The organism is Bradyrhizobium sp. SZCCHNRI3052 (assembly GCF_032484895.1).
Taxonomy (GTDB): domain Bacteria; phylum Pseudomonadota; class Alphaproteobacteria; order Rhizobiales; family Xanthobacteraceae; genus Bradyrhizobium.
Window position 1 is genome coordinate 228195 of sequence record NZ_JAUETW010000004.1, and the last position, 55596, is coordinate 283790.

The 55596-nt window shown below is 66.6% G+C and carries 55 protein-coding genes and 1 tRNA gene (2 of these 56 running past the window's edge); 30 read left to right on the top strand and 26 right to left on the bottom strand.

Annotated elements, in window-relative coordinates; translation table 11 throughout:
• The 5 genes from rpoN to QW887_RS14675 form a co-directional block, all read right to left on the bottom strand.
• On the bottom strand, positions 1-1630 hold the 5' portion of the coding sequence (gene rpoN / locus QW887_RS14655) for an RNA polymerase factor sigma-54 (RefSeq protein ID WP_315825669.1). It extends 8 nt beyond the left edge of the window; the window shows 1630 of its 1638 coding nt (coding positions 1-1630); its start codon is at positions 1628-1630; the stop codon falls past the left edge of the window.
• A 212-nt stretch (positions 1631-1842) separates the two neighbouring features.
• Positions 1843-2856, bottom strand: coding sequence for an LPS export ABC transporter ATP-binding protein (gene lptB, locus QW887_RS14660; protein WP_315825670.1), 1014 nt, complete (start codon positions 2854-2856; stop codon positions 1843-1845).
• A gap of 352 nt (positions 2857-3208) precedes the next feature.
• Complete coding sequence (locus QW887_RS14665) at positions 3209-3901, bottom strand: LptA/OstA family protein (RefSeq protein ID WP_315825671.1); 693 nt, start codon at positions 3899-3901, stop codon at positions 3209-3211.
• Positions 3902-3905: 4 nt separating this feature from the next.
• Positions 3906-4607: an LPS export ABC transporter periplasmic protein LptC gene (lptC, locus tag QW887_RS14670; protein ID WP_315716868.1), complete on the bottom strand. Its 702-nt coding sequence runs from the start codon at positions 4605-4607 to the stop codon at positions 3906-3908.
• Positions 4608-4768: 161 nt separating this feature from the next.
• A complete protein-coding gene (locus QW887_RS14675) occupies positions 4769-5383 on the bottom strand; it encodes a ribonuclease D (protein WP_315716867.1) in 615 nt (204 codons plus the stop codon).
• Between the two features lie 479 nt (positions 5384-5862).
• On the opposite strand from QW887_RS14675, the gene QW887_RS14680 reads away from it, so the two are divergent.
• From QW887_RS14680 to QW887_RS14715, 8 genes are all read left to right on the top strand, one after another.
• The gene (locus QW887_RS14680) at positions 5863-6834 is read left to right on the top strand and encodes a TRAP transporter substrate-binding protein (RefSeq protein WP_315716866.1); all 972 of its coding nucleotides are present in this window, start codon (positions 5863-5865) and stop codon (positions 6832-6834) included.
• A 105-nt stretch (positions 6835-6939) separates the two neighbouring features.
• Positions 6940-7485 (top strand): TRAP transporter small permease, encoded by a 546-nt coding sequence (locus QW887_RS14685; RefSeq protein WP_316194654.1) that lies wholly within the window; start codon positions 6940-6942, stop codon positions 7483-7485.
• Positions 7476-8768 (top strand): TRAP transporter large permease, encoded by a 1293-nt coding sequence (locus tag QW887_RS14690; protein WP_315716864.1) that lies wholly within the window; start codon positions 7476-7478, stop codon positions 8766-8768. Before QW887_RS14685 ends, QW887_RS14690 begins: the two co-directional genes overlap by 10 nt.
• Before the next feature lie 220 nt (positions 8769-8988).
• Complete coding sequence (locus QW887_RS14695; RefSeq protein ID WP_316194655.1) at positions 8989-9585, top strand: DUF6714 family protein; 597 nt, start codon at positions 8989-8991, stop codon at positions 9583-9585.
• Between the two features lie 51 nt (positions 9586-9636).
• Positions 9637-10071, top strand: coding sequence for a hypothetical protein (locus tag QW887_RS14700; protein ID WP_316194656.1), 435 nt, complete (start codon positions 9637-9639; stop codon positions 10069-10071).
• Entirely contained in the window at positions 10058-10291 is a 234-nt protein-coding gene (locus QW887_RS14705) for a hypothetical protein (RefSeq protein WP_316194657.1), read from the top strand. Before QW887_RS14700 ends, QW887_RS14705 begins: the two co-directional genes overlap by 14 nt.
• 23 nt (positions 10292-10314) lie before the next feature.
• The gene (locus QW887_RS14710) at positions 10315-10818 is read left to right on the top strand and encodes a hypothetical protein (RefSeq protein ID WP_316194658.1); all 504 of its coding nucleotides are present in this window, start codon (positions 10315-10317) and stop codon (positions 10816-10818) included.
• An 11-nt stretch (positions 10819-10829) separates the two neighbouring features.
• The gene (locus tag QW887_RS14715) at positions 10830-11216 is read left to right on the top strand and encodes a hypothetical protein (protein WP_316194659.1); all 387 of its coding nucleotides are present in this window, start codon (positions 10830-10832) and stop codon (positions 11214-11216) included.
• A gap of 124 nt (positions 11217-11340) precedes the next feature.
• Here QW887_RS14715 and QW887_RS14720 read toward each other — a convergent pair whose 3' ends face one another.
• Positions 11341-12546: a hypothetical protein gene (locus QW887_RS14720; RefSeq protein WP_316194660.1), complete on the bottom strand. Its 1206-nt coding sequence runs from the start codon at positions 12544-12546 to the stop codon at positions 11341-11343.
• Between the two features lie 451 nt (positions 12547-12997).
• On the opposite strand from QW887_RS14720, the gene QW887_RS14725 reads away from it, so the two are divergent.
• Entirely contained in the window at positions 12998-13384 is a 387-nt protein-coding gene (locus tag QW887_RS14725; RefSeq protein ID WP_316194661.1) for a hypothetical protein, read from the top strand.
• A 203-nt stretch (positions 13385-13587) separates the two neighbouring features.
• Complete coding sequence (locus QW887_RS14730; protein ID WP_315716962.1) at positions 13588-14508, top strand: NAD(P)-dependent oxidoreductase; 921 nt, start codon at positions 13588-13590, stop codon at positions 14506-14508.
• A 1333-nt stretch (positions 14509-15841) separates the two neighbouring features.
• Here the strand turns inward: QW887_RS14730 and QW887_RS14735 are convergent.
• Positions 15842-15928, bottom strand: a tRNA-Leu gene (locus QW887_RS14735).
• A 222-nt stretch (positions 15929-16150) separates the two neighbouring features.
• Between QW887_RS14735 and QW887_RS14740 the strand changes: the two genes are divergently transcribed.
• The gene (locus QW887_RS14740) at positions 16151-17119 is read left to right on the top strand and encodes a complex I NDUFA9 subunit family protein (RefSeq protein WP_315716856.1); all 969 of its coding nucleotides are present in this window, start codon (positions 16151-16153) and stop codon (positions 17117-17119) included.
• A 124-nt stretch (positions 17120-17243) separates the two neighbouring features.
• On the opposite strand, the gene QW887_RS14745 is transcribed toward QW887_RS14740, so the two are convergent.
• Entirely contained in the window at positions 17244-18050 is an 807-nt protein-coding gene (locus QW887_RS14745; RefSeq protein ID WP_315750479.1) for an undecaprenyl-diphosphate phosphatase, read from the bottom strand.
• A gap of 356 nt (positions 18051-18406) precedes the next feature.
• On the opposite strand from QW887_RS14745, the gene QW887_RS14750 reads away from it, so the two are divergent.
• Entirely contained in the window at positions 18407-19099 is a 693-nt protein-coding gene (locus QW887_RS14750) for a glutathione S-transferase family protein (RefSeq protein WP_315716854.1), read from the top strand.
• Positions 19048-20232: a tRNA epoxyqueuosine(34) reductase QueG gene (gene queG / locus QW887_RS14755; protein WP_315716961.1), complete on the top strand. Its 1185-nt coding sequence runs from the start codon at positions 19048-19050 to the stop codon at positions 20230-20232. The genes QW887_RS14750 and queG overlap by 52 nt, the downstream gene beginning before the upstream one ends.
• Before the next feature lie 11 nt (positions 20233-20243).
• Here the strand turns inward: queG and QW887_RS14760 are convergent, their stop codons facing one another.
• The gene (locus QW887_RS14760) at positions 20244-21029 is read right to left on the bottom strand and encodes an alpha/beta hydrolase (RefSeq protein ID WP_315716853.1); all 786 of its coding nucleotides are present in this window, start codon (positions 21027-21029) and stop codon (positions 20244-20246) included.
• A 327-nt stretch (positions 21030-21356) separates the two neighbouring features.
• On the opposite strand from QW887_RS14760, the gene infC reads away from it, so the two are divergent.
• Positions 21357-21896, top strand: coding sequence for a translation initiation factor IF-3 (gene infC, locus QW887_RS14765; RefSeq protein ID WP_315716960.1), 540 nt, complete (start codon positions 21357-21359; stop codon positions 21894-21896).
• Between the two features lie 93 nt (positions 21897-21989).
• On the opposite strand, the gene QW887_RS14770 is transcribed toward infC, so the two are convergent.
• Complete coding sequence (locus QW887_RS14770; RefSeq protein WP_315716852.1) at positions 21990-22361, bottom strand: hypothetical protein; 372 nt, start codon at positions 22359-22361, stop codon at positions 21990-21992.
• Positions 22362-22622: 261 nt separating this feature from the next.
• Between QW887_RS14770 and rpmI the strand changes: the two genes are divergently transcribed.
• The 7 genes from rpmI (at position 22623) to QW887_RS14805 (ending at position 29173) form a co-directional block, all read left to right on the top strand.
• Complete coding sequence (rpmI, locus tag QW887_RS14775) at positions 22623-22823, top strand: 50S ribosomal protein L35 (protein WP_008539890.1); 201 nt, start codon at positions 22623-22625, stop codon at positions 22821-22823.
• Positions 22824-22899: 76 nt separating this feature from the next.
• A complete protein-coding gene (gene rplT / locus QW887_RS14780; protein ID WP_012040570.1) occupies positions 22900-23259 on the top strand; it encodes a 50S ribosomal protein L20 in 360 nt (119 codons plus the stop codon).
• Between the two features lie 143 nt (positions 23260-23402).
• Positions 23403-24485 (top strand): phenylalanine--tRNA ligase subunit alpha, encoded by a 1083-nt coding sequence (gene pheS / locus QW887_RS14785; protein ID WP_315716851.1) that lies wholly within the window; start codon positions 23403-23405, stop codon positions 24483-24485.
• A 92-nt stretch (positions 24486-24577) separates the two neighbouring features.
• Complete coding sequence (locus QW887_RS14790; RefSeq protein WP_315716850.1) at positions 24578-24997, top strand: endonuclease domain-containing protein; 420 nt, start codon at positions 24578-24580, stop codon at positions 24995-24997.
• A 16-nt stretch (positions 24998-25013) separates the two neighbouring features.
• The gene (pheT, locus tag QW887_RS14795) at positions 25014-27422 is read left to right on the top strand and encodes a phenylalanine--tRNA ligase subunit beta (RefSeq protein ID WP_315716849.1); all 2409 of its coding nucleotides are present in this window, start codon (positions 25014-25016) and stop codon (positions 27420-27422) included.
• Positions 27419-28195 (top strand): sulfite exporter TauE/SafE family protein, encoded by a 777-nt coding sequence (locus QW887_RS14800; RefSeq protein WP_315716848.1) that lies wholly within the window; start codon positions 27419-27421, stop codon positions 28193-28195. Before pheT ends, QW887_RS14800 begins: the two co-directional genes overlap by 4 nt.
• Positions 28196-28228: 33 nt before the next feature.
• Positions 28229-29173 carry an MBL fold metallo-hydrolase gene (locus QW887_RS14805; RefSeq protein WP_315716847.1) on the top strand — a complete coding sequence of 315 codons (945 nt, stop codon included), beginning with the start codon at positions 28229-28231 and terminating at the stop codon, positions 29171-29173.
• Positions 29174-29312: 139 nt separating this feature from the next.
• Here the strand turns inward: QW887_RS14805 and QW887_RS14810 are convergent, their stop codons facing one another.
• A complete protein-coding gene (locus QW887_RS14810; protein ID WP_315716846.1) occupies positions 29313-30725 on the bottom strand; it encodes a flavin monoamine oxidase family protein in 1413 nt (470 codons plus the stop codon).
• 193 nt (positions 30726-30918) lie between these two features.
• Here QW887_RS14810 and QW887_RS14815 point away from each other — a divergent pair, with 193 nt between their 5' ends.
• A complete protein-coding gene (locus QW887_RS14815) occupies positions 30919-31896 on the top strand; it encodes a YiiX/YebB-like N1pC/P60 family cysteine hydrolase (RefSeq protein ID WP_315716844.1) in 978 nt (325 codons plus the stop codon).
• 12 nt (positions 31897-31908) lie between these two features.
• Here QW887_RS14815 and QW887_RS14820 read toward each other — a convergent pair whose 3' ends face one another.
• Positions 31909-32184 (bottom strand): metal-sensitive transcriptional regulator, encoded by a 276-nt coding sequence (locus QW887_RS14820; RefSeq protein WP_315716843.1) that lies wholly within the window; start codon positions 32182-32184, stop codon positions 31909-31911.
• Between the two features lie 262 nt (positions 32185-32446).
• Here QW887_RS14820 and QW887_RS14825 point away from each other — a divergent pair, with 262 nt between their 5' ends.
• Both QW887_RS14825 and QW887_RS14830 read left to right on the top strand, forming a co-directional pair.
• On the top strand, positions 32447-34924 hold the full coding sequence (locus tag QW887_RS14825; RefSeq protein ID WP_316159331.1) for a heavy metal translocating P-type ATPase: 2478 nt from the start codon (positions 32447-32449) through the stop codon (positions 34922-34924).
• A 76-nt stretch (positions 34925-35000) separates the two neighbouring features.
• Positions 35001-35753, top strand: coding sequence for a sulfate transporter family protein (locus QW887_RS14830; RefSeq protein WP_315825677.1), 753 nt, complete (start codon positions 35001-35003; stop codon positions 35751-35753).
• Here the strand turns inward: QW887_RS14830 and QW887_RS14835 are convergent.
• From QW887_RS14835 to nth, 4 genes are all read right to left on the bottom strand, one after another.
• Positions 35691-37310 (bottom strand): DHA2 family efflux MFS transporter permease subunit, encoded by a 1620-nt coding sequence (locus QW887_RS14835; RefSeq protein ID WP_315825678.1) that lies wholly within the window; start codon positions 37308-37310, stop codon positions 35691-35693. The two genes, QW887_RS14830 and QW887_RS14835, sit on opposite strands and share 63 nt — an antisense overlap.
• A complete protein-coding gene (locus QW887_RS14840) occupies positions 37307-37813 on the bottom strand; it encodes an isoprenylcysteine carboxyl methyltransferase family protein (protein WP_315716838.1) in 507 nt (168 codons plus the stop codon). The genes QW887_RS14835 and QW887_RS14840 overlap by 4 nt, the downstream gene beginning before the upstream one ends.
• Complete coding sequence (locus QW887_RS14845; RefSeq protein ID WP_316194662.1) at positions 37810-38862, bottom strand: type III polyketide synthase; 1053 nt, start codon at positions 38860-38862, stop codon at positions 37810-37812. The genes QW887_RS14840 and QW887_RS14845 overlap by 4 nt, the downstream gene beginning before the upstream one ends.
• A gap of 209 nt (positions 38863-39071) precedes the next feature.
• Positions 39072-39896: an endonuclease III gene (nth, locus tag QW887_RS14850; RefSeq protein WP_315825679.1), complete on the bottom strand. Its 825-nt coding sequence runs from the start codon at positions 39894-39896 to the stop codon at positions 39072-39074.
• A gap of 22 nt (positions 39897-39918) precedes the next feature.
• Between nth and QW887_RS14855 the strand changes: the two genes are divergently transcribed.
• On the top strand, positions 39919-40452 hold the full coding sequence (locus QW887_RS14855) for a DUF2244 domain-containing protein (RefSeq protein ID WP_315825680.1): 534 nt from the start codon (positions 39919-39921) through the stop codon (positions 40450-40452).
• 320 nt (positions 40453-40772) lie between these two features.
• Positions 40773-41672: a bifunctional helix-turn-helix domain-containing protein/methylated-DNA--[protein]-cysteine S-methyltransferase gene (locus tag QW887_RS14860; RefSeq protein WP_315716958.1), complete on the top strand. Its 900-nt coding sequence runs from the start codon at positions 40773-40775 to the stop codon at positions 41670-41672.
• A 602-nt stretch (positions 41673-42274) separates the two neighbouring features.
• Here the strand turns inward: QW887_RS14860 and QW887_RS14865 are convergent.
• The 8 genes from QW887_RS14865 to dnaK all read right to left on the bottom strand — a co-directional run bounded on the left by QW887_RS14865 (position 42275) and on the right by dnaK (position 49544).
• Positions 42275-42898, bottom strand: coding sequence for a 2,3-bisphosphoglycerate-dependent phosphoglycerate mutase (locus tag QW887_RS14865; protein ID WP_315716834.1), 624 nt, complete (start codon positions 42896-42898; stop codon positions 42275-42277).
• A 24-nt stretch (positions 42899-42922) separates the two neighbouring features.
• Positions 42923-43741, bottom strand: coding sequence for a 4-hydroxy-tetrahydrodipicolinate reductase (gene dapB, locus QW887_RS14870; protein WP_315716833.1), 819 nt, complete (start codon positions 43739-43741; stop codon positions 42923-42925).
• 94 nt (positions 43742-43835) lie between these two features.
• Entirely contained in the window at positions 43836-44138 is a 303-nt protein-coding gene (locus QW887_RS14875; protein ID WP_315716832.1) for a DUF1330 domain-containing protein, read from the bottom strand.
• A gap of 33 nt (positions 44139-44171) precedes the next feature.
• Complete coding sequence (gene pyrF, locus QW887_RS14880) at positions 44172-44903, bottom strand: orotidine-5'-phosphate decarboxylase (RefSeq protein WP_315825681.1); 732 nt, start codon at positions 44901-44903, stop codon at positions 44172-44174.
• Between the two features lie 6 nt (positions 44904-44909).
• A complete protein-coding gene (locus QW887_RS14885; RefSeq protein WP_315825824.1) occupies positions 44910-45488 on the bottom strand; it encodes an NAD(P)H-dependent oxidoreductase in 579 nt (192 codons plus the stop codon).
• A gap of 45 nt (positions 45489-45533) precedes the next feature.
• The gene (locus QW887_RS14890; protein WP_315716829.1) at positions 45534-46136 is read right to left on the bottom strand and encodes a class I SAM-dependent methyltransferase; all 603 of its coding nucleotides are present in this window, start codon (positions 46134-46136) and stop codon (positions 45534-45536) included.
• A gap of 236 nt (positions 46137-46372) precedes the next feature.
• On the bottom strand, positions 46373-47503 hold the full coding sequence (gene dnaJ / locus QW887_RS14895; RefSeq protein WP_315716828.1) for a molecular chaperone DnaJ: 1131 nt from the start codon (positions 47501-47503) through the stop codon (positions 46373-46375).
• Between the two features lie 145 nt (positions 47504-47648).
• Entirely contained in the window at positions 47649-49544 is a 1896-nt protein-coding gene (dnaK, locus tag QW887_RS14900; RefSeq protein ID WP_315716827.1) for a molecular chaperone DnaK, read from the bottom strand.
• Positions 49545-49964: 420 nt separating this feature from the next.
• Between dnaK and QW887_RS14905 the strand changes: the two genes are divergently transcribed.
• Together QW887_RS14905 and QW887_RS14910 are read left to right on the top strand one after the other, a co-directional pair.
• A complete protein-coding gene (locus tag QW887_RS14905; protein ID WP_316194663.1) occupies positions 49965-51473 on the top strand; it encodes a hypothetical protein in 1509 nt (502 codons plus the stop codon).
• Between the two features lie 208 nt (positions 51474-51681).
• Positions 51682-52617, top strand: a complete 936-nt coding sequence (locus QW887_RS14910; protein WP_315716825.1) for a hypothetical protein — start codon at positions 51682-51684, stop codon at positions 52615-52617.
• Between the two features lie 155 nt (positions 52618-52772).
• Here the strand turns inward: QW887_RS14910 and grpE are convergent, their stop codons facing one another.
• Both grpE and hrcA read right to left on the bottom strand, forming a co-directional pair.
• Positions 52773-53393 (bottom strand): nucleotide exchange factor GrpE, encoded by a 621-nt coding sequence (gene grpE / locus QW887_RS14915; protein ID WP_315716824.1) that lies wholly within the window; start codon positions 53391-53393, stop codon positions 52773-52775.
• Positions 53394-53524: 131 nt separating this feature from the next.
• Positions 53525-54613 carry a heat-inducible transcriptional repressor HrcA gene (hrcA, locus tag QW887_RS14920; protein WP_316173482.1) on the bottom strand — a complete coding sequence of 363 codons (1089 nt, stop codon included), beginning with the start codon at positions 54611-54613 and terminating at the stop codon, positions 53525-53527.
• A gap of 164 nt (positions 54614-54777) precedes the next feature.
• Between hrcA and rph the strand changes: the two genes are divergently transcribed.
• The gene (rph, locus tag QW887_RS14925; protein WP_315716822.1) at positions 54778-55491 is read left to right on the top strand and encodes a ribonuclease PH; all 714 of its coding nucleotides are present in this window, start codon (positions 54778-54780) and stop codon (positions 55489-55491) included.
• Positions 55488-55596, top strand: partial view of an RdgB/HAM1 family non-canonical purine NTP pyrophosphatase gene (gene rdgB / locus QW887_RS14930; protein WP_316173481.1) — the 5' portion only. It continues 536 nt past the right edge of the window; the window shows 109 of its 645 coding nt (coding positions 1-109); the start codon lies at positions 55488-55490; the stop codon falls past the right edge of the window. Before rph ends, rdgB begins: the two co-directional genes overlap by 4 nt.

The following is a 55596-nucleotide window of genomic DNA, read 5'->3' on the forward strand; positions in this document are numbered from 1 at the left end:
ACGCGGCATCCCGGGTGCGGTCGGCGCTGGCGGGAGCCGAGAGGGCATGCGCCAGCATGCTCTGCTTGTCGCGGCGGCGCTGCACCGAGGACGGGATCCGCATCGCCTCCCGGTATTTCGCGACCGTGCGGCGGGCGATGTCGATGCCGGCGGTCCGCAGCTTCTCGACGATGGTGTCGTCGGAGAGAATTGCGGAGGGATCTTCCGCATCGATCAATTGCTTTATGTGATGGCGCACGGCTTCCGCCGAGTGCGCCTCGCCGCCATCAGCCGATGCGATCGAGGCGGTGAAGAAATATTTCAGCTCGAACGTGCCGCGATTCGTCGCCATGTATTTGTTGGCGGTGACGCGCGACACGGTCGATTCATGCATCTGGATCGCATCCGCAACGGCCTTCAAGTTGAGCGGCCGCAGATGCGCGACACCGTGGGTGAAGAAGCCGTCCTGCTGGCGCACGATTTCGGTCGCCACCTTCAGGATCGTGCGGGCGCGCTGATCGAGCGCGCGCACCAGCCACGTCGCATTCTGCAGGCAGTCGGTGAAGTAGGACTTGTCGCCGTCCTTGCGGATCGTCTTCGACAGCTCGGAGTAATAGTGCTGGTTCACCAGGACGCGCGGGAGCGTGTCGCTGTTGAGCTCGACCAGCCAGCCGCCGTCGGGACCCGGGCGCACGTAGACGTCGGGCACCATGGTCTGTGTGCGCGTGGTGCCGAACTTCAGCCCCGGCTTCGGGTCGAGCCTGCGGATCTCGCCGATCATGTCGACGAGGTCCTCGTCGTCGACGCCGCACAGCTTGCGAAGAGCGACGAAGTCGCGCTTGGCCAGGAGATCGAGGTGCTCGACCAGCGCCTGCATCGCCGGATCGTAGCGGTCGAGCTCGCGCAGCTGGATCGCGAGACATTCGCTCAAATTGCGGGCGCAGATGCCGGGCGGATCGAAGGTCTGCAGCACGCCGAGCACCGCATCGACGTCGGCCTGCTCGGCGCCGAGGCGGTCGGCGGCCTGGCCGAGATCGGCGGGCAGATAGCCGGCCTCGTCGACGAGATCAATCAGGTACTGGCCGATCATGCGGTCGGCCGGCGCGGTGAAGGCCACCGCCGCCTGCTCGGCGAGATGATCCGACAGCGTGGTCTCGGCCGCGACAAAGGCTTCGAGATTGTAGTCCTCGTCGCCCGAGGCGCCACCGCCCCATTCGGTGTAGGTGGTCGGCGCGGCGTCCTGCGCATTGCGCGCCGCGGCCTCCGCCGGCTCCTCGGAGAACACGTTGTCGAGTCCGGTGTCGAGCGTCTGTTCGATCTCCGTACGGGTGCCGAGATCGCGGCTCATCCAGTCTTCCTGGGCGCCCTCGAAGCTGTCGCCGCCGCTGCCGCCGGCCTCGCCGAAATCGTCGCCGCCGGTCTCGCCACCTTCCGAGAACTCGGCGCGCTCGGACATCTGCTGCTCGCCCGCGACCGGCGCTTCCGGACCGTCGCTGGCCCGCTCCAGCAGCGGATTGCGCTCCAGCTCCTCTTCGACGAACGTGGAGAGGTCGAGATTGGACAGTTGCAGCAGCTTGATCGCCTGCATCAGCTGCGGCGTCATCACCAGCGACTGCGACTGGCGGAATTCTAATCTCTGCGTCAACGCCATGGGAGCAAGAACATTCCCTTACTGGTCCAATTCTTGCTTATCCTAATCCGCGCGCGATGTACACGGCTTGACGAATAAGAAAAACGGAGTATGGCGCGCGCGGAAGACGCAGTTACCGGCCCGCGAGGACTCGCTGGAAACAGCATTGATCGTAGTGGTTGCGTCGCTTGTCGCGGTCGCGACAAAAGCCTGCGAATACCGCGTCGGCAATCCTACAGCCGGAATTCCTCACCGAGATACAGCCGGCGCACGTCGGGATCGGCGACGATCTCCTCCGGGCTGCCTTCGGTGAGAATCTGCCCCGCGTACACAATGTAGGCGCGGTCGGTGAGGCCGAGCGTCTCGCGGACGTTATGGTCGGTGATGAGCACGCCGATGCCGCGGTTGGTGAGATGGCGCACCAATTGCTGGATGTCGCCGACCGCGATCGGATCGATGCCGGCGAACGGCTCGTCGAGCAGCATGTAGTTCGGGCGCGTCGCCAGCGCGCGGGCGATCTCGACGCGGCGACGCTCGCCGCCGGACAGTGCGATCGACGGCGACTTGCGCAGCCGCGTGATGGTGAATTCTTCCAGCAGCGCGTCGAGCTCGCGCTCGCGCTTCTTGCGCGACGGCTCGACCACTTCGAGCACGGCGCGGATGTTCTGCTCGACGGTGAGGCCGCGGAAGATCGAGGCCTCCTGCGGCAGGTAGCCGATGCCGAGCCGCGCGCGCTGATACATCGGCAGCCGCGTGACGTCATGGCCATCGAGCTCGATGGCGCCGCGATCGGCCTTGATCAGGCCGGTGATCATGTAGAACACGGTGGTCTTGCCGGCGCCGTTCGGCCCGAGCAGGCCGACGGCCTCGCCGCGGCGGACATAGATCGACACGCCCCGCACGACCTGGCGGCTGCCAAAGCTCTTCTCGATCGAATGCACGGCGAGGAAGCCCGGCCGGCGCAGCAGTTGCGGACCGCCCCCCGCGCCATTGTTGCGCGGCCTGGCTGGCGTCGGCTGCGAGGCCGGCCGCTTGCGCTGGATCTGCTCGGTGTTCTGCGGCGAGCGCGGATTGATGCGCGGCACCGTTTCATCGCGCACGGAGTCGGCGAGCGCGGCGAGCGGATCATCGCTGTAGGAATTGCCGAACGGATCGTCCATGGCCGTGATGTCGTCGCGCCGGCGCGAGGAGCCTCGCTGGCCGCGCTTGGCGGGACGCCCACGAAACATGCCGAGTAGATCCACCATCCCCGCTTCGCTTACGCCCTTCGAGGCTGCCCGTCATCGACCGCAGCGCTGGCTCGCCCGCTCACCGCGAGCGAACGCATCTCACCTCTCGCGGATCACAGGGAGCGCGAGGCCGGCCAAAGCGCGGCAGGCCGCGCTTCGGAGTTTGTCGTCTGACGGCGAAGTCGCGGTCGCCACGCAGGCGACCGATCGCAAGATCGCAATCGTGTCCGGCATCACTCTTTCGCAGCCACGCAACGGGTTCCACGGCCTCCCGTTGCATCGGCCCTGCGACAGAACCGCCCGCTCGCTAGATAGAGGCAGCAACGGCGCGGTTCAACTGGGCCGCCGGCGTTTTGCTAAATAATTGAAGTCACTTCGATTTGCCTGGACCGAGCTGCAGCGGCGCGGCGCTGCCCGGAGCCGAGGCCGTCGACGAACCGCAGCCGCCGCCGGCGCCGGCGCCCGCGCCCGCCTGCGGCAGCAGCACCTGGACGCCGCGCCCGCTGTCGGATTCGACGCGCGACACGCCGGTGGTCATGTCCACCGTCAGCCGGTCGCCGCGCATCACGTTCTTGCACTGGGTCAGCACCACGCCGCCCTGCATCGAGATCATGTTGGTCTTGGTGTCGTAGACCGCGGTCTCGCCGGTCACGACCTGGTCCTTCTGGGTCACCTTGACGTCGCCGCGCGCCTCGAGACGGCGGATCGCCGAGCTGCCGTCCGGCCCAGGCGTCGCCGCCGGCGTGGCCTTGGTCGCCTTGGCGCCGCCCGGCTGGGCGCCGCCGTCGTAGAACACCACCAGCGACTTCGAGGTCATGGTGGTGTCGCCCTGCACGACCTTGACGTTGCCGGTGAAGGTCGCCTCCTTCTTCTTGTCGCGCATCTCGAGCGCGGCGGCCTCGATCTGGATCGGCTGGTCGCGATTCTGCGAGAACCCCTGCAGCGCGTTGGGCACGCCGGTGGTCGCGCTCTGCGCCTGCGATGAGTCGGCAAGCGCGAGCAACGCCAGCGCGGCGAAGCCGGCGCCGCGAATCGCTACGGGAATGAAACGGCACGTGGTCATGAGGTCACTTCACGTTGCGGGCCGGACGGCCGGGATCGGCGCTCGCCGTCGTGGCCGGAGCGGCATTCATGTTGTCGAGGTTCATCATCACATTGCCCTCGAAGCGGATGACCTCGCCATTGTCGGTGATGCGCAGGCGGTCGGCGGAGAGCGTGCCGTTGGTGAGCTTGACGTCGACGCGCTCGTCCGAGCTCACGGTGCCCTTGGCCATGTCGACCGAGGCCCGGCTCAGCCGCGCCTCGTAGCCCGTCGACGTCGTCAGCAGGATATCCTTCGTCAGCTCGAGCTGCTGCTGCTTGGTGTCGAACACGCCGGTATTCGCCTTCAAGGTCACCGTCGACTGATCCTCCATCAGCACCTTGGCGCGGAGGATGTTGAGCTCGACGTGATCGGGATCGGTGAGGTCCTGCACCGCGCTCCGGGCGACGAGATCATACGGCCGCTGGTCCGGCGTGAAGCCGGTCAGATGCGGCGTCTCCATCGTGATCTTGCGGCCGGAGATGACGAGGTTGCCGGTGAGATTCGGGGTGTTGATCTCCATGTGGAACGGATTGAACAGCGCGATGCCGATCACGACCGCCATCGCCAGTCCGACCGCCGCCGGCACCGCGACCCGCAGCACGCGCACGAAGCGGCTGTGGCGCGCCGCGACCGCGAAGCGCGCCTGCAGGGTGGGGTCATAGGCGGGGTTGTGGACCGAGTTCACCAGGGCTCCGACGGACACGGGGAGGTGCGCGAAACAGCACCCATCCTACCATGGACGCCTTCACCATTGCAGCCTGGAACTGGCGCGAAATCGCGACGCGGGGCGGCCTGCGATCATTACGAGACATTAATGATCGTGAACGCGCCCGCGATTCGCCGGCTTCAGGAATGCGCGAAGATGTCCTCGGCCTCGAATCCGCCCAGATCGAGCGTCGCGCGGTGGGGCAGGAACGCGAAACAGGCCTGCGCCAGCGCCAGCCGCCCCTCGCGCGCCAGCATCCCGTCGAGCTTTTCGCGCAGCGCATGCAGATGCAGCACGTCGGAGGCAGCATACGCGAGCTGCGGCTCGCTGAGCTGCTCGGCGCCCCAGTCGCTCGACTGCTGCTGCTTGGAGAGATCGACGTTGAGCAGCTCGCGCACGAGGTCCTTGAGACCATGGCGGTCGGTATAGGTGCGCGCCAGCCGCGAGGCGATCTTGGTGCAATAGACCGGCTGCGGCATCACCCCGAACGCGTGAAACAGCGCCGCGACATCGAAGCGCGCGAAGTGGAAGATTTTGGTGATGTCCGGGTTGCCGAGTAGCGCCTTCAGGTTCGGCGCGTCGGTGTGCCCCTTGGGAATCTGCACCACGTCGGCCGAGCCGTCGCCGGGCGACAGCTGCACCACGCACAGCCGGTCGCGGTGCGGATTGAGCCCCATCGTCTCGGTGTCGATCGCGACCGACGAGGTATAGCGGGAAAGATCAGGCAGGTCGCCGCGGTGCAGGCGTACGGTCATGGCTCTCAAAACCTCGTCGAATCGAAATCGGACGCGACGGGCCGGAGCAACGCCGCGGGAAGCGCTCGGGAACCGGCTGTAGCCCGGCGCTGGTAACCAACCGGCAAACGCGCCGGGCCGGTCCGGAGATCAGCCGTGGGAATGCCAGCCCCGCCGCCCGGGCGCAAGGGCCGGACAGGGCCAAGTGATCGCATCTCAAGTGATCGCATCTGAGGTGGCGCCGGCAGTGTCTCCGCGGCCGTCCGAGGCGGCGCCGTCCTCATTGAGGGCGGTCGACCCGCTGGTTGCATCGCGCCAGATCGCACCCGATCGATCGATGCAACTCTTGCATTGATCGATGCCGCCTTTGGCTTGGACAGAAATAGCCACTGGCCCTACGCGTGATATTGTCGCAGGACTTCGCATCTGGAGCGCAGCGACCCAAGGCGGTCTGCAGCATCTGCCCAACAACGACATAATCAATTGAGGAGGAAGCCAAGATGAAGGCACTTACAGGTATCATTGCGGCCGCTGTGCTGGCGGTCTCGTCGCCGCTGGCGACCGCGCGCGATTTCCGCTCCGCCGACGTGCACCCCGCCGATTATCCGACCGTCGAAGCCGTCAAGTTCATGGGCAAGCAGCTCGCCGCCGCGAGCGGCGGCAAGCTCGGCGTCAAGGTGTTTCCGAACGGCGCCCTCGGCTCCGAGAAGGACACGATCGAGCAGCTCAAGATCGGCGCGCTCGACATGATGCGGATCAACTCCTCGCCGCTCAACAATTTCGTGCCGGAGACCGTCGCGCTGTGCCTGCCCTTCGTGTTCCGCGACACGCAGCACATGCGCAACGTCCTGGACGGGCCGATCGGCGACGAGATCCTGGCGGCCATGGAGCCCGCCGGCCTGGTCGGCCTGGCTTATTATGACAGCGGCGCGCGCTCGATCTACACGGTCAAGGCGCCGGTGAAGTCGCTCGCCGACCTCAAGGGCCTGAAGATCCGCGTCCAGCAGTCCGACCTCTGGGTCGGCATGATCCAGAGCCTCGGCGCCAACCCGACCCCGATGCCCTATGGCGAGGTCTACACCGCGCTCAAGACCGGCCTCGTCGACGCCGCCGAGAACAACTGGCCGTCCTACGAGTCCTCGCGCCACTTCGAGGCCGCCAAGTTCTACAACGTCACCGAGCACTCGCTGGCGCCCGAAGTCCTCGTGATGTCCAAGAAGGTCTGGGACACGCTGAGCAAGGAGGATCAGGCGATGATCCGCAAGGCGGCAAAGGAATCCGTCCCGGTCATGCGCAAGCTCTGGGACGAGCGCGAGCAGACCTCCCGCAAGACCGTCGAGGCCGCTGGCGTCCAGGTCGTGACGATCGCCAACAAGCAGGAATTCGTCGACGCGATGAAGCCGGTGTACCAGAAGTTCGCCGGCGACGAGAAGCTCTCGAGCCTCGTCAAGCGCATCCAGGACACGAAGTAGCGGACACGAAGTCACAGCCGCGAAGTAACAATCACCAAGCAAGAGTAGCCGGCCCCGGCGTCGCCACGCGGCGACGCCGGACGCAGGCAGGGGAGAGGGACGGGAATGACAGACCCACACGTCGCAGACCACGAGCAGCCGGAGGGGCGCCCGTCGCGCGGCCCGCTGACGCGGATCAACGCCATCATCGCGCGCTTGGGCATGTATCTGTCCGTCGCCGGCCTGCTCGTCATCGTCACCATCGTGTTCTACCAGGTGTTCGGACGCTACGTGCTCAACTCCAGCCCGACCTGGACCGAGAACCTGGCGCTGGTCCTGATCCTCTATGTCACGCTGATCGGCGCCGCCGTCGGCGTTCGCGACGCCGGCCATATCGGCATGGACAGCCTCCTCGTGATGCTGCCGGATCATATGCGGGAAAAGATCGAGCTCGTCATCCACGTACTGGTCGCGATGTTCGGCGTCGCAATGGCCTACAACGGCTGGATCCTCGGCGCCTCCGTGGGCACCGTGAAGATCGCCAATCTCGGCCTGCCCGAAGTCGTCCGCTACGTGCCGCTGATCGCTTCGGGAATCCTGATCGTCATGTTTTCCATCGAGCACATCATTGCTCTCTTGCGCGGCGAAGAGGTCGTCCCCTCATGGAACTGATTATTCTCGGCGTCACCTTCTTCGGCTTCCTGGTCCTCGGCGTTCCCGTTGCGTTTGCGATCGGCCTCTCGGCGATCTGCACCATCCTCTATGAAGGCCTGCCGGTTGCCGTCATCTTCCAGCAGATGATGTCGGGGATGAACATCTTCTCGTTCCTCGCCATCCCGTTCTTCGTCTTCAGCGGCGAGCTGATGCTGCATGGCGGCGTCGCCGACAAGATCGTGCAGCTCGCCAAGAATCTCGTCGGTCACATCCGCGGCGGGCTCGGCATGTCGAACGTCGTCGCCTGCACGCTGTTCGGCGGCGTCTCCGGCTCTCCCGTGGCCGACGTGTCGGCGATGGGCGCGGTGATGATCCCGATGATGAAGAAGGAAGGGTTCGACACCGACTACGCCGTCAACGTCACCACCCACGCCTCGCTGGTCGGCGCTCTGATGCCGACCAGCCACAACATGATCATCTATGCGCTCGCCGCCGGCGGCAAGGTGTCGATCGGCGCGCTGATCGCCGCCGGTCTTCTGCCGGCGCTCGTGCTGATGGTCTGCATGCTGGTCGCGGCCTACGCGGTCGCCGTGAAGCGCGGCTATCCCGCCGGCAAGTTTCCGGGCTGGGCGGAAGTGTTCCGCTCGTTCGCGGCGGCGCTGCCCGGCCTCTTGATCGTCGGCATCATCCTGGCGGGCATCCTGTCCGGCGTGTTCACGGCCACCGAGTCCGCGGCCGTCGCCGTCACCTACACGATCCTGCTGACGTTCTTCATCTACCGCACGATGACCTTGCAGAACTTCCTGCGGGCCGCCGCCAAGGCGGTCAAGACGACCGGCGTGGTGCTGCTCTTGATCGGCGTCTCCACCATGTTCCAGTACCTGATGGGACTTTACGAAGTCGCCGATTTCGCCGGCGACCTGATGAGCAAGGTGTCGACGCAGCCCTGGATGATCTTCCTGCTGATCAACGTCATCCTGTTCCTGCTCGGCACGTTCATGGACATGGCGGCGACCATCCTGATCTGCACTCCGATCTTCCTGCCGATCGCGATGAAGGCGGGCATGGATCCGGTGCAGTTCGGCATGCTGATGCTGATCAACTGCGCGCTGGGCCTCAACACCCCGCCGGTCGGCACCACGCAGTTCGTCGGCTGCGCCATCGGCGGCATCTCGGTCGGCGCCGTCATGCGCACCATCCTGCCGTTCTACGCCGCCCTGATCGCCGCTTTGATGTTCGTGACCTACGTGCCGGCGTTCTCGCTGTGGCTGCCGCGGCTGCTGATGGGGTATAAGGGATAGGTCGTCCGAGCGTTCGCCGGTCTTGGCCGGCGAACCGCGACTACACTGCTGCTGCTCGTCGTCCCAGACTTCGACGCCGGCGCTCTCGTCACGCAGGACCGCGCGACGATGCCGATCTTGCGCCGCGTCGGCTCAGAGGTCCTGCTGTCATATTTCGAGCTCGGAATCATCGCCATGTAGAGGTTGGCGGCATCGCCCGCCCAGGCGAAAATCGCTCAAATTGTCGGTCGTTTGCTACGATGTTGTGCGTCTGCGCGAGTTACGTTGCCGACGCGACGGTCGGCAACAGCCGCCCCGCTGCCGCGCCGAACGACACACAAGCCGACCAGCCATGATCATCGATTTATCCACCTTGATGCGGACAGCTTTTCCGACAGAGCCGCTGCCCGATACGTTCTGGATCGAAGGCGGCGCGCAAGCAGGGGGCGACATCCCCCACGAACTCGTCGGGCGGCTGGCGCAACGGCGTTGGACCGACGTCACGCTCTACGACTGGCTGATGATCGGTCACCCTTCATCCGTGAGGTGCTTTCTGCATCCCGATACGTTCCGCTACTATCTGCCGTCGCTGCTGGTCGGCGTGCTCAATGACACCAGCTATCTGGATTGGGCACTCGACTCCTTGCTGCCGGCGGGCCGTCGGCGCCGGACGGACCGGCCGGTCTGGCTTCAATTCTGGGAAGGCTTCTCCGACACCCAGCGCAATGCGATCCGCTTCTACCTGAAACAGGTTCGCGAGCTCCCGGACAAGGCGGCCGATCCCGTCGAGCGCCATCTATTCGAAGAACTCGATGTCGTCTGGGGCCAAGCACGATGATCAACAGCGAAACACTCTGCGCCCCTGGCGCGCAGTCATCTGCGTGAACCCATGGCCGCACTGTCGCACTTCCTCAATCTCGATCTCGTCCTGAAATCGAAGTCCGACTTCACGTCGCTGATCGCGCATCTCGACGAGCGCGTCCACGTGCTGCATCATCAGGAGCATGAGCAGGAATTCCTGCTGGTGCTGGAGACCAACGGCACCGGATCGCCACATCCGATCACATGCACGCTGCAATTCCTGACCCTGATCGAATCGCTGCCTGGCACGGCGCAAGAGCTGTGGAACGGCTGCACGTCGCGCACTTTCTCCTATGGCTTCGAAGGCGGCCGTGATTTCCCCGCGCTCGACGTGACGATCCCCGCCGATCTCCTGCTCCGGATCGCTGGGCTCGGTGCGGACGTCGGCATCACCGTGTATCCCTGTCAGATCTGCGGCGAAGATGACCCCGAACGGAAGGACGCCCGATATGCACTACCCTGACGGTCGGATCGCGAGACTCGGCGACGAGGTGAGCGTCGCCGGCATGAGCGGCAGGGTCGTCTGCTCGATCGACACCCGCGAATACTCCGACGACTATCCGGAACAGGCTTGGGCCTATCTGCAACGGGGTGTCATGATCGTTTGGGACCGGCAGGGCCTGACCCATTATGACGCGCCGGAGGCCGGCATGATCCTGGTCCGGCGTCACCGAGAGGTTTAGGTGGGACGAGCGTCATGAGATTTTTGCCGCGCGCCGAGACGCGTGCGCTGGAGCAGAGGCTCGGGCGAGAGGTCGCCTCCCACGACGGGCCCAAATCCATTCTCTATTACAAGAGCGGCAGGCGCGACTATTCCGCCGCTGCAAATGCGATCGCGCAAGCGGCCGGAGCCATGTCCGAGGCGACGCTGCTGTTCCTGTTCAGTCTGAGCGGCGACGGCTACGGCGAGCACGACGCCCATGACGAGCGATGGCACGGTTACCGGCGCTGGCGGACCGCGCATGGCGAGACCCGCCGGCTGTACGACGCGCCGGGCCACCGGCTCGAGGCAGGCGAAGCGGCGCTGCTGTCGGAGTTGATCGCCTTCGCGCTCGATCTCGGCTGGGACGCGGTGCTGACTGCGAAGCCTGGACGCCAGTTGCTCGTCCTCTCCCATGACGACCGGCTGGATATCTACCGGGGCTTCGGCGGCGGAGCTCTCGTCAGGCGGTTGATCGCGATCGACGGTTGGCAACGCGCGGAACGATGATGGAGGCAGGGATGACCATGGCTGGCCGGCGACCTCTATGTATCGTGATCCGCATCCCGGACGCCGCGCTGTCGCGGGAAGAGCTGGAGGCGGCGTTGGGAGGGCCGCTGAGCCGCCACGAGCCATCCAGGGATGGCACATCGGCCTACGCCCAGATCGACATCGCGGACGATCCGGATGAATGGACCGCGGCGATCGATTGCGTGCAGTCGGTAGGGGACGCCTTGAGAAAGCTGAGCGTCGACGGCCGCATTGGATCGCCAATCCTCGACGTCGCCGTGACCTTTCCGTCATCGCTGGCGGCGACGTCCTTGAAGATTCCGGCTGGGCTGGCAGCAGCTGCCGGCCAGGCCGGCATCGGCATCGAAGTTTCGATCTATTGCACGAGCGACGAATGACGCTGAGCCAACGGCCGTTTTCGCCAATCGGGGCGCCCGGACGGCGGGCGCCAACCACCGGTTCGTCAGTACTTCGCGATGCTTGCGCAGTTGTGCGCCGGGCGAAGCGGGAGAGCCTCGACGCTCACTTCACGCAAGACCGCGCGACGATCCCGATCTTGCGGCGGTCACCGGCGAGGTCGAATTGCAGCCCCATGACGATCTCGGAATCGACTTTGCCGAGCCCGTCGTAGGAGACTTCGATGCGCTTGGCCGCCTGCAAATCAGCCATGGTCGCGCCGACCATCTGAACCGATGTCTGGAAGCCGAGCGGCGCAGACTCGATGGCAGCGAGCTTGAGCGGGAAGCTCCGCTTGCCGGAATCGCTGATCAGGTCGACTGACCGCTCCGCCATGATGCCCCGCATCGTCGCCTCAAACGTCCTGCTGTCGTATTTCGAGATTGGAATCATCGCCAGGTAGACGTTGGAGGCGTCGCCCCGGCAATACAGACGATGGCGGAAGCTCGCGAAGGTCGTGCGGCTGATGATCTCGATATAGGAACCGCCGGCGCCGAACGGCTCGACCGTCATCGGGCTGGAATAGTCCTTGCTGGTGTCGATGCCGAGCTCGACGATCTCCTGCCGCTTCAGCCAACTGATCTCGCGCCACGGCGTCTGCGCTGCGGCCAGGGCCAGTAGCTTCGGGCTGGCATCCATGCGGATGACGTAGCTGATCAAGTTACCCATCATCGCCTGGTCGGCGGCGCGGTCGAGGGCGCTGGCGGTCTTGGCCTGCGGATCCTTGATCGTCTCGGGATCATATAACTGCTGTACGCCGAGTTCGCCGTCGCCGGCGGCACGGCGGGCGCCGCCGAGAAACGCCCAGACGCAAGCCGACGCGCAATGGCCCGGGTCCTGGCCACCATCGACGGTGTTGATGCGATTGCCCTCGGGATCAAACCGGCCCGTGGTCTTGCCGATGGAGGTATGCAGGTTCTGCTCGCGGATGATCTCGCCGAGGCGCATCGCCGCCGCAGGATCGCCGCCAGGCGAATTGAGCACGACCTCGTAGCCGCTCCAGCCTTTGGCGAGAAATTGCCGGAACACCTCCGGCGTGTCGCGCTGGATGGTGCCCTCGGCCGCAATCCACGAGCAGCCGTTGCAATTGCCGCCGTCGCCGGCGTGGAAGAACTGCATCGGCTTCGATGCGTCGTAGCTGAACCTCTCATCGGCGGCCGCGGACTGCGCGGCGGCGAGGCCGATCAGGACGAGAGTCAGCAGCCGGAGAGACGGGCGAGACGCGCCGGCCGGAGCTTGCGCGCGCGCTGGGGCGATCAACGAAATGAACATGGGTTGGTCCGTGACGAGGAACGAGGCAATGGGATCGGCTGTCAGAGCCAGAGTCATGATTGAAGTATCGGGCGATGGCGCATGGACTGGCAGCGCGTGATGACGGGCCCGGACGCGCAGCCGGCAAACGAGAGCGCCTGCACCTGGGCGGGAAAATGCTAACGTCGACAATCCCAGATCGCAAGGGCGCCGCTGCAGGGATCAAACATGTCTGAGCGACGAAGACGTCCACGCCGGCTGGCTCGATGACATCTGCGCGTCGACATCCAGACATGTCTTGCCGCCGCCCTTGTTAGGACGGCACCGAACGGCCAGCATCGAACCTGCTCGGAGCGACCGACACGAATGAAGATCGGCGGCCGTCACGCGATCCGGATCGTACAGTCCGCCTGCGCGCGGCGGGACGTCACGTGTGCGTTGCCCGGATGACGCGCGAGCGGAGGAACGGCCCATGAAGCAGCTGATCAGCCAGGTCGACCGCGAGCTGATGCAGGACGACCTGCTCATTCGCGTCGCCTCCGGCCTGTGCGGCGGCGTCGTGACGCTGGTCGGCCTGCTGCTACTGGTCGGATTCACGGCACGCGGCGTCGACCGGCTGCCCGGCGGCTGGCCCCTGGCCGTGGCGTTCGTCGTCCTGGCGCTCGCCTTTGGCGTCCCGCTGGTGCTGCGCAGCGTGACCTCGCGCCGCACGGCTTTCGGACGCTTCCTCGTCCGTCACGCCACGTTGGGCGCAACGCGCCGGCCGGATGATTTCACGCTGTGGATCATGCTACCCGCGATCGCGCTGACGGTGATGCTGCGCAGGCTGGGTGTCAGCGGCGAGACGGAGATCGAGTAGTCTGTCGCGCCATAGCGGCGGATTCATGGGTTCACGACTCGCGCCGGCCCGGGTCACGGTCCGGCGCGCGGCGCCCTGTTCTCAATCCACGTCTGCGTCGCCGACATGAGCGGCGAGGTCGTGTGCTCGATCGACACCGGCGAATATTCGGACGACTATCCCGAGCGTGCCTGGGCCAACCTGCAGCGCGGCGATCATCATCGATTGGACAGGCAGGGACCAATCAAGAGGAACTTGCAATGGCGGCAATCGGATTCATCGGATTGGGCGTGATGGGCGAGCCGATGTGCCGCAATCTGGCTCTCAAGTCCGGCGCGATGGTGCTCGGCTTCGATCGTGCGGACGCGCCGCTGCAGCGCCTCGCCGCCGTCGGCGTCAAGCGTGCCGTGTCGCTCGCGGAGCTGGCGCGCCAGACCGACGTGATCTTCATGGCGTTGCCGAGCGGCAAGCATGTCCAAGCCGTATGCGACGGCGACGACGGCTTGCTCCGCCACGTCGAGGCGCGTCACACCATCGTGGACCTCGGCACCTCGCCGGTGCAGGCCAGCCGGGAGCTCGCCGAGCGTTTCGCGGCCGAGGGGGCCGCCTACGCGGATGCGCCGATCGCCCGCACCCGGCAGGCGGCCGAGGACGGCACGCTGAGCGTGATGGTGGGGGCCGACGCGGCAACGTTCGAAAAGCTGCGGCCGCTGATTGCGATGTTTGCGACTGACATCACCCATTGCGGCGGCGTGGGCGCCGGCCAGGTCGTGAAGATCCTCAACAACATGGTGCTGATGCAGACCGTGGTGGCGCTCGGCGAAGCGCTGGAGACTGCCAAGCGCGCTGGCCTTGATGCCACGCTGCTGTTCGAGACCCTGGCCAAAGGCTCGGCCGACAGCTTCGCGCTGCGCAACCACGGCATGAAGGCGATGCTGCCCGACACATATCCGGAGCGCGCGTTCTCGACCGAATATGCGCGCAAGGACATCGGCTATGCTCTCGATCTCGCCAGGTCCGTGCAGATCGACCTGCCGGGCGCGGAGCTTGCCGACAGGCGACTCGGAGAGGCGATCGAGGCGGGCTATGGCGATCTGTATTGGCCAGTGCTGGCGCGCGTGATCGCGGCATCACGCACGGCATGACCCGCCCATCGGGCTTTGTCGGCCTCCCCTGGACGGGCGAACTGCGCCTGTGACGGCCAGCTGACAACGGCATCCTCTGTCGTCGCCGATAAGCTCGCCGACGCAACGCGTCGGCGGGCGCCGATCCGAGACACATGGTCACCGGCTGCGACGAGTCGCGCGGAACGTACCGCCTGCGCGGTATGGGTCCCCGCGTTCGTGGGGACGACACCGGCGGTGAAGCGAAAGCTCTGCGCCGAACTCACGTGCTAATCCTGTGCGCCAATGCAAGTTGATTGGTGAGGTTGCTCCTAAGCCAGCTCGGGGCGTAGTGCTCACCACCATCATTGTGAGGAGCGAAGCGACGAAGCGATCCCGGGCGACACCCGTGGCTCTGGATTGCTTCGTTCGCAATCACGGTGGAGATGGCATGCCTGTCATGCGCAAATCGCCCGTCGTGCCAGTCTGTCGCAACATTCTCCCTTGCGCCGTCGGGCAAATCACCTGCACATTTCCGCGCGTCCCTGCTGCCGCATGAGGGGCGTGTCGCGACCGTCACGAGACGTTGGCAGTGGGATGCGATGGGCGTGTGTCGTTGCAGCGTGATCAGTTCGCGCGGACGAACAAGGATGCACGCACGGTCAAGTCGCGCGGTCCTGATATCCCGACGCTGATATCAACTCATGACGAAGCTTTCGCTTCGCGTGGGGATGGTGGCCACCAAGCCCGGCGCACCAGGGAGAACGCGAAGCAGCCGTTAAAACCAATCGCGCAGGGAGGGCCGGATGATCCGGCGCGTACCTGTGGTTCCTGCCGCCAGCATTTTCCTTCGCTGGCGGGCCATGGGTGCGGTCGGCACCCGGCTCTCCCTGCGCCCTCATGATTTCGAGGGCGAGACGATCGGCATGGCTCGGGCGCAAAGCGCGCCGCGAGGCTGATAGGTCTTGCCCTAAACGAGAAAGACCACGGCGGTCATGGTGATCACTCAACACGAAGGCGGTGCCCACCCTCCCCTGGAGGGGGAGGGTCGCCTCACGGAGAGCGAAGCGAAACGTGAGGCGGGGTGGGGTGATCTCTCCTCTGGCGCTGGCGTGCGTGGAGAGATCGCCCCACCCCGCTCGCCCGCTTCGCGTGCGATCGACCCTCCCCCTCCAGGGGAGGGTGGAGGCTCGCAGCCGGCAGCAGCGGCTACATCACGGGCGTTGAAAGGAGGATTATCGGCTGGCTCGGGGACGAGCGTGTCGCTGATGTCGCGAAGACATCAGCTAAATCGATGCCACCCAATCAGATCGCGAGGCGCATCAGCGCCGTCGTCTGTCACAGAGTTCTGTGCGGGGGAGGTCACCACCAAAAATGGTGCCCAGGAAAGGACTCGAACCTTCACGGCCGTTAAGCCACTGGCACCTGAAGCCAGCGCGTCTACCAATTCCGCCACCTGGGCATGGGGGCGCTGTGTACGGATCGAACGGGCGCTTGTCAAACCGCTGAACGCCCAAGATGACAATTTTTCTCACCCCATGCGCAAAAACACGGCTCCCTTTTCCGCGGTGCGGGCGATGGGCTATACAGCGGCCCAGGATGGCGGGCCGCGGGGTGCGAATCGCCGCTGACAGCTATCTCGTCCGGGGCGGACCGACCGCCCGGCAATCCCAGGACTCATTCCATGGCATCGAATCTGGACACATTGGTTACCGTCTTCGGCGGCTCCGGCTTCGTCGGGCGCAACGTGGTCCGGGCGTTGGCCAAGCGCGACTATCGCATCCGCGTCGCGGTGCGCCGGCCGGAGCTCGCCGGCCACCTGCAGCCGCTCGGCCGGGTCGGCCAGATCCACGCCGTACAGGCCAATCTGCGCTATCCCGACTCGGTCGCATCGGCGCTGCGTGACAGCCATGTCGCGATCAACCTCGTCGGCGTCCTGACCGAGAGCGGCGCGCAGACCTTCGAGGCCGTGCAGGCCGAGGGCGCCGCCACCGTCGCCAAGGCGGCGGCCGCCGCCGGCGCCCGCATGGTGCACGTCTCGGCGATCGGCGCCGACGCAGAGTCGGCGTCGAGCTATGCCCGCGCCAAGGCGGCCGGCGAGGCCGCCGTGCTGGCTGCGGTGCCCGAGGCCGTGATCATGCGCCCCTCGGTCGTGTTCGGCCCCGAGGACCAGTTCACCAACCGCTTTGCGGGGCTCGCGCGGATCTCGCCGTTCCTGCCGCTGATCGGCGGCGGCGAGACGAAGATGCAGCCGGTCTATGTCGGCGACGTCGCCACCGCGGTGGCCGACGCGGTCGACGGCAAGGCGCAGCCGGGCGCGACCTACGAGCTCGGCGGGCCCGAGGTGCTGAGCTTCCGGGAGATCCTGAAAATCATCCTCGACATCACCGACCGCGACCGCGCGCTGCTGCCGCTGCCGTTCGGGCTCGCCAAACTGCAGGCCGCAATCCTGCAGTTCGCGCCGGGGCCGCTGAAGCTGACGCCGGACCAGGTCGAGCTGCTGCGTCATGACAACGTGGTGTCGGAAGCGGCGAAGGCGGCGGGGCTGACGCTGCAGGGCCTCGGCATCACGCCGGATTCGCTCGAGGCGGTCGCTCCGCAATATCTCTGGCGCTTCCGTCCCTCAGGACAGTTCCAGCGTAAGAACGCGTGAGGGGCCACCGGCCTCTCCACGTCATTGCGAAGAGCGAAGCGACGAAGCAATCTAGAGTCCCGGACACCACACTGGATTGCTTCGCTTACGCTCGCAATGACGGTGGATGGAGCTGGGGCTCAGCTCATTTCCCCAGCGCCAGTGCGATCAGGCCGAGGGTGCCGACGATGACGCGCCACCAGGCGAACAGCACGAAGCCGTGGCGGGTGACGTAGCCGAGGAAGGCCTTCACCACGATCATCGCGGTGATGAAGGAGACGACGAAGCCGATGGCGATCAGGCCGAGATGGTCCGCCGTCATCTCGGCGCGGCTCTTGTAGAAGTCGTAGACGAAGGCGCCGACCATGGTCGGGATCGCCAGGAAGAAGGAGAACTCCGCGGCCGAGCGCTTGTCGCCGCCGAGCAGCATCGCCGCCACGATGGTGGCGCCGGAGCGCGACACGCCGGGGATCATGGCCAGGCACTGCGCGACGCCGATCCACAGATACATCATCAGCGGATAGCGCGTGGCGTCGTGCTCCCGCGGCTTGAGATCGATCTGATCGACCCACAGCAGGATGGCGCCGCCGACGATCAGCGAGAAGCACACGACCCAGGGATCGAACAGGAGCGCCTTGATGTACTTGCCGGCGATGAGGCCGACGATGACGGCGGGCAGGAAGGCGATCAGCACGCCGATGATGAAGCGGCGGTCGTCAGGGTTCGTCAGCGCGCCGATCGCGACGCGGTACAGCTTGAAGAAGTACAGCGCGACGATGGCGAGGATGGCGCCGAGCTGGATCAGGATCGCAAAGCTCTTCCAGAACCCCTCGTCGCCGAGCCCGAAAAAGCGCTCGGCGAGCAGCAGATGGCCCGTCGAGGATACGGGAAGAAACTCGGTGACGCCCTCGACGATGCCGAGAAGCACCGCCCGCAGCGTATCTGACATCATTGATCGGATCCTGGATGGCCGGCAAAACGCCGCCCTTCTCGCCTATTCGGCCCCCGCCCGCAATTGCAAAAAGCGCTCGAACCGGCCACATCCGATGAATGAACCGGCGTGTGATCGGCCATGCGAATCAGAACGAGGCAATGCCGGACGGCGGATCGGGCGCGCCGATCGCTGTTCCCGAAGCGTCGTTTCCCGCATGACCGCCCGTCGCCCTACTGCTTACACTTTCGCCGACCATGCGCTAATGGTCCGATTCGCGAGCGCACCCGCGCGCCGGTATCGGGACGAGGCGTCGGTGCGAACCGATGGTTGATTGTTCGTTAAGCGCCGTAGCCGCGGAATCGTCGAAAGGCTCCATGTACACGCTCTACCACCATCCCTTCTGCCCGCATTCACGCTTCGTCCGGCTGGTGCTCGGCGAATACGGGCTCGATCTGCGCCTGGTGGAGGAACGCGCCTGGGAGCGCCGCGAGGCGTTTCTCGTGCTCAATCCCGCGGCCACCACGCCGGTGCTGTCGGTCGAAGGCCTGCCGCCGGTGCCCGGTGTCGGCGTGATCGCCGAATTCATCGACGAGACCTGTGGGCCCGAGATGGGTGATCGCCGGCTGATGCCGGCCTCGGCGGCCGAGCGCATCGAGGTGCGCCGACTGATGGACTGGTTCAACACCAAGTTCTTCGAGGAGGCCTCGAACCTGCTGGTCACCGAGCGCATCTACAAGCGCTTCATGAGCGAGGAGGATGGCGGCGGGCCGCCGTCGACCGACGTGATTCGCGCCGCCAAGACCAATGTGCGCTATCATCTCGCCTATATCGGCTGGCTGGCGCAGCGGCGCAATTTCCTGGCCGGCGACCGCCTGACCTATGCCGACCTCGCCGCCGCCGCGCATCTGTCGGCGATCGACTATCTGGGCGACGTGCCATGGATCGAGGACGACGCCGCGAAGGCGTGGTACGCGCGGGTGAAGTCGCGGCCGTCGTTCCGGCCGCTGCTCTCCGACTGGCTGGCGGGCGTGCCGGCGTCGCGGACCTATGTGGATCTGGACTTCTGAGCGCCGATAGGCCCACGCCGGAGACGTTGAAGGCGGCGCTGGCCGCCGAGGCGCAACGGCTGGGCTTCGATGTCGTCGGTGTCACCGCCCCGGTCGTGAGCGCCGAACGGATCGCCGCGTTCGAACGCTTCCTCGCCGCCGGCCAGTACGGCGACATGGACTGGCTGGCGCGCGAGCCGTCCCGCCGCACCGATCCCACCACGCTGTGGCGCGAGGTCCGCAGCATCATCATGCTCGGCGTCAATTACGGCCCCGACGAGGACCCTCGCGCGGTCCTGTCCCGGCGCAGCAATGCTGCGATTTCGGTCTATGCCCGCGGCGACGACTATCACGACGTCATCAAGAAGAACCTCAAGGCGCTCGCCCGCTGGCTGGTCGCGCAGGCCGGCTGTGATGTGAAGGTGTTCGTCGACACCGCGGCCGTGATGGAGAAGCCGCTGGCCGAAGCGGCCGGGCTCGGCTGGCAGGGCAAGCACACCAACCTGGTGTCGCGCGGCTTCGGCTCCTGGCTGTTCCTCGGCGCCATCTACACCACGCTGGCGCTGCCGGCGGACGCGCCGGAGCAGGATCATTGCGGCTCGTGCCGGGCCTGCCTCGACAGCTGCCCGACCGCGGCGTTTCCGGAGCCTTACAGCCTCGATGCACGGCGCTGCATCTCGTATCTGACGATCGAGAACAAGGGGCCGATCCCGCGCGAGTTCCGCAAGGCGCTGGGCAACCGCATCTATGGCTGCGACGACTGCCTCGCCGCCTGCCCCTGGAACAAGTTCGCGCAGGCGGGACGCGAGGCGAAGCTGGCGGCGCGCGACGCGTTGCGCGCGCCTTCGCTGGCGGAGCTGGCGGCGCTCGACGATGCCGCGTTCCGCGCGTTGTTCGCGAAATCGCCGATCAAGCGCATCGGCCGCGACCGCTTCCTGCGCAACGTGCTGATCGCGATCGGCAACTCCGGCGATGCGGCGCTGACGCCGTCAGCCGAGCGGCTGGCCGCCGATCCGAGTCCGCTGGTGCGCGGTGCCGCCGCCTGGGCGCTCGCTTGGCTGCTCGACGAGGCTGCTTACGCGCGACGTGCGGAGGCCGCGCTGACGTCGGAGACCGACGAGAGCGTCCGCGCGGAATGGCAGGCGCGATGCTGAAGCGGGCCGCGTCAGCCCATCTCGCCGACGGCGGCCAGCATACGCGTGATGTCCTGCGGACGCGACAGCCGGTGGTCCCCGTCCTGGATCATGGTCAGCACCACGTCTTCGGCCGGCAGGCGGTGGGTCAGTGCGAACGCATGCTGCCAGGGGACGTCGCGGTCCTGCGCGCCCTGCAGGATGCGCACCGGGCAGCCGACCTTGATGGCAGCGCCGAGCAGGAGATGGTTGCGCCCGTCCTCGATCAACGCCCGGGTGATGGGATAGGGCTCGCCGTACTCCGACGGACGCATCCAGACGCCGTTGGTCTCGATCTCGGTCCGGACCGCCGGCGCAAAGCCCTTCCACATCAGCTCCTCGGTGAAATCGGGCGCCGGGGCGATCAGGACCAGGCCCGCCAGCGTTGCTTCGGCCGGGTCCTTGAGCAGCTCGCGCGCCAGCAGCAGCGCCATCCAGCCGCCCATCGAGGAACCGATCACGACCTGGGGTCCGCGGCAGAATTGCCGGAACACCGCGACGCTCTCCTCGAGCCAGCGGCTGATGGTGCCGTCGACGAAGCGCCCGCCGGATTCGCCGTGCCCGGAATAGTCGAAGCGGACGCAGGCGCGGCCGCGCTCGGCGGCCCAGGCGTCGAGGGCCAGGGCCTTGGTGCCTTTCATGTCGGAATTGAAGCCACCGAGCCAGAACAGCCCGGGCGGACGGCCTGGCCGCGCCCGCACCGCGATCCGGCGCGACGATTCGCCCGCGCCGACGGCGACGAAGACGGGCGGATCGGCATTTTCTGCAGCAGGGTTCATGGATCGTTACTCGCTGTCGGGTGTTGTGTGGGCGAACCGGCCGTTTCCGTCAATCGGCGCGGCCCGACGCAGCCGCTTGCGAAAGCGCGCCGCGCACTCTATGTCCCCCGGCGGAACCACGAGGGCCCGAAAAAGCGCGAGTTTGATCGCAATTCTCGGCCGTGTGGCTTCCTTGGGGGAATGCATCGACGCGCAAGTCTCGCGCATGCGACGCAGGAGCCGCGACGACCGGGCGGAATTTCGACGCACCGGACCGTTGCGACCTTGCCCGCGAAAGCATCTTCCTTCAAACTAGCCGCCTTCTTCCACAACCTTGGAGCACTACCCATTCGCCGCCCCAATCGAGCCCCGCCCGCTGCCGTCAAAGACGGGCCGCGTACCAATGATGAGATTCGCAATGCGCAGATCCAGCTGATCGATGCCGAAGGCACCAACCGTGGTGTCGTCGAGACCGTTGTCGCGATCAAGATGGCCGCTGATGCCGGCATGGATCTGGTCGAGATTTCGCCGAACAACTCGCCTCCCGTCTGTAAGATCATGGACTACGGGAAGTACAAATATTCGGCGCAGAAGAAGGCCGCCGAGGCCCGCAAGAAGCAGAAGGTCGTCGAGATCAAGGAGATCAAGCTCCGCCCGATGATCGACGACCACGACTACGACGTGAAGATGCGCGCGATGCAGCGGTTCTTCGAAGAGGGCGACAAGGTCAAGATCACGCTGCGCTATCGCGGCCGCGAAATGGCGCACCAGGAGATCGGCACCAAGCTGCTCGACAAGGTGAAGTCCGACGTGGCGGCGTTCGCCAAGGTCGAGCAGGACGCCAGGTTCGAGGGACGTCAGGTGGTCATGGTTCTGGCGCCGCGCTAAGTCCAGCACGCCGACACCTGAAGCCGGGCCCGCCACGCGTTTGGCGGGCTTTTCTCTTGGGGCGCCCGTCAGGACCGCTTTTGCGGGCCCGGGTCAGGACCGCGTCGCCTGCCACCGCCCCCTGCAGGTCCCGGACGAGCCTTTGCCGCTCCAGCGGCCGACGCCGGACGTGGCGCCAAGCCGGCCGGTGCCGCTGGCAGAGGCACCACCCTGGGATACCCGCACGGTGACGGCGCCGCCGCGGCCAACCGAGCCGGTAATGTTGGCGGTGCTGTTCGAGAGGACCCGGCCGCCGCTGATCCGGATCGGGAAGCTGTAACCCTGGTCGCAACTGCCGGCCTCGGTGATGATGAGCACGGTCCAGGCGCCATCGAAGCCGGCAGCGTGCGCCGGCCTTGCCGTCAGGCCCGCGAGGCCCGTCAGCAGCGCGGTCGTGAAGGCGGCGGAGATGGCGCGGCGGGTCATGGTCGATCCTCGACTGTCATGGTCGGCTGATCATGGGTCGGAATAGCCGATTCCGTGGTTCGACGTTGCCAACGGGCTTTGTCTCTGGCATAAGCGCGGCCTTCGTCGCCCGGCTGATCAAGGGCTGCCGTGGCGATGTTTCTGTGCGGGTGGGTCCTCGTTTGGACCCGAAACCTGAGCACAACCAACGCTCTAACGAGCATTTTCGCCGGATGGCGCCGCTTTTGCGGGCGGCTTGCCGTTGGCATCAAGGAGAGCCAAATGCCCAAGCTGAAGACCAAATCCGGCGCCAAAAAGCGCTTCAAGGTGACTGCCACCGGCAAAGTGATGCACGCCCAGCGCGGCAAGCGCCACGGCATGATCAAGCGGACGAAGAAGCAGATCCGGCAGCTGCGCGGCACCCGCGTGCTGTTCAAGACCGACGGCGACAACGTCAAGAAGTACTTCTTGCCGAACGCCTGACCGGCCTCTCGCTTCCGAACCCTGGCCGCCTCAAAGCCGCGGCTGATCGTCATCTCTGAATCCAAGGATTTCCGGCATGTCTCGCGTCAAACGCGGTGTGACCGCCCACGCCAAGCACAAGAAAGTCTTCAAGGCCGCCAAGGGCTATTACGGCCGCCGCAAGAACACGATCCGCACCGCCAAGCAGGCCGTCGAGAAGGCCGGCCAGTATGCGTTCCGCGATCGCAAGCGCAAGAAGCGCACCTTCCGCGCGCTCTGGATCCAGCGCCTGAACGCCGCCGTGCGTCCCTTCGAGCTCACCTACAGCCGATTTATCGACGGCCTGTCGAAGTCCGGCATCACCGTCGACCGCAAGGTGCTGTCGGATCTCGCGATCAACGAGCCCGCCGCGTTCCAGGCGATCGTTGAGAAGGCCAAGGCGGCGCTCGCCGCCTGATCGCCTCCGCATCGTGAGGATTTCAAAAGCGGCCGATGCTCTCGGCCGCTTTTTGCTATCCGGCAACATGCCTGCTTTCGCTTGACCCGTGTCGCCCGCGCGGCGACAACCCAGCCGCCTTTTGTCCCGCGGAGATTTTGACCGTGTCCGACCTCGCCTCGCTCGAAACCTCGATCCTCGACCAGATCGCCGCCGCCGGCGATGAGGCCGCACTGGAAGCCGTCCGCGTCTCGGCGCTCGGCAAGAAGGGCTCGATCTCGGCGCTGCTGGCGACGCTCGGCAAGATGTCGCCGGACGAGCGCAAGACGCAAGGCGCCGCGATCAACCTCGCCAAGGACAAGGTCACGCAGGCACTGACCGCGCGCCGCGAGGTGCTCAAGGCCGCGGCGCTCGACGCGAGGCTCGCGGCCGAGACCATCGACGTCACGCTGCCGCTGCAGGATTCGCCGGCCGAGACCGGCCGCATCCATCCGCTCAGCCAGGTGATGGACGAGCTGACCACGATCTTCGCCGACATGGGCTTCTCGATCGCGGAAGGCCCGGATGTCGAGACCGACGACTACAACTTCACCAAGCTGAACTTCCCGGAAGGCCATCCGGCGCGGGAGATGCACGACACGTTCTTCTTCAATCCGAAGCCGGACGGCTCGCGCATGCTGCTGCGAACCCACACCTCGCCGGTGCAGGTGCGGACGATGCTGAACCAGAAGCCGCCGATCCGCGTGATCTGCCCGGGCCGCACCTACCGCATCGATTCGGACGCGACCCACACGCCGCAATTCCACCAGGTCGAGGGCCTCGTCATCGACAAGGGCTCGCATCTCGGCCACCTCAAATGGATCCTGCACGAGTTCTGCAAGGCGTTCTTCGAGGTCGACCACATCAACATGAAATTCCGGCCGTCGTTCTTCCCGTTCACCGAGCCGTCGCTCGAGGTCGACATCCAGTGCCGCCGCGACAAGGGCGAGATCCGCTTCGGCGAGGGCGAGGACTGGCTGGAGATTCTCGGCTGCGGCATGGTGCATCCGAACGTGCTGCGCGCCTGCGGCATCGATCCCGACGAGTACCAGGGTTTTGCCTGGGGCATGGGCATCGACCGCATCGCGATGCTGAAATACGGCATGAGCGACCTGCGCCAGCTGTTCGAGGGCGATGTCCGCTGGCTGTCGCACTACGGCTTCAAGCCGCTGGAGGTGCCGACCTTGGCCGGAGGGCTGAGCTCGTGATGAGCCTCGCCCTCTCTCAGCAAACGCTCGAACTCCCTCTCCCGCTTGCGGGGGAGGGCTGGGGTGGGGGTCTCTCCGCGCAGGAGGTGTCGATGGACGACGAGAAGCCCATCTGGACAGTCTCGCCGAAGCTTCGAACGAATGCGCGCGCCCTCCGCCAAAACTCGACGGATGCCGAGAGAATATTATGGTCCGAGCTGCGCGGCCATCGCCTGCTCGGCGCGGGCTTTCGCCGTCAGGTCCCGATCGACCGCTACATCGTCGACTTCGTCTGCCACACCGCACGTCTCGTCATCGAGCTCGATGGCGGACAGCACTTCTCAACTGAAGGCGAACAGCGCGACGCTTCACGCTCAGCTGCGATCGAAGCCAAAGGATTTCACATCCTGCGCTTTGCCAATAACGACGTCCTGGCCAATCGCGCCGGCGTTCTTGAAACCATTGCCGCTGCCATTGCGGCGAGAGCCCCCACCCTGACCCTCCCCCGCAAGCGGGGGAGGGAACGGGACTGAATCAGCGGAAAGAGCCATGAAATTCACGCTGTCCTGGCTGAAGGACCATCTCGACACCGACGAGTCGGTCGAGACGCTCGCCAACAAGCTCACGATGATCGGCCTCGAGGTCGAGCATCTCGAGGACAAGGCGAAGCTGCTCGCGCCGTACAAAATCGCGCGCGTCGTCTCCGCCGAGCAGCACCCGAACGCCGACCGGCTGCGCGTCTGCATGGTTGACACCGGCGACGGTGGCGCGCCGGTGCAGGTGGTGTGCGGCGCGCCGAATGCGCGTGCGGGACTGGTGTCGGTGTTCTCGCCGCCGGGCACCTACATCCCCGGCAAGAACATCACGCTGTCGGTCGGCACGATCCGCGGCGTCGAGAGCCGCGGCATGCTGTGCTCGGCGGCCGAGCTGCAGATCTCCGACGATCACGACGGCATCATGGAGCTGCCGGCGGATGCGCCGATCGGCACCCCCTACGCCGAATGGGCCGGGCTCGGCGATCCCCAATTCGAGATCAACCTGACGCCGAACCGCCAGGACTGCACCGGCGTGCACGGCATCGCCCGCGACCTCGCCGCCGCCGACATGGGCAAGCTGAAAGATCCCGGCATCAAGCCGATCAGAGGCGAATTCCCTTGCCCCGTGAAGGTCAAGGTCGAAGACGAGAAGCTATGTCCCGGCTTCGCGCTGCGACTCGTGCGCGGCGTCAAGAACGGCCCGTCGCCGAAGTGGCTGCAGCAGCGCCTCACATCGATCGGCCTACGCCCGATCAACGCGCTGGTCGACATCACCAACTACATGACCTTCGACCGCGCGCGTCCGCTGCACGTGTTCGACGCCAAGAAGGTGAAGGGCAATCTGGTCGTCCGCCGCGCGCGTGACGGCGAGACCCTGCTCGCGCTCGACGGCCGTACCTACACGCTCGACCATTCGATGTGCGTCATCGCCGACGATTCCGGCGTCGAATCGCTCGCCGGCATCATGGGCGGCGAGGCTTCGGGCTGCGATGAAGGCACCACCGACGTGCTGATCGAATCGGCGCTGTGGAACGAGATCAACATCGCCCAGACCGGCCGCAAGCTCGGCATCAATTCCGACGCGCGCTACCGTTTCGAGCGCGGCGTCGATCCGGCCTTCATGGTGCCGGGCCTGGAGATGGCGACCAAGCTCGTGCTCGACCTGTGCGGCGGCACGCCATCGGAGACTGTCGTCGTCGGCAATCCGTTCGGCGATGACCGCATCGTCGACTTCCCGTTGACCGAGGTGAAGCGGCTGGCGGGCATCGAGGTGCCGCTGACCGAGATGCGGCGGATCCTGACGCATCTCGGCTTCGTGGTCGCCGGCAACGGCCCCGTCGTGAAGGTCGCGGTGCCGTCCTGGCGCAGCGACGTGCACGGCAAGGCCGATATCGTCGAGGAAGTCGTGCGCATCGTCGGCGTCGACAAGGTGCCGATGACGCCGTTCGAGCGCGGCGACGCCCCGCGCAAGCCGGTGCTGACGCCGCTGCAATTGCGCACGCGGCGCGCCAAGCGCGCGCTGGCGGCGCGCGGCATGGTCGAGGCCGTGACCTGGTCGTTCATCTCCAAGGCGGCGGCCGAGCTGTTCGGCGGCGGCAAGGCCGAGCTCGCGCTTGCGAACCCGATTGCCGCCGATCTCTCCGACATGCGGCCGAGCCTGCTGCCGGGACTGATCGCAACCGTGCAGGCCAACGCCGATCGTGGCTTCGGCGATGCCGCGATCTTCGAGGTCGGGCAGATCTTCAAGGGCGATGGCCCCGCGGACCAGCTCATGGCGGCAAGCGGCATCCGCCGTGGCGTCGCGTCGGCGAAGGGTCTCGGCCGACATTGGACGGGATCGCAGGCGGCGAGCGCTTACGACGCGAAGGCCGATGCACTCGCCGTGCTGGCGGCGGCCGGCGCGCCGATGGCGTCGCTGCAGATCGTCGCCGGCGGCCCCACCTGGATGCATCCGGGACGCTCCGGCACGATCCAGATGGGACCGCAGAACGTGCTCGGCCATTTCGGCGAGCTGCATCCGCGCACGCTGGAGGCGCTGAAAGCCGACGGGCCGCTCGTCGCCTTCGAGGTGATCCTGGATCGCATTCCGGCCGCCAAGGCGAAGCCGACGCGCGCCAAGCCGGTGCTGGAGCTGTCCGCATTCCAGCCCGTGTCGCGCGACTTCGCCTTCATCGTCGACCGCAAGGTCAAGGCCGGCGACATCGTCCGCGCCGCGCAGGGCGTCGACAAGAAGCTGATCACCGATGTCACCGTGTTCGACGTCTACGAGGGCAAGGGCATCGAGGACGGCAAGAAGTCGATCGCGATCGCCGTGACCCTGCAGCCACGCGACAAGACCATGACCGACGAGGAGATCGACGCCGTCGCGGCAAAGATCACCGCAGACGTCGGCAAGAAGACCGGCGGCACGTTGCGCGGATGAGCCTCTCCGGGCTCATCCCTGCCGATCTCAGCCTGTTCGCGACGATCGCGCTGGCGATCGTCGCCTTCATTGCCGCAACCGCGCGCGGCTTCTCCGGCTTCGGCGCAGCGCTGATCTTCATGCCGCTCGCGAGCAGCTTTGCGACGCCCCGTCTGGTCGCGCCGCTGCTGCTGGTGATCGATTTCGTCTCGATGGCCCCGATGGTGGCGCCGGCCTGGCGCGAGGCCGACCGCAAGTCCACGGCGGTGATCGTCGCGGGTGCGTTGGTCGGCGTGCCCGTGGGCACCTATTTCCTCAGCCGGCTCGACCCGGTCACCGTCCGCTGGATCATCACGGGCTTCGTGATCGGGCTGCTTGCGCTGCTGCTGTCCGGCTGGCGCTATCGCGGCAGGGAGTACACCGCGCTGTCGGTCGCCGTCGGCTGCATCTCCGGATTCTGCAGCGGACTGGCGCAGACCGGGGGCCCGCCGATCGTCGGCTACTGGCTGGGACGCCCGATCCCGCCAAAGATCGCACGGGCGAACATCGTGCTGTTTTTCGGCGCATCGGACTTCTTCGCGATGGTGAGCTACGCAATGAGCGGGCTGATCACCTGGGATTCGCTGAAGCTTTCGCTGCTGATCGGGCCGGTCTACGCGCTCGGCGTCGCGTTCGGCGCGTCGCTGTTCGGCCGCGCCAGCGAGCAGGTGTTCCGCGCCATCTGCTATGCGCTGATCGCAATCGCCGTGATCGCCGGCCTGCCGGCCCTCGACGGCGTGCTCGGGCGGGGTTAGCCTTCCTGCAACGAAGCAGACAGGGAGGCCGCCGTGATCCATCGGCGAACAATGCTCAAGCTTGCGCTGGGAGCGGCCGGCGCCATCGCGGCGCCCGCGGCGTTCGCGCAAGGCACGAAGACCGGCACGCGGATGGTCTTCCTCGGCACCAAGGGCGGCCCGCGCGTCGGCGTCGGCGCTTCGAATCCGGCCAATCTCGTCGTCGTCAACGGCACGCCGTTCGTGATCGATTGCGGCACGGGCGTCAGCCGTCAGCTCGTCAATGCGGGCGTTCCGATCCCTTCGGTCAAGTACATCCTGATCAGCCATCACCATTCCGATCACAATCTCGAATACGGCAATCTGTTCTACAACGCCTGGGCCGCAGGATTGTCGACGCCGATCCAGTCGTTCGGACCGAAGGGCCTGGAGGCGATGACCAGGAGCTTCTGGGAAACCAACAAGTTCGACGTCGACACCCGCATCGCGGACGAAGGCCGGCCAGATCCGCGGCCACTCCTGGTCGCGAAGGATATCGACGCGGACGGCGTCGTGCTGAAGACGGCGGACGTGACGGTGACCGCGTTCCGCACGCCACATCCGCCGATCACCGACAACTTCGCGTACAAGTTCGAGACGCCCGACGGCACGATCGTGTTCTCGAGCGACACGGCCTATAACCCGAAGCTTGCAGAGTTTGCCAAGGGCGCCGACGTGCTCGTGCATGAATGCCTCTATGTGCCCGCGGTGGATCGGCTGGTCGCCAAGACGAAGAACGGCTCGACGCTGAAGAAGCACCTGCTCGACAGTCACACGACCACGGAAGACGTCGGACGCATCGCCGCGGCTGCAGGCGTGAAGGTGCTGGTGCTCAGCCACTTCGTGCCCGGTGATGATCCCGAAGTGACGGACGAGGACTGGACGCGGGACGTGAAGAAGAACTACACGGGCCGCATCGTGGTCGCGAAAGACCTGATGGAATTGAAGCTGCCGGTGTAGCCAAGGCTGGGCGTGCTTCAATCGGCAGCTCGCCTGCATCAGCCGTAGGGTGGGCAAAGGCGCAGCCGTGCCATTTCAACGCTTGAGATCGCAGTTGCGCCGTGCCCACCCTCTTGCTGATGAGCTTGCGGATCGACCGTCAATCCTCCGGCGATGCCGAGCGCACCTTGCCGCGACGGCGCGGTCGTTGCCGCTCACTGCTCGGCTCCGGCTCAGCGTCCTTGATCGCGCCGATCCTGCGCAGCGCGGCTTCCGCGGCGCGCTCGCCGGAGTCCCAGGCGCCGTCGACCGTGCCCCACAGCGTTTCGTGCGTGGCCTCTCCCGCAAGAAACAGCGGACCCAAGGGCTCGCCCAATATTTTGCGGGCGCCCTGGCTGCCGGGCGTGGCCGCCGACATCGCGCCGAGCACGCCCGGCGCCAGGTTCCAGCGCGTCGCTGCGGACGACTTCACCGCTGCGGCGGCCTCACTTCCAAACAGCTTGCCGATCCACTCCCTGGCGAAGTCGACCATCGCCGCCTCGCCCTGCGCTGATAGTTCGCGGCCGAAGGCGCCGGCAACATCGACGGTACAAAGCGACGATCCGCCGATATTGGCAAGCAGCAGACCTGTGCGACTGGAATTGCTCTGCTCGATGATGACCTCGTCCCGCGACAGGCCGAGCGGATTGCCCGCCAGCATCAGCGCGATGTGATCATAGCTGCCGAGGCTGAGCTTCGCGGCGGCGTCGAGCTGCCGCTTGGGCAGCTCGGGCGCGAACTTGATGGCGCCTGATGTCAGCACGTTGGTCGACACCGTGAGGATGACGGCGCGCGCCGCGATTCGCCCCGCCGGCGTTTCCACCGCGACGTCGCGGTTGGCCCACACGACGCGCGTTGCTGGAGTCGACAGCGACAACGGCAACGATTCGCCGAGCCTGGCGATGAACGTGCCCAGCCCCTGGCGGCAGGCCAGCGGCGCGCTGCGGTCCTGCGCACGCGCCTTGTCCATCGCGGAGAGATCGGCGAGATCCTTCCCGGTCGCGCTGGCGCCGAGCACGAATGCGGTGGTGCTGGTCCAGTCGCCCAGATCTTTCGGCAGCGCCGCGGCGCAGGAGGTATCGAGCTTGCCGCGCGCCGCCTCGTCGATGGCGCGATTGGCGCGCACCAGCCCCGCCAGGAACTGCTCGGTCTCGCCGGGCCGCGCGTTGCGCCGGCCGACGCGGATCTTCTGCCCGACGGGAGCCGCGACGAGATCGAGTCCGAGACCGCGCGCGAGCCTGCTGATGGGATTGCCGTCGGCGTTGAGCAGCCAGCGGGCGCCGCGATCGAACGGCACGCCGAAGGTGGCTGCATCCGTGCGGCAACGGCCGCCGAGCTGTGGCGCGGCCTCCAGCACCACGACCTTGCGATTGGCCGCGACGATGCGGCGGGCCGCGGCGATTCCCGCCGCACCCGCCCCGATCACGACAATGTCAGCCTCTCGTGGAACAGCCGCCTGCGCGGCGCGGCCGGCGATGGGCAGCACGGCCAGCGCCGCGGAAGCGGAGAGGAAGCCGCGGCGCGTGACATTCATGACATGGTTTCCGAAAGCTTTGAACCAAACGAATATCCGCCGAATTTGCCGCATCTGCCGCGCTGCGGCAACCGGGATGGTAAACGTGATACCGTGCAGAACGCGTCCACTATGAACCAAATTGCAACCGCAATCGACCATCATGGAAGAAGGGAAAAAACCGGCGACCGGCCAAGGTCGCCCGGGGAGCGTTATGGGTATCGTGCTTGATCAGATCGGCAAGCTGATTGCCGCCTATCTCCAGAAGGAGATCCCCGGCTATGAGCCGTTCACGCCGAGCGATCCGGACTATCTGCGCAAGGACGTCCAGCCCGGCGACGTGCTGCTCGTCGAGGGCAACAGCCGCATCTCCGGCATCATCAAATACCTCACGCAGTCGACCTGGTCGCACGCCGCGCTCTATGTCGGACCGATCGACGGCGCCGTCGAGCCCGACGGCGAGCCGCACGTGCTGGTCGAGGCCTATGTCGGCGACGGCGTGATCTCGGCGCCGCTGTCGAAATATTTCGCCTATCACACCCGTGTGTGCCGTCCGGTCGGCCTGACCTATGAGGACCGGCACACGGTGTGCCGCTACGCCATCAATCGCATCGGCTTCGGCTACGACACCAAGAACATCATCGACCTGATGCGCTATCTGATCCCGATGCCGATTCCGCAACGCTGGCGGCGGCGCATGATCGCGCTGGGCTCGGGTGATCCGACCAAGATGATCTGCTCGGCGCTGATCGCGCAGGCCTTCGATGCGGTGCGCTACCCGATCCTGCCCAAGATCACGCGGGCGCCATCGCGGCGCGCCAAGCGCGAGATCCTGCACATCCGTGATTCCTCGCTCTACATGCCGCGCGACTTCGACATCTCGCCCTATTTCGAGATCGTCAAGCCGACCATCGTCAATGGATTCGACTACACGACCCTGCATTGGGCCGACAAGCAGAAGCCGCTCGCGGAGGTAGCGGGCGAGTTCGCCGTGTTTCCAGGAGCCATCACAGCGCCGCCGCTCGTTCCTGAGACGGCTGACGAAGAGGCGACGCAGCAGGCTGCGGCTGAGGAAATAGTTGCGAAGCTCGGCGAACGGCTCGTGGTCAACGAGCATTTTCTCGTCGCCGAGCCGGTACGAAACGTCGCGCCACGTCCGACCGCACGCCGCCGCAACAAGGTGGCGGTCTGAGCTGGGCTGACCTCAGCGATCCGACCGGCCGATCACATCCATCAACTCCGCGATCTTCTGCCGTTGATCGGCCTTGTCGCCGGATGCGATGGCATGCTCGACGCAATGCGCGACGTGGTCGCGCAGAATCTCCTCCTCGACCCGGCGCAACGCCGCCCGCACAGCGGAGATCTGGGTGACGATGTCGATGCAGTAGCGGTTGTCCTCGACCATTTTCGACAGGCCCCTGACCTGCCCTTCGATCCGACTCAAACGTTTCTGACAGGATGTCTTGATGTCCTCGCGCATGGAGCCTATATACCCCTGCAGGGTATAGGTTTCAAGAGGCTGAGCGATGTCGGAAACCAGACACGAGCATGGCGTCGCGGCGGGCGGCGAGGGCGGATGCGGCTGTGGATCGCGCGCGCGCGCGGTGGAAACCGGACACGAACAGGCATCCGCGGACAGTTGTTGCAGCGATCGTGCCGGCGCGGCGCCTGCCAGCGCTTCGGGCGGCGGCTCGGACCACGCCGCGCCTGAACCAGCGAAGGCAACGGATCCGGTCTGCGGCATGTCGGTCGATCCCGTGACCTCGAAGCATCGCTTCGAGCATCAGGGACAGACCTTCCATTTCTGCTCCGCCGGCTGCCGCGCCAAGTTCGCCGCCGATCCGGCCAAGTATCTCGCAGCCGCCGTTTCACCGGCAGCCACGGGGTCGTGCTGCGGCGGCCACGATCATCACGCGCATCAGCATGGCGAGACGGCAAAGGTCATCGATCCCGTCTGCGGCATGAGTGTCGATCCCGCGACCTCGAAGCATCGCTTTGAACACGCGGGTCACACCTTCCATTTCTGCTCGGCCGGCTGCCGTACCAAGTTCGCGGCCGAGCCGGACAAATATCTCGGCGAACGCGGGCCGCCGCCGGAGATGCCGGCGGGCACGATCTACACCTGCCCGATGCATCCCGAGATACGTCAGGAAGGCCCAGGCACCTGCCCGATCTGCGGCATGGCGCTCGAGCCCGACGTCATCAGCCTCGACGATGCGCCCAATCCCGAGCTCGCCGACATGAGCAGGCGGTTCTGGATCGGCGCTGTGCTGTCGGCACCCGTTGTCGTGCTCGAGATGGGCGGACATCTCGTCGGCGGCCACGGCCTGATCGATCCCGTGCTGTCGAACTGGATCCAGTTCGCGCTGGCGACGCCGGTGGTGCTGTGGGCCGGCTGGCCGTTCTTCGTACGCGGCTGGCAGTCGGTCCAGACCCGCAATCTCAACATGTTCACCTTGATCGCAATGGGCACGGGCGTCGCCTATGTCTACAGCGTGATCGCGACCGTCGCGCCGCAGGCGTTTCCGCCGGCGTTCCGCGGCCATGGCGGCGCGGTGGCGGTGTATTTCGAGGCGGCCTCGGTCATCACCGTCCTCGTCCTGCTCGGCCAGGTGCTGGAGCTGCGCGCGCGCGAGGCAACGTCGGGAGCGATCAAGGCGCTGTTGCAGCTCGCGCCCAAAACAGCGCGCCGCCTCGACACCGACGGCAACGATCATGAGGTGGAGATCGCCGAGCTCGCGGTCGGCGATCGCCTGCGTGTGCGCCCGGGCGAGAAGGTGCCGGTCGACGGCATCATTCTCGAAGGCCGCTCGTCGCTCGACGAATCGCTTGTCACCGGCGAGTCGATGCCGGTGACCAAGGACGAGGGCGAGCGCGTCATCGCCGGCACCTTGAACCAGACCGGCAGCTTCGTGATGCGCGCCGACAAGGTCGGCCGCGAGACCCTGCTGTCGCAGATCGTGCAGATGGTCGCCGATGCGCAGCGCTCGCGCGCGCCGATCCAGCGCCTCGCCGATCAGGTCGCGGGCTGGTTCGTGCCGATGGTGATCGCTGCTGCCATTGCCGCCTTCGTCGCGTGGTACGCGTTCGGTCCCGAGCCGCGCTTCGCCTTCGGCCTCGTCGCCGCGGTGAGCGTGCTGATCATCGCCTGTCCCTGCGCGCTCGGTCTTGCGACGCCGATGTCGATCATGGTCGGGGTCGGCCGCGGCGCCCAGGCCGGCGTGCTGATCAAGAGCGCCGAGGCGCTGGAGCGGATGGAGAAGGTCGATACGCTGGTCGTCGACAAGACCGGCACCCTGACCGAGGGCAAGCCGAGGGTGACCAGCATCGTCACCGCTCAGGGCTTCGACGAGGCCGACGCGCTGCGGCTGGCCGCCAGCGTCGAGCGCGCCAGCGAGCATCCGCTGGCCGAGGCCATCGTCCGGCATGCCGCGGAGCGCAACATCAAGCTCGCCGACGTCAAGAACTTCGACGCGCCGACCGGCAAGGGCGCGCGCGGCGAGGTCGACGGCAAGGCCATCGTACTCGGCAATGCGACCTATCTCGCCTCGCTCGGCATCATCACTGATACGCTCGGCGTCGAGAGCAAGCGGCTGCGCGAAGAGGGCGCCACCGTGATCACGATGGCCGTCGACGGCAAGCCGTCTGCGCTGTTTGCGGTCGCCGATCCGGTCAAGGCGTCGACGCCGGAGGCGCTGAAGGCACTCGCGGCCGACGGCATCAAGGTGATCATGCTGACCGGCGACAACCGCACCACGGCCACCGCGGTCGCGCGCAGGATCGGCATCACCGAGGTCGAGGCCGAGGTGCTGCCCGAGCAGAAGAGCGCCGTGGTCGCGCGTCTGCGCGCCAGCGGCAAGATCGTCGCGATGGCCGGCGACGGCGTCAACGATGCGCCGGCGCTCGCCGCGGCCGACGTCGGCATCGCCATGGGCACCGGCACCGACGTTGCGATGGAGAGCGCCGGCATCACGCTGCTGCAGGGCGACCTCGGCGGTATCACGCGGGCGCGAAAACTGTCGGCGGCGACGATGCGCAACATCCGCCAGAACCTGTTCTTCGCGTTCATCTACAACGCCGCCGGCATCCCGATCGCCGCCGGCGTCCTCTATCCCCTGTTCGGCATCCTGCTGTCGCCGATCATCGCAGCGGCGGCGATGTCGCTGTCGTCGGTGAGCGTGGTCGGCAACGCGCTACGGCTGCGGGCGACCGATCTTTGATACGATGCCGGCGGACTTGCCGAAGCCCGCCGGCATGTCTACCTCTGCCGCGGGCTTTGCAGCGAGGGACCCCGCCATGATCGACGCCGCCATCAAGGCGATTTCGCAGATTCTGTCGCCGCCGATGCGCTCGATCCTGTGGCGCTCGATCGGGCTGGCGCTGGTGCTGGTCACGGTGCTCGCGATCGGGCTGCAGCGGCTCCTGACCTGGCTCGCGACTGCCGGCGAGGGCTGGGCGGAGGCCATGCTCGGGCCGAACTCGCACGGCACGCTGGAGGTGCTGACCTGGATCATCTCGATCGCCGCCGGCTTCGGCGTCGTGTTCGGCGGCATCATGCTGATGCCGGCAATCACCTCGGTGATCGCGAGCCTGTTCGTCGACGACGTCGCCGACCTCGTCGAGCGCGAGCATTATCCGGCCGAGCGCCCCGGCGCCGCTTTGCCGTTCGGCGTCGCCATCATCGAGGGCCTCAAGGCCGCCGGCCTCACCATCCTGGTCTATCTGGTCGCCCTGCCCTTCGTGTTCCTCGCCGGCGCCGGCTTCGTGATCTTCTTCCTCGCCACGGCCTGGCTACTCGGCCGCGAATATTTCGAGCTCGCCGCGATGCGCTTCCGGCCGCCGGCGGAGGCCAAGGCGATGCGGCGCGACAATGCGATCACGGTGTTCACCGCGGGGCTGATCATCGCGGCCTTCGTCACCATCCCGATCGTGAACCTGGCGACGCCGCTGTTCGGCATGGCCTTCATGGTCCACCTGCACAAGCGCCTATCCGGACCGCGGCCCGAGCTGATCGAGCCGTCGCCGGAGCGCCGGCTGCGCAGCCTCTAGCGCCATCATCCGCGGCGACAGGCTCGTCGCCTTGCTGCGGGCGAAGGGGATCAGCAGGAAGCCGAGCAGCGCGACACCAGCGAGCAGCGACCAGGCCTCGTTGACGCACAGCGCCAGCGAGGCCTTCTCCACCAGCGGCCGGACATAGGCGATCGCCTGCTCCTCCGAGATGCCGCGCGGCCGGTTGCGCAGCAGCTCCGGCGCGAGCCCGATTGCCTTGGCCGCCGCGGTATCGCCGGCCAGCAGGCGGTCGCGAAACGCCTGGGCATGCATGGCGACGCGGCCATAGATGATGGTGTCGATCAGCGCGATGCCGATGGCGCCGCCGAGATTACGCATCAGGTTGAACAGCCCGCTGGCGTCGGCGACCTCGGCCTGTGGCAGGTCGCCGAGCGCGATCCGCGTCGGCGGCAGCAGGCAGAACATGATGCCGACGCCGCGCACCACCTGCGGCCAGAACATCTCCTGATAGTCGGCGGTCGGCGGCTGGAACGCGCTGGCGGCGAGCCCCGCGCCGAACAGCACGAAACCGAACGCCGTCAGGAGACGCGCGTCGACCTTGCCGTCCAGCGCCGTCACCAGCGGAGCAGCGATCAGTTGCGCCACGCCGGTGACCAGCATGATCTTGCCGATCTCGAACGCATCGTGGCCGCGCACGAAGGCGAGGAACACCGGCATCAGATACACCGAGCCGAACAGCCCGATGCCCAGACAGAAGCTCGACAGGCAGCCGAGCGTGAACGACCGGCGCTGAAAGCTGCCGAGCCGCAGGATCGGCTGCGGTGAGGTCAGCAGGCGCTGGACGAGCAAGGTGAGGCACGACGCGCTCAGTACCAGGAACGCGATGCAGTTCGACGACAGCCAGCCGCCCTTCGGCGCCTCCTTCAGCCCGAGCTCGAGGCTGGCCAGGGACACTGCGAGCAGCAGCAGCGCAAACAGGTCGAGCTTGTCGAGCTCCGCGAGGTCCATGCGCTGCTTCGGCAGCAGGCCGGGCGTCGCCAGCGCGGCGACGAGGCCGGGCGCGATGTTAATCAGGAAGAGCCAGGGCCACGACCAGGTGTTGGTGATGAAGCCGCCGACGACCGGGCCGATGGTCGGCGCGAGCACCGCGACCACGCCGCCGATCGTCGTCGCGACCGCGTGCAGGCGCGGTGGAAACAGCAGGAACACGGCGGAGAACACCACGGGAATCAAGAGACCACCGAAGAAGCCCTGCAGCACGCGGAACGCCAGCAGCGTGTGAAAATCGCCGCTGAACGCGCAACCGAGCGAGGCGGCGGTGAAGATGCCGACGGCGCCGACGAACAGCCAGCGCAACGTGAACACCCGCGTGAGCAACCCGGTCAGCGGAATGGCGATGATCTCGGCGATCAGATACGCCGTCTGGATCCAGCTCATCGCCTCCGGCGTGATGCCGAGCGCCTCCTGGATGGTCGGCAGCGACGTCGCCACCACCTGGATGTCCAGGATCGCCATGAACATGCCGACGCACATCAGGATGAAGCCGAGCCAGGTGGCGAGGCTCGGACGATCCTGCGGCGCGGCCGATGCGCTCATGCGGTCTGGCCGCCGCCGATGCCGGTGAGTGCTTCCGATTCGGCGCGGATGCGGATGAACAGCACCGCCGCATTCAGGCCGGAGAAGATCAGGGCGATCAGCGGCAGATGCAGCGCCAGCGGCAGCAGCGCGATCTCGGCTGCGACCACCAGATAGTTCGGATGCGAGATGTAACGATAGGGACCATCGGTGACGAGGGGCGCCCCCGGCAGGATGATGATGCGCGTCGTCCAGCGCGGACCGAGCGTCGCCAGCACCCACCAGCGCAGCCCCTGCAGCAGCACGAAGCCGCTCAAGAGCCACGGGTCGACCTCCTGGTCGGCGCCGAGCAGCCACAGCGATACCAGCCAGGCCGCATGCATCGAGATCATCAGCGGATAATGATCCGCCCCGACCTCGACCGCGCCCATGGCGCGCAGGCGCTTGGTGTTGTGGCGGGCGAGCACGAGCTCGCCGAGCCGCTGCATGGTGACGAGGGCGAGGACGAAGGCGGCGAAGGTCATGCGGCGTGCCTCAATGAAACGCAGCTTGCGGTGAACCCAGGTCCGAGCGCAGTGAGCACCGAGCGCGGCGGCAAGCCCTGGGCGCGGGCGCATTCCAGCACGAACAGCACCGTCGGCGCGGACATGTTGCCGTAGTCGGCGATGATCTCGCGCTCATGATCCAGCGTGCCCTGATCCAGCGACAGCGCGCGCTCCAGCGCCGTGATCACCTTGGCGCCGCCGGGATGGCAGACGAAGCGGTCGACGTCGGCAGGCGCGAGCTTCATCCGGTCCAGGATCTCGTTGACCGCGGGGCCCATGTTCTCGGTGACGAAGTCCGGAATGGTGCGCTGGAAGATCACGCCAAAACCTTCGGGATCGACGCTCCAGCCCATGATGTCGAGCGTATCGGGCCACAGCTTCTCGCCGGTCGCCTCGACGCGGATAGCGCCGCCATCGCCGGCGCGCAGGATCGCGGCCGCCGCGCCATCGCCGAACAGGCTCAGCGCGACGATGTTGGCCTTCGTCAACTCATCATGGCGGACAGCCAGTGTGCACAGTTCGAAGGTCACCAGCAGCACGTTGGTGCCGGGCCGGGCCTGCGCCAGGCGCGCGGCGATCGACAGGCCCGAGACCCCGCCGGCGCAGCCAAGCCCGAACACCGGCACGCGCGACACGTCCGCGCGAAAACCCAGGCGGCCGGCGACGCGCGCTTCCAAGGTCGGCGTCGCGATCCCCGTCGAGCTCACGGTGACGATGGTGTCGATGTCGGCGGCGTTGAGATCGGCCTGCGCAAGCGCCTTGTTCGCCGCGTCGACGAACAGCGCCTCGGCGCCTTCGAGATAGGCTTCGGTGCGCTCCGGCCAGCCGCGCCGCTCCATGTACCATTCGATCGGCTTGACGCCGTAGCGCTGGCGGATGCCGGTGTTGGCGAACAGGCTCGCCATCGTGTCGAACTGCGGGAAGCGCGGCGCCAGCACCACGCGTGCGGCCTCCATCACTTCGTTCTGGCGAAACTGATGCGGTGGCACCGAGGTCGCGAGCGACACGAGTGCGGCAGTGTTGTCCATGCGGCTGATCCTTCAACGTCCCGGCGCAGAAAGGTCCGAGAACGCGGGAATCGTCACGCGCCACTCACATCGCCCCGGATTACGGGTGTCATCTTATGTCCAATGCGGGCGGCGATGTGGCCCGGCCATGGTGAGACGGCGTCGCGCCGTGACACAATAGTGACTGTCAAACGCGTTCTCAGGCGAAACCGTTCGTCACGCACAACGTATCAGGCGGTCTTCTCCGGCCAGCGGCAGAGGTCCTTGATCAGGCACAGCTCGCAGCGCGGCTTGCGCGCCAGGCACGTGTAGCGGCCGTGCAGGATCAGCCAGTGATGGGCATGCAGCATGAACTCGGCCGGGATCGCCTTCTCCAGCCCGAGCTCGACCTCCAGCGGCGTCTTGCCGGGTGCTAAGCCGGTGCGGTTGCCGACGCGGAACACATGGGTGTCGACCGCCATCGTGTGCTCGCCGAACGCCATGTTGAGCACGACGTTCGCGGTCTTGCGGCCGGCACCGGGCAGCGACTCGAGCTCGGCGCGCGTACGCGGCACCTCGCCGCCGAACTCGCTGATCAGCTTTTGCGACAGCGCGATCACGTTCCTGGCCTTGGTGCGGTAGAGGCCGACGGTCTTGATGTAGTCGCGGAGTTTGTCCTCGCCGAGCGCGATCATCTTCTGCGGCGTGTCGGCGACGGCGAACAGCGGCCGCGTCGCCTTGTTGACGCCGGCGTCGGTCGCCTGCGCCGACAGCACCACGGCGACCAGCAGGGTGTAGGGGTTGAGGTGCTCGAGCTCGCCCTTCGGCTCCGGATTGGCCTGTGCGAAGCGGCTGAAGGCCTCGCGGATCTCGGCCGGGGTCCAGGGCCTGGCCGCCTTCGACGCTGTCTTGACCGGCCGGGCAGGGCTCTTCGGCTTGGCCGTCGGAGCCTTCTTGGCGGCCCGTTTCGAGGCGGCCTTGGGGGCTGACTTGGGCCCGGCCTTGGGAGCGGCCTTCTTCAAGGGGCTGCGAACCGGCGCCGGTTTGGCGCGTTGGGGGCGGGTGATTTTGGCCATGATCCGGGTATACTGAGGCCCCATGACGCCAGGCAATGCTTTTGCGTATCAGGAGACCGGCACCGACGCCGCTGATCCCGAGCTGTTCGCGGCCCGGCTGACGCCGCATCGCTCGCTCAACCGCACCGGCTTTCTGGTGCTGATGGTCGTGGTCTGCGCCATCAGCTTCATCGGCGGCATCGCCTCGCTCTTGATGGGCGCCTGGCCGGTGCTCGGCTTCTTCGGCCTGGATGCGCTCGCGATCTACTGGGCCTTCAAGGTCAACTTCCGCCGCGCCAACGCCTATGAGGACATCTCGATCACCCTGACCGAGCTGCGCCTGCGCCGCGTCAGCCACAAGGGCCACGTCATGGAATGGCGCTTCAACCCGCTCTGGGTGCGGCTCGACCAGGAGACCCACGAGGAGTTCGGTATCGAGCGCCTCTACCTGGTGGCGCGCGGCCAGCGCGTCGCCATCGCGAGCTTTTTGGGCCCGGAGGAGAAAGCCAGTTTTGCGAAGGCCCTCACGGCCGGGCTGCAGGCCGCGAAGCGCGGGCCGGTGTACAACCCGCTGTAGCGCGTCCAAGGGCACTGACTGCGGGCAGCTCTACCCAGGCGAAAGCGCCGCTAACACCCTCCGGCGTCGTTCCGGGGCGCGCGCAGCGCGAGCCCGGAACCCATACCCACAGGACCTTGTGTGGGGCACGCGGGTAGTGGGCATCTCGCCTCACACGTCTTCTCGTGGTTATGGATTCCGGGCTCATCGCTGCGCGATGCCCCGGAATGACGGAGCAAGCCGGGAAACTCCTGTTTCAAGCCGAAGCCGATCGCAACGCCCCTAGCCTCCCGATCGGAAATCGGGTGGAGTCCGCGCCCCGGCCGCCCTACATCCGGATCATGATGACCCTCGCCATTCACGATTCCGCCCTGGCCAAGCCGGGCCCGCAACAATCGGCCGCGCTGCGCGACTACGATGCGGTGCGCCGCGCGATCGCGTTCATCTCCGAGCACTGGCGCCGGCAGCCGACCATCGAGGACATGGCCGACGCCGCCAGCCTCACGCCCGACGAGTTGCACCATCTGTTCCGGCGCTGGGCCGGGCTGACGCCGAAGGCGTTCATGCAGGCACTGACGCTCGATCACGCCAAGGGCCTGCTGAAGAGCTCAGCCAGCGTGCTCGACGCCGCGCTCGACTCGGGGCTTTCAGGCCCCGGCCGGCTGCACGATCTGTTCGTCACCCATGAAGCGATGTCGCCCGGCGAATGGAAGACCGGCGGCGCCGGCACCACGCTTCGTTACGGCTTCCACCCCTGCCCGTTCGGCATCGCGCTGGTGATGGCCACCCCGCGTGGCCTCGCCGGCCTCGCCTTCGCCGACCCCGGCGAGGAGGCTGGCGCGCTCGCCGACATGAAGAGCCGCTGGCCCCGCGCCACCTATATCGAAGACGTCCCCGGCACCGCCGGCCTCGCCCAGCGCATCTTCGACAAGACCCTGTGGCGGCCCGACCAGCCCTTGCGCGTCGTCCTGATCGGCACCGACTTCGAGGTCCGCGTCTGGGAGACCCTGCTCAAGATCCCCATGGGCCGCGCCGTCTGCTACTCGGACATCGCGACCCGGCTGGAGTCGCCGAAAGCCTCGCGCGCGGTGGGCGCGGCGGTCGGCAAGAACCCGATCTCGTTCGTCGTGCCCTGCCATCGCGCGCTCGGCAAGACCGGCGCGCTGACGGGCTATCATTGGGGGCTCACGCGCAAGCAGGCGATGCTTGGGTGGGAAGCGGGGCAGGTGGGGATGGGGTAGAGCGGCGAGGCCGCTGCTACTCTCGCTGTCATCGTCCGCGAACGCTGACGATCCAGTAAGCACCGACGTCTCGAGTCTCGCGACCGTCACGGCGTGCTGGATGCCCCGCCTGCGCGGGGCATGACGACTGTAAAACTACGCAGCTTTTCATACGACACGAATTCCAGTCAGGCGCCACTCTCTCCGCCGTCATTCCGGGGCGTGCGCAACACGAGCCCGGAATCCATCGCATGGCAGATCGTGGCGGCTGCGCTGCGCGAACGTCGCCAACTTTCGATGATGCCGACGGCAGGCGCCGCGATCTCAGTCTCACCCTCCCCTGGAGGGGGAGGGTCGATCGCGCGCGAAGCGGGCGAGCGGGGTGGGGTGAGCCGCGGAAACCGGTGCAAGTGGAGAGATCATCCCACCCCGGCACACATGCGCTCCGCGCATCTGAGCCGACCCTCCCCTCCAGGGGAGGGTGACAGCGGGGCTCACCTCGGCTGCTCTCAATTCTCTGCCCTTGAGAACGGGCAGAGGGAGCGCAGCGTCGATACGGCGGGGGCTGGGCTTCAACTCATGGGGATGCGATCACCCATGAGAAGTGGAATCTTGCGACGGTCCTAGCCCGCCAGGTCCAGCTTGGACTCCACCGTCGAGTCCGCGTTCAGGCGATAGATGATCGGCACGCCAGTCGCCAGCTCGCGCTTCAGGATGCCTTCGGGCGTCAGCTTTTCCAGCACCATGATCAGGGCGCGCAGCGAGTTGCCGTGGGCGGCGACCAGGGTGCGCTGGCCGCGGAGGACGCCGGGAAGAATTTCTTGGACGTAGTAGGGCAGCGCGCGGGCGAGCGTGTCCTTGAGGCTCTCGCCGCCGGGCGGCGGGACGTCGTAGGAGCGGCGCCAGATGTGGACCTGCTCCTCGCCCCATCTGGCGCGGGCGTCGTCCTTGTTGAGGCCCGAGAGGTCACCATAGTCGCGCTCGTTGAGCGCGAGGTTCTTGGCTGTCGGCAGGCCGGTCTGGCCGAGCTCGGTCAGGATCAGGTCGAGCGTGTGCTGGGCGCGCGTCAGCACCGAGGTGAAGGCGACGTCGAAGACCAGTCCCTGCGCCTTCAGCTTGCGCCCGGCCTCCTTGGCCTCGGCCACGCCCTGCTCGGTCAGGTCCGGATCCTTCCAGCCGGTGAACAGGTTCTTCAGATTCCACTCGCTCTGGCCGTGGCGCACCAGCACCAGGAGACGTTCGCTCATCAGTTCGCTTCCATCGACGTTGAACTAGAAAAGGTCCTTGAGGCCGAGCACGTCGTCCATCGTGTAGTAGCCCGGCGGCTTGCCATGGGCCCACAGCGCCGCCTTCAGCGCGCCATGGGCGAAGATCATGCGGTCCTCGGCCTGGTGCGACAGCACCAGCCGCTCCGAGGGTCCGGCGAAGATGACGCTGTGATCGCCCGCCGCCGTGCCGCCGCGCAGCGAGGCGAAGCCGATGTCGCCGCTGCGGCGCTCGCCGGTGATGCCGTCGCGGCCGCGCGCGGAATGCTCGTCGAGCGCGATGCCGCGGCCCTCGGCGGCGGCCCGGCCGAGCATCAGCGCCGTGCCCGAGGGCGCGTCGACCTTGTGCTTGTGGTGCATCTCGAGGATCTCGATGTCGAAGCCGGCATCGAGCGACTTCGCCACCTGCTTGACCAGCGCCGCCAGCAGGTTGACGCCGAGGCTCATGTTGCCGGACTGCACGACGATGGCGCGCTTGGTGACGCTCCTGATGACGGCGTCGTCCGACGCGGACAGGCCGGTGGTGCCGACGACGTGGACGATGCCGCGCTGGGCGGCGATGGCGACATTGGCGATGGTCGCGGCCGGGACGGTGAAATCGAGGATGCCGTCGGCCTCGGCCGACATGCTCCAGAGGTCGCCCGACAGCTTGATGCCGTTGGCGGGCAGGCCGGCGAGGGCGCCGGAGTCCTTGCCGATCAGCTCCGAGCCGGGGGCTTCGAGCGCGCCCGCCAGCACGGCGCCGTCGGTCTCGGCGATCGCGCGCACCAGGGCGCGGCCCATGCGGCCGCCGGCTCCGGCAACGATCAAGCGCATCTTGGACATGTCAACTCCTCTGCCCCTTCAAGGGCTATAGCCGGGGCTGATAGCGGCGGCAACCGAGCGAGGCCACGTCGACGGTGGCCGGGGCGGGCGGCGATCAGGGCTGCGGGCCGTCATAGCCCTCGATGATCACCAGATCGCCTTGCGAATGCGGCGCGCGCATCGCCACCAGCCGCTGGTATTCAGGGGAATTGTAGCACGCCAGCGCGGTCGCGTAGTCCTTGAACTCGATCACGACGTTGCGCGAGCGCGAGGTGCCTTCCTTGGTCTCGTACTGGCCGCCGCGGACCAGGAATTTGGCGCCGTACTGGTGGAACACGGCGCCGTTCTGCGCGACGTAGTCCTTGTAGCCGTCCATGTTGTGCACGTCGATCCGCGCGATCCAATAGGCCTTGGGCATCCCTGTCGTCTCCTTGCTCTCTGGCGCGCTTGCTCAAGCTCGGTTGGTCTTGCCGACCAGCGCGACGGCGCTGGCGATGTCGGCGACGATGCTCTCGGCGGCCGCCGCCGGATCGGCGGCGCCGGTGACGGGACGGCCGACGACGAGGCGGTCGGCGCCGCCGGCGATCGCCAGCGCCGGGGTCATGATGCGCTTCTGGTCGCCAACGTCCGATCCCGCCGGGCGGATCCCGGGGGTCACGAGCTGCATATCAGGGCCGACCAGCGGGCGGATGAGCTGGGTCTCCTCCGGCGACAGGATCAGGCCGTGGATGCCGATCTCCTTGGCCTGCCTGGCGCGGTGCGCCACGAGTTCCTTGACACCCATGGCGTAGCCGGCGGCGGCGAGATCGGCATCGTCGTAGGACGTCATGACGGTGACGGCGAGCAGCTCGAGGCTGGAGCCGGCGGCGCCGGCGAGCGCCGCCTTCATGCTCTGGGAGAAGCCGTGCACGGTGAGGAAGCGGGCGCCAAGCCTGGCGATCTGCCGGGTGGCGCGCTCGACGGTGTTCGGGATGTCGTGCAGCTTGAGGTCCATGAACACATGCTTGCCCTCCGCCGCGAGCCGTTCGGCGAGACCGAGGCCGCCGGCATAGGTCAGCTCCATGCCGATCTTGTAGAACGTCACGGCGTCGCCGAGCCGTGCGATCATGGCTTCGGCCTCCGCCACGCTCGGCAGATCGAGCGCCACGATCAGGCGGTCGCGGGGAGCAATCTCGGTCGGCATGTCACCTCACATCGTATGTTGCGCTGTTGCGATCAGCTCCCGCACCAGCGCGTCGAGCGCCGTGATGTCGGCGGGCAGTTTGAGCCGGTCCATGTCGTTGTAGGCCTTGTCGGCGAAGGCCAGCGCAAGCTGGCTCGGGATCACCGTCGCGTTGCAGGCCGTCAGCATCAGCCGCAAGGCCGAGAGCGCACGCACGCCGCCAAAGCGGTTCTCGGAGGCGGCGGCGATCGCAAACGGCCTGTTGCGGAACACCGCGCCGCGGCTGCCCGGCGGCTCGTCGACGCGCGAGATCCAGGTGATGGCGTTGGTCAGCAGCGGCGGCACCGAGGCGTTGTATTCCGGCGTCACCAGCAGCACGGCATGATGGACGCCGATCATGCGCGTCAGATTCACGGCGTGAAGCGGAATGCCCGATTGCGCCTCGAGGTCGGCGTCGTAGATCGGCAGCGGGAAGTCGGCGAGCGAGATGCGGGTGATGTCGGCGCCGGCCTGCACGAACTGATAGGCGGCGGCCGCGGCGAGCTTCGCGTTGTGCGAGCCGGCTCGCGTCGAACCGGGGATGATGAGCATCTTCAGCGCGGACATCGTGAGGTCGGTCAACGACCCGCCACGAAGGATCGCGGCCGCCGGTCAGGGCTTGCGATACACCCAGACGCGCGCTGGCGGAAGATTCATCCAGATGCGCTCGGAGGCCTGCGTGGTAACGCCGGGCAGCGACTTCGGAATCGGCGGCACGACGGAATAGGTGAACTGCACGAACGGCGCATTCGGCGACATCGCCGCGAAGGCATCGCGGATCAGCTTCATGCGGGTCAGCATCGGCTTGGTCACGAGCGGCAGGCCGGAGACGACGGCCGAGGCCGGGGCGCCGAGCACGTTCCAGAGCGTGTCGCGAAGGCGATAGGCGTCGCCCTGGACCACCTTGGCCTGCGGGTAGCGGTCGCGCAGCAGGGCGCAGAAACCCGGATTGTACTCGACCAGCACCAGCCGCTTCTGATCGACGCCATGTTCGACCAGCGCATTGGTGATCGCGCCGGTGCCCGGTCCGAGCTCGATGACGGGTCCTGTCCCGTGCGGATCGACGTACTGCGCCATGGTGCGGGCCAGCAGTCGGCCCGACGGCATGACGGCGCCCATGTGCAGCGGCTTTTCGATCCATGAGCGGAGGAAGCGCACTTCGTCGTCCAGACGGAGAGGCTTTTTCGACGCACGCACGGACGTTTGCAGGGGCATCTCAGTACCAGACGGGACCGTCTTCACGGCGATGTCAGAAAAGAGTCACAAAGACGTATAGGGCGCAGGCGGGGCGGTCAAGCCGAACCGTAACGTACGATTAAGGCTGGCGGGTCCGCGCTCTTACAGTTGCATTCGATAATTTTTTGCATGTGCGGAGCAGCAAATTCGCTCGAAATCGACATTCCGATGCCAATCAGCGAAAGCACCAGGTCCCGCGGTTCTGCACTCACGGCTCAGCTCGCCGCCTTGCCGAAGAAGTCCTTGACCTTGGTGAAGAAGCCGGCGGCCTCGGGCTGGGTCGCTCCCGAGGACAACTTTTCGAACTCGGCCAGCAATTCCTGCTGCTTCTTGGTCAGGTTCTGCGGCGTCTCGACAACGATCTGGACATACATGTCGCCGGTCTGGCGCGAGCGCAGCACCGGCATGCCCTTGGCCGCGATCCGGAACCGGCGCCCGGACTGCGCACCGGCGGGAATCTTCACCTTGGTCTTGCCCTTGTCGATCGTGGGCACCTCGAACTCGCCGCCGAGCGCCGCGGTCACCATCGAGATCGGCACCCGGCAGTGTAGGTCGGCGCCGTCGCGCTGGAAGAACTCGTGAGCAGTCAACGACAGGAAGATGTAGAGATCGCCCGGCGGCCCGCCGCGCAGGCCCGCCTCGCCCTCGCCGGCGAGACGGATGCGGGTGCCGTCCTCGACGCCCTGGGGAATGTTGACGGACAGCGTGCGGTCACGGGTGACGCGGCCGGAGCCGGAGCATGACGGACAGGGGTCCTCGATCATCTGGCCGCGGCCGTGACAGCCGGGGCAGGTCCGCTCCAGGGTGAAGAAGCCTTGCGCCTGCCGCACGCGGCCGGCGCCGCCGCACATCGCGCAGGTCTTCGGCTTGGTGCCGGCCTTGGCGCCGGTGCCGGAGCAGGATTCGCAGGTCACCGAGACCGGAATTTCGATCTGTGCGGTCTTGCCCTGGAACGCCTCTTCCAAGGTGATTTCCATGTTGTAGCGCAGATCGGCGCCGCGCTCGCGTCCGGTGCCGCCACGGCGCTGCCCGGCCATGCCGAACAGGTCTTCGAAGATGTCGGAGAACGAGGAGGCGAAGCCGGCGCCGAAGCCGTGCGCCCCGCCCATGCCGCCCTGCTCGAAGGCGGCGTGGCCATAGCGGTCGTAGGCGGCGCGCTTGTCGGCGTCGCGCAGCACCTCATAGGCCTCGTTGATTTCCTTGAATTTCACTTCGCTGGAGGCATCGCCCGGATTCTTGTCCGGGTGCCACTTCATGGCCAGCTTGCGGAAGGCGGCCTTGAGCTTGCTCTCGTCGGCGTCGCGCTCGACTTCCAGGGTCTCGTAGTAGCAGCGCTTGGTGGACATCAATCAAACCCGCCCGAACTTCGCCCAACAGGAACGGCTGGCGCGATCGCCGCGCGCGTTCCGGGTCAATGAAAATGACCCCCATCCAACGAGCCGCTGAAAGCGCTCTTTGGCATGGGGGTCATGGTCACTACCTCTGCCTCAGTTAAGCAGATTTCTTCTTGTCGTCGTCGACCTCGGTGAACTCCGCGTCGACCACGTCATCCTTGGCGGCGTCGCGGGCCGCATCGCTCTCGGCCTGCTGCTTGTACATGGCCTCGCCGAGCTTCATCGACGCCTGGGCCAGCGTATTGGTCTTGGCCTTGATCGCCTCGGCATCGTCGCCCTTCAGCGCTTCCTTGAGATCGCTGACGGCATCCTCGATGGCACGGCGCTCGGTGTCGGCGACCTTCGAGCCATGCTCGGCCAGAGCCTTCTCGGTCGAGTGCACCAGCGCGTCGGCATGGTTCTTGGCGTCGACCGCCTCGCGGCGCTTCTTGTCCGCCACGGCGTTGGCCTCGGCGTCCTTGACCATCTTGTCGATATCGGCCTCCGACAGACCACCCGAGGCCTGGATGCGGATCTGCTGCTCCTTGCCGGTGGCCTTGTCCTTGGCCGACACGTTGACGATGCCGTTGGCGTCGATGTCGAACGTCACCTCGATCTGCGGCATGCCGCGCGGGGACGGCGGAATGCCCATCAGGTCGAACTGGCCGAGCATCTTGTTGTCGGCCGCCATTTCGCGCTCACCCTGGAAGACCCGGATGGTGACCGCGTTCTGATTGTCCTCGGCGGTCGAGAACACCTGGCTCTTCTTGGTGGGGATCGTGGTGTTGCGGTCGATGATGCGGGTGAACACGCCGCCCAAGGTCTCGATGCCCAGGGACAGCGGGGTCACGTCGAGCAGCAGCACGTCCTTGACGTCGCCCTGCAGCACGCCGGCCTGAATGGCCGCACCGATCGCCACGACCTCGTCGGGGTTGACGCCCTTGTGCGGCTCCTTGCCGAAGAACTGCTTCACCATCTCCTGGATCTTCGGCATGCGGGTCATGCCGCCGACCAGCACCACTTCGCCGATCTCGCCAGCGGTGAGGCCGGCATCCTTCAGCGCCTTGCGGCACGGCTCGATGGTCTTCTCGACGAGGTCGGCCACCAGCGCCTCGAACTTGGCGCGGGTCAGCTTCATCGTCAGATGCTTCGGACCGGACTGGTCCGCGGTGATGAAGGGCAGGTTGATCTCGGTCTGGGTGGTCGACGACAGCTCGATCTTGGCCTTCTCGGCAGCTTCCTTGAGGCGCTGCAAAGCGAGCTTGTCGTTGCGCAGGTTGATGCCCTGCTCCTTCTGGAATTCGTCGGCGAGGTAGCTGACCAGACGCATGTCGAAGTCTTCACCGCCGAGGAAGGTGTCGCCATTGGTCGACTTCACCTCGAACACGCCGTCGCCGATCTCCAGGATCGAGACGTCGAAGGTGCCGCCGCCGAGGTCGTACACGGCGATGGTGCCGGCCTTGGTCTTGTCGAGGCCGTAGGCGAGCGCGGCCGCGGTCGGCTCGTTGATGATGCGCAGAACCTCGAGGCCCGCGATCTTGCCGGCGTCCTTGGTGGCCTGACGCTGGGCGTCGTTGAAATAGGCGGGGACGGTGATGACGGCCTGGTCGACCTTCTGGCCGAGATGGGCTTCCGCGGTCTCCTTCATCTTCTGAAGGATGAAGGCGGAGACCTGCGAGGGCGAATAGGTCTTGCCGTCGGCCTCGACCCAGGCGTCGCCGTTGCCGGCCTTGACGATCTTGTAGGGGACGAGCTTCTTGTCCTTCTCGACCATCGGGTCGTCGTAGCGGCGGCCGATGAGGCGCTTGACCGCAAAGAAGGTGCGCTCGGGGTTGGTCACGGCCTGGCGCTTGGCCGGCTGACCGACCAGACGTTCACCGTCGTCACTGAAGGCGACGATCGACGGCGTGGTGCGCATGCCCTCGGCGTTCTCGATGACTTTCGACGATTTGCCGTCCATGACGGCCACGCACGAATTCGTGGTGCCGAGATCGATCCCGATGACCTTTCCCATGGTCTCATATCCTTCTTTTTGCGGCAGGTTGGGTGGGGCCCTGACGGCGCCCCCATCCAAAACCCCCTCAGATCAAATGCTCGCGATATTGCGACGATGAGCGTCATATAGGAGGGGGGGAGTGGCCCGCAAGGACCGGACCAGGGGTTCGACCCCACGAAAATCACGGCCGCCGCCCAAGGTCATCATGGAGACATCAGAGCGGCCCATCGGGCCCGGCGGCGACGCGGAACGGCGGCTCGGACCGGAGGCGACTGCGCGGGTCCACCTGTCGGCACATCGAACGGCTGGTGCGAAATGCAGGGTGTGCGATCGCCGGCAAGTGCGACAGACCCGGTACCGCTGATCTGCCCCAATGACCGAAATGCGTTGTTAACCCACGGGCCCTAGCCTGCCGCACTCCTGGGACGGGAATGAGGCATGGTCATCGACACCGATTGGGGCTTTCCGCAACGCGCGCGTGAAGCCGGCCAGGCCACGTTCCCGAGACTGCTGATCTGCGCCATCGTGGTTGCAGCCGCGTGGCTGCGGTACGTCCTTCCCCTCAATGTCGACGTCAGCTGGTGGCTCCTCGTCAGCGAGCGCATGCTCGATGGCCAGCGACTCTACGTCGACATCCTCGAGACGAATCCGCCCATGGCGGGATCGGTCTATCTTCTGGCGGTCGCACTGGCGCGTGCGATCCATCTCAGGCCCGAGCTGGCGACGAATATCCTGATCTTCGCACTGACCCCAGCATCCCTGACGCTGGTGTGGCTGGTGCTGCGGACATCGGCCCTGCGCCATCGGCTCGCGGACGGCCGGCTGGCGGCGTGGACGACCGCCCTGCTCCTGATCGCGCCGATGTATGATTTCGGCCAGCGGGAACATCTGGCCCTGATCACGATATTGCCGGCGATCGCGGTGTATATCCTGCGCGCCGAGGGCGAGCGGATAGCCCCGACGGCCATCCTCATCGCCGGGCTCAGCGCCGGCCTCACGATGAGCTTCAAGCCCTATTTCGCCTTCAGCGTCGGCTTCTGCATTCTCGCCGCCGCCGCGCAGGCGCGCGACTGGCGCGTGCTGTTCGCGCTGGAGAACTGGATCGCCGCGGCCCTGGTGCTGCTCAACGCGGCGTGCATCTACCTGTTCTTTCCCGAATATTTCACGGTCATCTATCCGCTGGTCCGCGACGTCTATCTGCTTCTGAAGGCGCCCGTACCGACCATCCTCGTCACTCTGCCGATGGGCCTGTGGCTCGCCGCGGCAATCATCGTCCTCCTCCTGCAGCGCCGGCAATACGAGCGCGACGCGGCGTCCTTCACCACGCTGGCCGGATCGCTCGGCTTCCTGGTGTCGTTCGTCGCGCAGCAGAAAGGCTGGGGCTATCACGCCTACCCCATGGTCGCGCTGGCGCTGCTGGCCGCCGGCCTTGCGGTGTCGGCGATCGACAGCAGCCGCGACGCGCGACGCTGGCCGCGTGCCGCCACCGCTCTCGCCGGCGCCGTGCTGTTCGTGCAGACCTGCTTCTGGTTCAATGGCAGCGTCGACGTCCGGCAGATCGAAGCCCAGGTGGCGCGGCTCGGTCCGCACCCGAGCATGCTGGTGCTCAGCGCGGCTGCGGTCATCGGCCACCCCATGGTGCGGACCCTCGATGGCACCTGGATCTCGCGCCAGGAGGCGTTCTGGGTCCGAGAAATCGTTCGCCGCTCGCAACAGGACGGAACCATCGATTCACAGACGGCGCAGAGGCTCGCGCCCTACGTGGAACGCGAACGCGCCGGGATCGTCGCCGACTTCCGGAAACAGCCGCCCGACGTCGTCCTGATCGACAATCAGAACAGCGACTGGGGCGATTGGGCGCGTTCCGACCCCGAACTCAGGGCTCTGCTCGAGCCCTATGTGCTGGTACAGACCGTCGACGGCGTCGAAATCCTGAAACGCAGCTAGCGCTGGACCATCCTGAATCCGCCTTTCGAGGCGAAATATCCGCGAAATGGGCCCCCGCGGGGTCCCGCCAATCGCCGCAGGCGATCAAAACCGCGCGCCCGGCCTGTTGCGGGGGGCGCAAAGCCGCTAAAAGCGTGCCCGCCGAAGACCACGCTGGCGAGGATCCCGACCGCCTCGGCACGAGGCCTCGGTCAACGAGGCAATGTTGATGATGATCGTTCGATTTTTCGCCGCGGCCACCCTGCTGATGTCGCTGCTGCACCCCGCATTGGCCGCCGACGCCATATTTCCGCCCGGCGTCCGCATCGGGCTCGCGCCCCTGGTGGGACTCGCCAAGGCCAAGACGTTCTCCGGCTTCGAAACCGAGGACCAGAGCGTCAAGGTGCTGCTGACCGAACTGCCGGCGGCCGCCTATGGCGAGGTGAAGAATGCATTTACCGCCAATCCCGCCGGGACCGGCAGCGTCAAGCCGGAGAGCATCGAGACCGCTGCCGGCACCGCCTACTACACGGTGGAGAACGGCCGGGATGGCGCCACGCCAGTGCGGCGCTACTCGATGATCCTGCCCGGCAACGGCTTCTCCGGCTACGTGGCCGTGCAGATCCCGGAGACCGCGAGCCGGATCTATACCGACGATGCCGTGCGCCAGATGTTCGCCTCCGCCGTCGTCCGCAAGGACGTTCCGGTCGACGAGCAGCTCGCGATGATGCCGTTCAAGGTCACCGACCTCTCCGGGTTCAAGACCATCCGCACGCTCGGGCCGGGCGCCCTGATCCTGGCCGATGGCGAAGAGGACAAGGGCTTCGAGGCCGCGCCCTTCGTGGTGATCGGGCTGGTGGCCGGCGTCGCCCCGGAGGCAGGCGACCGCGCGCGCGTCGCGCAGCAGGCGGCCACCACCATTCCGGGCGTCCGCGAAGCGCGCATCACGATGTCCGAGCCGATCCGCATCGACGGCCAGCCGGCCTATGAGACCCGGATCGACGCCACCAGCGGCAAGGACAATACGCCGGTGACGGTGGTGCAGTGGCTGCGCTTCGGCGGGCCGAACACGTTGCGGATCATCGGCAGCGCGCCGCGCGACCAGTGGTCGGCGGCCTTCCCGCGCTTCCGCGCCGTCCGCGACGGCATCCAGCCGAGAGGCTGAGACCAGTCCGGCATCGGACGTCGTGATCACGTCGGCCGCTCGCCGTGAGACGGACTACAAAGTTGGCCGACAAACAAGAAGCCACGGGCATCGTTGCCCGTGGCTTGTTCGTTCGATCGACAGGACGGCAGCAGGACGCCTGCCTATGCTCGCCGTCAGGCGGCGCTGTTCGACTGATCGTTGCTCGCCGCCGGCGCCGCCTTCGCGCCACCCTTGGACACGCCGACCAGCGCGGGACGCAGCACGCGCTCGCCGATCATGAAGCCGGCCTGCACGACCTGCACCACGGTACCGGACGGCACCGACGGATCCGGGACCTCGTACATCGCCTGCTGGAAGTTGGGGTCGAACTTCTGTCCCGTCGGATCGAACTTCTTGACGCCGTTCTTCTCCAGCGTGTTGAGCAGCGAGCGCTCGGTGAGCTCAACGCCCTCGATCAACGACTTCAGGCCCGCATCGGCATTGGCGCGTGTCTCGGCCGGCACGGCATCGAGCGCGCGCTGCAGATTGTCGGCGATGTCGAGCACGTCGCGCGCGAAGCCGGTGATGCCGTACATGCGCGCATCGGCGACTTCACGGGCCGTCCGCTTGCGCAGGTTCTCCATTTCCGCCAGCGTGCGCAGCATCTTGTCGCGCGCGTCGGCCGCCTCCTTGGCAAGCGCCTCGGCCGAGCCGGCCTCAGGATCATCGGGCATGATGTAGGGCTTGGAGACGACGGGTTCGCTGGCCTGCGCCGGGTTTTCCGGATCATTCTTATGCAGGTCGGGATCGGTCATGGACAGACTCGCAAGTTCGGCTGACGGGTTTGGGGATATGGGGCGGGATATCGTGCTTTGGGCGTCGAAAATCAAGCGCAGCCTGACCATCGCGCCCGAAGGCGCTGTCCGCGGGTTAACCAGGTCACGCGTCAGCCGCCCAGCAACCGGCTGACCAGACGCGCGGCATAATCGACCGTCGGAATCACCCGGGCATAGTTGAGCCGGGTCGGACCGATGACGCCGAGCACGCCGACGATGCGGCCCGTGGCGTCGGAATAGGGCGACACGATCGTCGACGAGCCCGACAGCGAGAACAGCTTGTTCTCCGAGCCGATGAAGATGCGGACACCTTCCGCGCTCTCCGCCCGTCCGAGCAGATCGACGACGCCGCGCTTGGTCTCGAGATCGTCGAACAGCCGCCGGACACGCTCGAGATCTTCGAGCGCATGCAAATCCTCGAGCAGGTTGGCGTGGCCGCGCACGATGAGCTGCCGCTCGTCGCTGTCCCCTCCGGACCAGCTCGCGACTCCGGCGGCGATCACCTTCTGCGTCAACTGATCGAGCTCGGCACGGTCATGCGCCAGCGCGGTCTCGAGCTCGAGCCGCGCTTCCGCCAGCGTCCGTCCTCTGATGCGGGCATTGAGGAAATTGGACGCCTCGGTCAGCGCCGAAGACGGCACGCCCGGCGGCAGGGTCAGGACCCGATTCTCGACCTGTCCGTCCTCGCCGACCAGAACGACGAGCGCGCGCTCGGGCTCGAGCCTGACGAACTCGATGTGCTTCAGCCGGGTGTTGGATTTGGCGGTGAGAACCACGGCAGCGGCACGGGTCAGACCCGACAGCCGGGTCAGCGCTTCATCCAGCGCCGCTTCGACCGACTGCGCCCGGCCGACGGCCGCGAGCTGGCTCTGGATCGACTGCCGCTCGGCCTCCGTCATGTCGCCGACCTGCATCAGGGCGTCGACGAAGAAGCGCAGGCCAGCCTCGGTCGGCAGCCGGCCGGCCGAGGTGTGCGGCGCGTAGATCAGGCCGAGCTGCTCGAGATCGGCCATGACGTTGCGCACCGAGGCCGGCGACAGCGGAACCGCGATCAGCCGCGAAATGTTGCGCGAGCCGACCGGTTCGCCGGTCGCCAGATAGCTTTCGACGATCTGCCGGAAGATCTCGCGCGAGCGCTCGTTCAGGTGCGCCAGACCGGCCGGCGGTGTCATCAGGTTGATCGGATCGTGGTGGGCCACCAGATGAACTCCTCCCAGCTGCCTATAATGTGTCCATGCGGCGGCTCGGTGGCAAGCCGGTCGGCGCTCGCGGGCGAAGCCATGATAAACCCTTGCCGCTGCCTGTCCCGGCTCCTACAAGGCCCGTCAAAGTCGGTCTTTCGCGCGCTTTCACGGAGAGAATCATGCGGCCGAGCCGCCGTGCACCGGATGAACTGCGGGCCGTGAGCCTGGAACGCGGCGTCGTCAAATACGCCGAGGGCTCCTGCTTGGTGAAGTTCGGCGACACCCATGTCCTGGTCACCGCCACGCTCGAGGACCGGCTGCCGCCCTGGCTCAAGGGCCAGGGACGCGGCTGGATCACCGCCGAATACGGCATGCTGCCGCGCGCCACGCTGGAACGGACCCGGCGCGAGGCCTCCGCAGGCAAGCAGACCGGCCGCACCGTCGAGATCCAGCGCCTGATCGGCCGCTCGCTGCGCACCGCGATCGACCTGGAAGCGCTCGGCGAGCGCCAGATCACGGTCGATTGCGACGTGCTGCAGGCCGATGGCGGCACGCGCACGGCGTCGATCACCGGCGCCTGGGTGGCGCTGGCCGACTGCATCAAGTGGATGAAATCGCGCAACATGATCAAGACCGAGGTGCTGCGCGCCAACGTCGCCGCAATCTCCTGCGGCATCTACAACGGCACGCCGGTGCTGGATCTCGACTACGCCGAGGACTCCGAGGCCGAGACCGACGCCAATTTCGTCATGACCGGCGACGGCCGCATCATCGAGGTGCAGGGCACGGCGGAGAAGACGCCGTTCACCGAGGCCGAATTCCTGGCGCTGATGGCGCTCGCCCGCAAGGGCGTCGCGCGGCTGGTCGACCTGCAGAAGATGGCGGTCGCGTGAACAGCCCGCACCGCAAGCTCACCGGTCGCATCATCATTGCGACCCACAATCCCGGCAAGCTTGCCGAGATGCGCGAGCTGCTCGCCCCCCATGGCGTCGAGGCGG

What these genes read in the sequence shown, in the direction of transcription:
- QW887_RS14800 (WP_315716848.1), top strand. Translation starts at nt 27,419, where the DNA reads ATGAGCCTCTCCGGGCTCATCCCTGCCGATCTCAGCCTGTTCGCGACG.
- QW887_RS14700 (WP_316194656.1), top strand. Translation starts at nt 9,637, where the DNA reads ATGGCCGCACTGTCGCACTTCCTCAATCTCGATCTCGTCCTGAAATCG.
- QW887_RS14790 (WP_315716850.1), top strand. Translation starts at nt 24,578, where the DNA reads ATGGACGACGAGAAGCCCATCTGGACAGTCTCGCCGAAGCTTCGAACG.
- QW887_RS14840 (WP_315716838.1), bottom strand. Translation starts at nt 37,813, where the DNA reads ATGACCTTCGCCGCCTTCGTCCTCGCCCTCGTCACCATGCAGCGGCTC.
- QW887_RS14825 (WP_316159331.1), top strand. Translation starts at nt 32,447, where the DNA reads ATGTCGGTCGATCCCGTGACCTCGAAGCATCGCTTCGAGCATCAGGGA.
- QW887_RS14770 (WP_315716852.1), bottom strand. Translation starts at nt 22,361, where the DNA reads ATGACCCGCCGCGCCATCTCCGCCGCCTTCACGACCGCGCTGCTGACG.
- QW887_RS14885 (WP_315825824.1), bottom strand. Translation starts at nt 45,488, where the DNA reads ATGTCCGCGCTGAAGATGCTCATCATCCCCGGTTCGACGCGAGCCGGC.
- QW887_RS14905 (WP_316194663.1), top strand. Translation starts at nt 49,965, where the DNA reads ATGGTCATCGACACCGATTGGGGCTTTCCGCAACGCGCGCGTGAAGCC.
- QW887_RS14745 (WP_315750479.1), bottom strand. Translation starts at nt 18,050, where the DNA reads ATGATGTCAGATACGCTGCGGGCGGTGCTTCTCGGCATCGTCGAGGGC.
- dapB (WP_315716833.1), bottom strand. Translation starts at nt 43,741, where the DNA reads ATGTCCAAGATGCGCTTGATCGTTGCCGGAGCCGGCGGCCGCATGGGC.
- rplT (WP_012040570.1), top strand. Translation starts at nt 22,900, where the DNA reads ATGTCTCGCGTCAAACGCGGTGTGACCGCCCACGCCAAGCACAAGAAA.
- QW887_RS14720 (WP_316194660.1), bottom strand. Translation starts at nt 12,546, where the DNA reads ATGTTCATTTCGTTGATCGCCCCAGCGCGCGCGCAAGCTCCGGCCGGC.
- QW887_RS14685 (WP_316194654.1), top strand. Translation starts at nt 6,940, where the DNA reads ATGACAGACCCACACGTCGCAGACCACGAGCAGCCGGAGGGGCGCCCG.
- QW887_RS14680 (WP_315716866.1), top strand. Translation starts at nt 5,863, where the DNA reads ATGAAGGCACTTACAGGTATCATTGCGGCCGCTGTGCTGGCGGTCTCG.
- pyrF (WP_315825681.1), bottom strand. Translation starts at nt 44,903, where the DNA reads ATGCCGACCGAGATTGCTCCCCGCGACCGCCTGATCGTGGCGCTCGAT.
- nth (WP_315825679.1), bottom strand. Translation starts at nt 39,896, where the DNA reads ATGGCCAAAATCACCCGCCCCCAACGCGCCAAACCGGCGCCGGTTCGC.
- QW887_RS14760 (WP_315716853.1), bottom strand. Translation starts at nt 21,029, where the DNA reads ATGAACCCTGCTGCAGAAAATGCCGATCCGCCCGTCTTCGTCGCCGTC.
- QW887_RS14820 (WP_315716843.1), bottom strand. Translation starts at nt 32,184, where the DNA reads ATGCGCGAGGACATCAAGACATCCTGTCAGAAACGTTTGAGTCGGATC.
- rph (WP_315716822.1), top strand. Translation starts at nt 54,778, where the DNA reads ATGCGGCCGAGCCGCCGTGCACCGGATGAACTGCGGGCCGTGAGCCTG.
- dnaK (WP_315716827.1), bottom strand. Translation starts at nt 49,544, where the DNA reads ATGGGAAAGGTCATCGGGATCGATCTCGGCACCACGAATTCGTGCGTG.
- QW887_RS14725 (WP_316194661.1), top strand. Translation starts at nt 12,998, where the DNA reads ATGAAGCAGCTGATCAGCCAGGTCGACCGCGAGCTGATGCAGGACGAC.
- QW887_RS14675 (WP_315716867.1), bottom strand. Translation starts at nt 5,383, where the DNA reads ATGACCGTACGCCTGCACCGCGGCGACCTGCCTGATCTTTCCCGCTAT.
- QW887_RS14810 (WP_315716846.1), bottom strand. Translation starts at nt 30,725, where the DNA reads ATGAATGTCACGCGCCGCGGCTTCCTCTCCGCTTCCGCGGCGCTGGCC.
- QW887_RS14705 (WP_316194657.1), top strand. Translation starts at nt 10,058, where the DNA reads ATGCACTACCCTGACGGTCGGATCGCGAGACTCGGCGACGAGGTGAGC.
- QW887_RS14665 (WP_315825671.1), bottom strand. Translation starts at nt 3,901, where the DNA reads ATGACCACGTGCCGTTTCATTCCCGTAGCGATTCGCGGCGCCGGCTTC.
- QW887_RS14835 (WP_315825678.1), bottom strand. Translation starts at nt 37,310, where the DNA reads ATGAGCGCATCGGCCGCGCCGCAGGATCGTCCGAGCCTCGCCACCTGG.
- QW887_RS14750 (WP_315716854.1), top strand. Translation starts at nt 18,407, where the DNA reads ATGTACACGCTCTACCACCATCCCTTCTGCCCGCATTCACGCTTCGTC.
- QW887_RS14830 (WP_315825677.1), top strand. Translation starts at nt 35,001, where the DNA reads ATGATCGACGCCGCCATCAAGGCGATTTCGCAGATTCTGTCGCCGCCG.
- grpE (WP_315716824.1), bottom strand. Translation starts at nt 53,393, where the DNA reads ATGACCGATCCCGACCTGCATAAGAATGATCCGGAAAACCCGGCGCAG.
- QW887_RS14740 (WP_315716856.1), top strand. Translation starts at nt 16,151, where the DNA reads ATGGCATCGAATCTGGACACATTGGTTACCGTCTTCGGCGGCTCCGGC.
- QW887_RS14690 (WP_315716864.1), top strand. Translation starts at nt 7,476, where the DNA reads ATGGAACTGATTATTCTCGGCGTCACCTTCTTCGGCTTCCTGGTCCTC.
- QW887_RS14845 (WP_316194662.1), bottom strand. Translation starts at nt 38,862, where the DNA reads ATGGACAACACTGCCGCACTCGTGTCGCTCGCGACCTCGGTGCCACCG.
- dnaJ (WP_315716828.1), bottom strand. Translation starts at nt 47,503, where the DNA reads ATGTCCACCAAGCGCTGCTACTACGAGACCCTGGAAGTCGAGCGCGAC.
- QW887_RS14875 (WP_315716832.1), bottom strand. Translation starts at nt 44,138, where the DNA reads ATGCCCAAGGCCTATTGGATCGCGCGGATCGACGTGCACAACATGGAC.
- QW887_RS14860 (WP_315716958.1), top strand. Translation starts at nt 40,773, where the DNA reads ATGATGACCCTCGCCATTCACGATTCCGCCCTGGCCAAGCCGGGCCCG.
- rpmI (WP_008539890.1), top strand. Translation starts at nt 22,623, where the DNA reads ATGCCCAAGCTGAAGACCAAATCCGGCGCCAAAAAGCGCTTCAAGGTG.
- QW887_RS14865 (WP_315716834.1), bottom strand. Translation starts at nt 42,898, where the DNA reads ATGAGCGAACGTCTCCTGGTGCTGGTGCGCCACGGCCAGAGCGAGTGG.
- lptB (WP_315825670.1), bottom strand. Translation starts at nt 2,856, where the DNA reads ATGGTGGATCTACTCGGCATGTTTCGTGGGCGTCCCGCCAAGCGCGGC.
- QW887_RS14910 (WP_315716825.1), top strand. Translation starts at nt 51,682, where the DNA reads ATGATGATCGTTCGATTTTTCGCCGCGGCCACCCTGCTGATGTCGCTG.
- pheT (WP_315716849.1), top strand. Translation starts at nt 25,014, where the DNA reads ATGAAATTCACGCTGTCCTGGCTGAAGGACCATCTCGACACCGACGAG.
- QW887_RS14855 (WP_315825680.1), top strand. Translation starts at nt 39,919, where the DNA reads ATGACGCCAGGCAATGCTTTTGCGTATCAGGAGACCGGCACCGACGCC.
- QW887_RS14815 (WP_315716844.1), top strand. Translation starts at nt 30,919, where the DNA reads ATGGGTATCGTGCTTGATCAGATCGGCAAGCTGATTGCCGCCTATCTC.
- QW887_RS14890 (WP_315716829.1), bottom strand. Translation starts at nt 46,136, where the DNA reads ATGCCCCTGCAAACGTCCGTGCGTGCGTCGAAAAAGCCTCTCCGTCTG.
- QW887_RS14715 (WP_316194659.1), top strand. Translation starts at nt 10,830, where the DNA reads ATGACCATGGCTGGCCGGCGACCTCTATGTATCGTGATCCGCATCCCG.